At 72.6% G+C, this 55,150-nt stretch carries 55 protein-coding genes, 1 tRNA gene and 1 riboswitch (2 of these 57 only partly in view); of the genes, 18 read left to right on the top strand and 38 right to left on the bottom strand.

Going from position 1 to position 55,150, the window contains the following annotated elements; all coding sequences use genetic code 11:
* From AC3CHW_RS22990 to AC3CHW_RS22965, 6 genes are all read right to left on the bottom strand, one after another.
* Nucleotides 1–154, bottom strand: the 5' end (the start) of a protein-coding gene (locus AC3CHW_RS22990; protein ID WP_488467702.1) for an ABC transporter ATP-binding protein. 1,091 nt of this gene lie to the left of the window's left edge; only the first 154 of its 1,245 coding nucleotides appear in the window; the start codon lies at nt 152–154; its stop codon lies off the left edge, out of view.
* Nucleotides 151–945, bottom strand: coding sequence for a phosphonatase-like hydrolase (locus AC3CHW_RS22985; protein WP_488467701.1), 795 nt, complete (start codon nt 943–945; stop codon nt 151–153). Before AC3CHW_RS22985 ends, AC3CHW_RS22990 begins: the two co-directional genes overlap by 4 nt.
* A complete protein-coding gene (locus AC3CHW_RS22980; protein WP_488467700.1) occupies nt 942–2,063 on the bottom strand; it encodes a TIGR03364 family FAD-dependent oxidoreductase in 1,122 nt (373 codons plus the stop codon). Before AC3CHW_RS22980 ends, AC3CHW_RS22985 begins: the two co-directional genes overlap by 4 nt.
* A gap of 308 nt (nt 2,064–2,371) precedes the next feature.
* Nucleotides 2,372–3,139: a GntR family transcriptional regulator gene (locus AC3CHW_RS22975; RefSeq protein ID WP_488467699.1), complete on the bottom strand. Its 768-nt coding sequence runs from the start codon at nt 3,137–3,139 to the stop codon at nt 2,372–2,374.
* A 90-nt stretch (nt 3,140–3,229) separates the two neighbouring features.
* On the bottom strand, nt 3,230–4,417 hold the full coding sequence (locus tag AC3CHW_RS22970; protein ID WP_488467698.1) for a hypothetical protein: 1,188 nt from the start codon (nt 4,415–4,417) through the stop codon (nt 3,230–3,232).
* A 214-nt stretch (nt 4,418–4,631) separates the two neighbouring features.
* On the bottom strand, nt 4,632–5,741 hold the full coding sequence (locus AC3CHW_RS22965) for an FAD-dependent monooxygenase (protein ID WP_488467697.1): 1,110 nt from the start codon (nt 5,739–5,741) through the stop codon (nt 4,632–4,634).
* 157 nt (nt 5,742–5,898) lie between these two features.
* Between AC3CHW_RS22965 and AC3CHW_RS22960 the strand changes: the two genes are divergently transcribed.
* On the top strand, nt 5,899–6,894 hold the full coding sequence (locus tag AC3CHW_RS22960; RefSeq protein WP_488467696.1) for a GntR family transcriptional regulator: 996 nt from the start codon (nt 5,899–5,901) through the stop codon (nt 6,892–6,894).
* Nucleotides 6,895–6,999: 105 nt separating this feature from the next.
* Nucleotides 7,000–8,214 carry a Gfo/Idh/MocA family oxidoreductase gene (locus AC3CHW_RS22955; protein ID WP_488467695.1) on the top strand — a complete coding sequence of 405 codons (1,215 nt, stop codon included), beginning with the start codon at nt 7,000–7,002 and terminating at the stop codon, nt 8,212–8,214.
* A 51-nt stretch (nt 8,215–8,265) separates the two neighbouring features.
* Here AC3CHW_RS22955 and AC3CHW_RS22950 read toward each other — a convergent pair whose 3' ends face one another.
* Nucleotides 8,266–9,849, bottom strand: a complete 1,584-nt coding sequence (locus AC3CHW_RS22950; RefSeq protein ID WP_488467694.1) for a sodium:solute symporter family protein — start codon at nt 9,847–9,849, stop codon at nt 8,266–8,268.
* On the bottom strand, nt 9,846–10,043 hold the full coding sequence (locus AC3CHW_RS22945) for a DUF3311 domain-containing protein (protein ID WP_232110032.1): 198 nt from the start codon (nt 10,041–10,043) through the stop codon (nt 9,846–9,848). Before AC3CHW_RS22945 ends, AC3CHW_RS22950 begins: the two co-directional genes overlap by 4 nt.
* A gap of 928 nt (nt 10,044–10,971) precedes the next feature.
* On the opposite strand from AC3CHW_RS22945, the gene AC3CHW_RS22940 reads away from it, so the two are divergent.
* The 3 genes from AC3CHW_RS22940 to AC3CHW_RS22930 all read left to right on the top strand — a co-directional run bounded on the left by AC3CHW_RS22940 (nt 10,972) and on the right by AC3CHW_RS22930 (nt 13,310).
* Nucleotides 10,972–11,235, top strand: a complete 264-nt coding sequence (locus tag AC3CHW_RS22940) for a collagen-like protein (protein WP_217189519.1) — start codon at nt 10,972–10,974, stop codon at nt 11,233–11,235.
* A 265-nt stretch (nt 11,236–11,500) separates the two neighbouring features.
* Nucleotides 11,501–12,403 (top strand): PhzF family phenazine biosynthesis protein, encoded by a 903-nt coding sequence (locus tag AC3CHW_RS22935; RefSeq protein ID WP_488467693.1) that lies wholly within the window; start codon nt 11,501–11,503, stop codon nt 12,401–12,403.
* A 346-nt stretch (nt 12,404–12,749) separates the two neighbouring features.
* Nucleotides 12,750–13,310, top strand: coding sequence for a dirigent protein (locus tag AC3CHW_RS22930; RefSeq protein ID WP_488467692.1), 561 nt, complete (start codon nt 12,750–12,752; stop codon nt 13,308–13,310).
* A 174-nt stretch (nt 13,311–13,484) separates the two neighbouring features.
* Here AC3CHW_RS22930 and AC3CHW_RS22925 read toward each other — a convergent pair whose 3' ends face one another.
* The 4 genes from AC3CHW_RS22925 to AC3CHW_RS22910 all read right to left on the bottom strand — a co-directional run bounded on the left by AC3CHW_RS22925 (nt 13,485) and on the right by AC3CHW_RS22910 (nt 15,769).
* Nucleotides 13,485–13,694, bottom strand: a complete 210-nt coding sequence (locus AC3CHW_RS22925) for a DUF397 domain-containing protein (RefSeq protein ID WP_398610742.1) — start codon at nt 13,692–13,694, stop codon at nt 13,485–13,487.
* Between the two features lie 67 nt (nt 13,695–13,761).
* Nucleotides 13,762–13,944: a DUF397 domain-containing protein gene (locus AC3CHW_RS22920; protein WP_232110031.1), complete on the bottom strand. Its 183-nt coding sequence runs from the start codon at nt 13,942–13,944 to the stop codon at nt 13,762–13,764.
* On the bottom strand, nt 13,856–14,800 hold the full coding sequence (locus tag AC3CHW_RS22915; RefSeq protein ID WP_488467691.1) for a helix-turn-helix domain-containing protein: 945 nt from the start codon (nt 14,798–14,800) through the stop codon (nt 13,856–13,858). Before AC3CHW_RS22915 ends, AC3CHW_RS22920 begins: the two co-directional genes overlap by 89 nt.
* 375 nt (nt 14,801–15,175) lie before the next feature.
* Entirely contained in the window at nt 15,176–15,769 is a 594-nt protein-coding gene (locus tag AC3CHW_RS22910; RefSeq protein ID WP_488467690.1) for a TetR/AcrR family transcriptional regulator, read from the bottom strand.
* A 76-nt stretch (nt 15,770–15,845) separates the two neighbouring features.
* Between AC3CHW_RS22910 and AC3CHW_RS22905 the strand changes: the two genes are divergently transcribed.
* Nucleotides 15,846–16,262 carry a VOC family protein gene (locus AC3CHW_RS22905; RefSeq protein ID WP_488467689.1) on the top strand — a complete coding sequence of 139 codons (417 nt, stop codon included), beginning with the start codon at nt 15,846–15,848 and terminating at the stop codon, nt 16,260–16,262.
* 234 nt (nt 16,263–16,496) lie between these two features.
* Here AC3CHW_RS22905 and AC3CHW_RS22900 read toward each other — a convergent pair whose 3' ends face one another.
* Nucleotides 16,497–17,903 (bottom strand): DUF445 domain-containing protein, encoded by a 1,407-nt coding sequence (locus AC3CHW_RS22900; protein WP_488467688.1) that lies wholly within the window; start codon nt 17,901–17,903, stop codon nt 16,497–16,499.
* 1,199 nt (nt 17,904–19,102) lie between these two features.
* Here AC3CHW_RS22900 and AC3CHW_RS22895 point away from each other — a divergent pair.
* The gene (locus AC3CHW_RS22895) at nt 19,103–19,696 is read left to right on the top strand and encodes an SGNH/GDSL hydrolase family protein (protein WP_488471140.1); all 594 of its coding nucleotides are present in this window, start codon (nt 19,103–19,105) and stop codon (nt 19,694–19,696) included.
* A gap of 81 nt (nt 19,697–19,777) precedes the next feature.
* Here the strand turns inward: AC3CHW_RS22895 and AC3CHW_RS22890 are convergent, their stop codons facing one another.
* From AC3CHW_RS22890 to AC3CHW_RS22875, 4 genes are all read right to left on the bottom strand, one after another.
* A complete protein-coding gene (locus AC3CHW_RS22890; RefSeq protein ID WP_488467687.1) occupies nt 19,778–20,722 on the bottom strand; it encodes a DUF1707 SHOCT-like domain-containing protein in 945 nt (314 codons plus the stop codon).
* A gap of 85 nt (nt 20,723–20,807) precedes the next feature.
* A complete protein-coding gene (locus AC3CHW_RS22885; protein WP_398610749.1) occupies nt 20,808–21,782 on the bottom strand; it encodes an ABC transporter ATP-binding protein in 975 nt (324 codons plus the stop codon).
* A 254-nt stretch (nt 21,783–22,036) separates the two neighbouring features.
* Entirely contained in the window at nt 22,037–22,801 is a 765-nt protein-coding gene (locus AC3CHW_RS22880; protein ID WP_459249185.1) for an ABC transporter permease, read from the bottom strand.
* A 187-nt stretch (nt 22,802–22,988) separates the two neighbouring features.
* Nucleotides 22,989–23,789 carry an ABC transporter permease gene (locus tag AC3CHW_RS22875; protein WP_488467686.1) on the bottom strand — a complete coding sequence of 267 codons (801 nt, stop codon included), beginning with the start codon at nt 23,787–23,789 and terminating at the stop codon, nt 22,989–22,991.
* 1,609 nt (nt 23,790–25,398) lie between these two features.
* Here AC3CHW_RS22875 and AC3CHW_RS22870 point away from each other — a divergent pair.
* Nucleotides 25,399–28,014, top strand: a complete 2,616-nt coding sequence (locus tag AC3CHW_RS22870; protein WP_488467685.1) for a transglycosylase domain-containing protein — start codon at nt 25,399–25,401, stop codon at nt 28,012–28,014.
* A gap of 209 nt (nt 28,015–28,223) precedes the next feature.
* On the opposite strand, the gene AC3CHW_RS22865 is transcribed toward AC3CHW_RS22870, so the two are convergent.
* The 3 genes from AC3CHW_RS22865 to AC3CHW_RS22855 form a co-directional block, all read right to left on the bottom strand.
* A complete protein-coding gene (locus AC3CHW_RS22865) occupies nt 28,224–28,544 on the bottom strand; it encodes a DMT family transporter (RefSeq protein ID WP_176161839.1) in 321 nt (106 codons plus the stop codon).
* Between the two features lie 34 nt (nt 28,545–28,578).
* Nucleotides 28,579–28,644, bottom strand: a riboswitch (guanidine-III (ykkC-III) riboswitch).
* A 173-nt stretch (nt 28,645–28,817) separates the two neighbouring features.
* The gene (locus AC3CHW_RS22860; protein ID WP_176166088.1) at nt 28,818–29,120 is read right to left on the bottom strand and encodes a GroES family chaperonin; all 303 of its coding nucleotides are present in this window, start codon (nt 29,118–29,120) and stop codon (nt 28,818–28,820) included.
* A gap of 216 nt (nt 29,121–29,336) precedes the next feature.
* Nucleotides 29,337–29,654 carry a DUF3618 domain-containing protein gene (locus AC3CHW_RS22855; protein ID WP_488467684.1) on the bottom strand — a complete coding sequence of 106 codons (318 nt, stop codon included), beginning with the start codon at nt 29,652–29,654 and terminating at the stop codon, nt 29,337–29,339.
* Between the two features lie 134 nt (nt 29,655–29,788).
* Between AC3CHW_RS22855 and bcp the strand changes: the two genes are divergently transcribed.
* The 4 genes from bcp (at nt 29,789) to AC3CHW_RS22835 (ending at nt 32,086) form a co-directional block, all read left to right on the top strand.
* Nucleotides 29,789–30,256, top strand: a complete 468-nt coding sequence (bcp, locus tag AC3CHW_RS22850) for a thioredoxin-dependent thiol peroxidase (RefSeq protein ID WP_398610751.1) — start codon at nt 29,789–29,791, stop codon at nt 30,254–30,256.
* 309 nt (nt 30,257–30,565) lie between these two features.
* A complete protein-coding gene (locus AC3CHW_RS22845; protein WP_488467683.1) occupies nt 30,566–31,138 on the top strand; it encodes an HNH endonuclease signature motif containing protein in 573 nt (190 codons plus the stop codon).
* The gene (locus AC3CHW_RS22840) at nt 31,135–31,998 is read left to right on the top strand and encodes an HNH endonuclease signature motif containing protein (protein ID WP_488467682.1); all 864 of its coding nucleotides are present in this window, start codon (nt 31,135–31,137) and stop codon (nt 31,996–31,998) included. Before AC3CHW_RS22845 ends, AC3CHW_RS22840 begins: the two co-directional genes overlap by 4 nt.
* Before the next feature lie 14 nt (nt 31,999–32,012).
* Nucleotides 32,013–32,086 (top strand) — tRNA-Leu (locus AC3CHW_RS22835).
* Nucleotides 32,087–32,131: 45 nt separating this feature from the next.
* Here AC3CHW_RS22835 and rdgB read toward each other — a convergent pair.
* The 4 genes from rdgB to AC3CHW_RS22815 form a co-directional block, all read right to left on the bottom strand.
* Nucleotides 32,132–32,734, bottom strand: a complete 603-nt coding sequence (rdgB, locus tag AC3CHW_RS22830) for an RdgB/HAM1 family non-canonical purine NTP pyrophosphatase (RefSeq protein WP_488467681.1) — start codon at nt 32,732–32,734, stop codon at nt 32,132–32,134.
* Between the two features lie 227 nt (nt 32,735–32,961).
* Entirely contained in the window at nt 32,962–33,378 is a 417-nt protein-coding gene (locus AC3CHW_RS22825; RefSeq protein WP_459249865.1) for a hypothetical protein, read from the bottom strand.
* Between the two features lie 240 nt (nt 33,379–33,618).
* Nucleotides 33,619–34,350, bottom strand: a complete 732-nt coding sequence (gene rph, locus AC3CHW_RS22820) for a ribonuclease PH (RefSeq protein WP_176161845.1) — start codon at nt 34,348–34,350, stop codon at nt 33,619–33,621.
* A gap of 294 nt (nt 34,351–34,644) precedes the next feature.
* Nucleotides 34,645–34,929: a PTS sugar transporter subunit IIB gene (locus tag AC3CHW_RS22815; RefSeq protein WP_176161846.1), complete on the bottom strand. Its 285-nt coding sequence runs from the start codon at nt 34,927–34,929 to the stop codon at nt 34,645–34,647.
* 160 nt (nt 34,930–35,089) lie between these two features.
* On the opposite strand from AC3CHW_RS22815, the gene AC3CHW_RS22810 reads away from it, so the two are divergent.
* On the top strand, nt 35,090–36,316 hold the full coding sequence (locus AC3CHW_RS22810; protein ID WP_398610757.1) for a PTS transporter subunit EIIC: 1,227 nt from the start codon (nt 35,090–35,092) through the stop codon (nt 36,314–36,316).
* A 586-nt stretch (nt 36,317–36,902) separates the two neighbouring features.
* Nucleotides 36,903–38,252, top strand: a complete 1,350-nt coding sequence (locus AC3CHW_RS22805) for a PTS transporter subunit EIIC (protein WP_398610758.1) — start codon at nt 36,903–36,905, stop codon at nt 38,250–38,252.
* Between the two features lie 286 nt (nt 38,253–38,538).
* On the opposite strand, the gene AC3CHW_RS22800 is transcribed toward AC3CHW_RS22805, so the two are convergent.
* Nucleotides 38,539–39,291 (bottom strand): MBL fold metallo-hydrolase, encoded by a 753-nt coding sequence (locus AC3CHW_RS22800; protein ID WP_187061734.1) that lies wholly within the window; start codon nt 39,289–39,291, stop codon nt 38,539–38,541.
* 459 nt (nt 39,292–39,750) lie between these two features.
* Here AC3CHW_RS22800 and AC3CHW_RS22795 point away from each other — a divergent pair, with 459 nt between their 5' ends.
* Complete coding sequence (locus AC3CHW_RS22795) at nt 39,751–39,945, top strand: hypothetical protein (protein WP_488467680.1); 195 nt, start codon at nt 39,751–39,753, stop codon at nt 39,943–39,945.
* Nucleotides 39,946–40,070: 125 nt separating this feature from the next.
* Here AC3CHW_RS22795 and AC3CHW_RS22790 read toward each other — a convergent pair whose 3' ends face one another.
* The 7 genes from AC3CHW_RS22790 to clpS all read right to left on the bottom strand — a co-directional run bounded on the left by AC3CHW_RS22790 (nt 40,071) and on the right by clpS (nt 45,754).
* Complete coding sequence (locus AC3CHW_RS22790) at nt 40,071–41,021, bottom strand: PLP-dependent cysteine synthase family protein (RefSeq protein ID WP_176161851.1); 951 nt, start codon at nt 41,019–41,021, stop codon at nt 40,071–40,073.
* Nucleotides 41,021–41,320, bottom strand: a complete 300-nt coding sequence (locus AC3CHW_RS22785; RefSeq protein WP_176161852.1) for a MoaD/ThiS family protein — start codon at nt 41,318–41,320, stop codon at nt 41,021–41,023. Before AC3CHW_RS22785 ends, AC3CHW_RS22790 begins: the two co-directional genes overlap by 1 nt.
* Nucleotides 41,321–41,424: 104 nt before the next feature.
* Entirely contained in the window at nt 41,425–41,574 is a 150-nt protein-coding gene (locus AC3CHW_RS22780; RefSeq protein ID WP_176161853.1) for a putative leader peptide, read from the bottom strand.
* A 157-nt stretch (nt 41,575–41,731) separates the two neighbouring features.
* Nucleotides 41,732–42,154, bottom strand: coding sequence for a M67 family metallopeptidase (locus tag AC3CHW_RS22775; protein WP_398610760.1), 423 nt, complete (start codon nt 42,152–42,154; stop codon nt 41,732–41,734).
* 186 nt (nt 42,155–42,340) lie between these two features.
* Nucleotides 42,341–43,939 carry an amino acid permease gene (locus tag AC3CHW_RS22770; RefSeq protein ID WP_488467679.1) on the bottom strand — a complete coding sequence of 533 codons (1,599 nt, stop codon included), beginning with the start codon at nt 43,937–43,939 and terminating at the stop codon, nt 42,341–42,343.
* A 928-nt stretch (nt 43,940–44,867) separates the two neighbouring features.
* Nucleotides 44,868–45,449, bottom strand: coding sequence for a DUF2017 domain-containing protein (locus tag AC3CHW_RS22765; protein WP_187062021.1), 582 nt, complete (start codon nt 45,447–45,449; stop codon nt 44,868–44,870).
* Nucleotides 45,449–45,754 (bottom strand): ATP-dependent Clp protease adapter ClpS, encoded by a 306-nt coding sequence (gene clpS / locus AC3CHW_RS22760; protein WP_176166091.1) that lies wholly within the window; start codon nt 45,752–45,754, stop codon nt 45,449–45,451. The genes AC3CHW_RS22765 and clpS overlap by 1 nt, the downstream gene beginning before the upstream one ends.
* Before the next feature lie 246 nt (nt 45,755–46,000).
* Between clpS and AC3CHW_RS22755 the strand changes: the two genes are divergently transcribed.
* Nucleotides 46,001–47,329, top strand: coding sequence for a nicotinate phosphoribosyltransferase (locus AC3CHW_RS22755; protein ID WP_398610828.1), 1,329 nt, complete (start codon nt 46,001–46,003; stop codon nt 47,327–47,329).
* A 356-nt stretch (nt 47,330–47,685) separates the two neighbouring features.
* Nucleotides 47,686–48,279, top strand: coding sequence for a nicotinamidase (locus AC3CHW_RS22750; protein WP_187062020.1), 594 nt, complete (start codon nt 47,686–47,688; stop codon nt 48,277–48,279).
* A 115-nt stretch (nt 48,280–48,394) separates the two neighbouring features.
* Here AC3CHW_RS22750 and AC3CHW_RS22745 read toward each other — a convergent pair whose 3' ends face one another.
* The 3 genes from AC3CHW_RS22745 to AC3CHW_RS22735 form a co-directional block, all read right to left on the bottom strand.
* Nucleotides 48,395–48,649: a hypothetical protein gene (locus AC3CHW_RS22745; protein WP_398610829.1), complete on the bottom strand. Its 255-nt coding sequence runs from the start codon at nt 48,647–48,649 to the stop codon at nt 48,395–48,397.
* A 351-nt stretch (nt 48,650–49,000) separates the two neighbouring features.
* Complete coding sequence (locus tag AC3CHW_RS22740; protein ID WP_488467678.1) at nt 49,001–51,418, bottom strand: immune inhibitor A domain-containing protein; 2,418 nt, start codon at nt 51,416–51,418, stop codon at nt 49,001–49,003.
* Nucleotides 51,419–51,594: 176 nt separating this feature from the next.
* Nucleotides 51,595–52,011, bottom strand: coding sequence for a hypothetical protein (locus tag AC3CHW_RS22735; protein WP_459249870.1), 417 nt, complete (start codon nt 52,009–52,011; stop codon nt 51,595–51,597).
* 492 nt (nt 52,012–52,503) lie between these two features.
* On the opposite strand from AC3CHW_RS22735, the gene AC3CHW_RS22730 reads away from it, so the two are divergent.
* Entirely contained in the window at nt 52,504–52,779 is a 276-nt protein-coding gene (locus tag AC3CHW_RS22730; RefSeq protein ID WP_459249871.1) for a hypothetical protein, read from the top strand.
* A 106-nt stretch (nt 52,780–52,885) separates the two neighbouring features.
* On the opposite strand, the gene AC3CHW_RS22725 is transcribed toward AC3CHW_RS22730, so the two are convergent.
* The 3 genes from AC3CHW_RS22725 to AC3CHW_RS22715 all read right to left on the bottom strand — a co-directional run.
* Nucleotides 52,886–53,425 (bottom strand): RDD family protein, encoded by a 540-nt coding sequence (locus tag AC3CHW_RS22725; protein ID WP_488467677.1) that lies wholly within the window; start codon nt 53,423–53,425, stop codon nt 52,886–52,888.
* 168 nt (nt 53,426–53,593) lie between these two features.
* Nucleotides 53,594–54,463, bottom strand: coding sequence for an RDD family protein (locus AC3CHW_RS22720; protein ID WP_488467676.1), 870 nt, complete (start codon nt 54,461–54,463; stop codon nt 53,594–53,596).
* A 115-nt stretch (nt 54,464–54,578) separates the two neighbouring features.
* Nucleotides 54,579–55,150 carry the 3' portion of an RDD family protein gene (locus tag AC3CHW_RS22715; RefSeq protein ID WP_488467675.1) on the bottom strand. The gene runs 1,318 nt beyond the window's last position, so 572 of the gene's 1,890 nt are visible here — the last part of the coding sequence; its start codon lies off the right edge, out of view; its stop codon occupies nt 54,579–54,581.

Here is a 55,150-nt window from a genome sequence, read left to right as displayed (position 1 = left end):
CGGACGGGCCGAGCAGCGCCATCACCTCGCCCGGTTCGACGGTCAGGTCGAGCGCGTCCAGGGCCACGGACTCGCCGCGCTTGCCGTACGCGACGGTGACGCGCTCGAAGCGGATGCCGCTGGCGGGCGCCGCCGGCGCGGAGTGCGCGCTCACGGCGCGGCCCCCGCGGACCCGGCGTCGGTGCCGGCGTCGGTGCCGGCACCGGAGTCGGCCTCGTACGCGGTGATGAGCGCGGGCAGCGCGGCGACCGAGTCGAGGACGTGGGTGGCGCCCGCCGCGCGCAGTTGCCGCGCGTCGTGCGCCCCGGTGAGCACCCCGGCGACCAGGCTCGCGCCGGAGCGGCGGCCCGAGCGCATGTCGTACGCGGTGTCGCCGGCGACCGCGATCTGCTGGACGCCGTCGGCGGCGTGGGTGCGCAGCAGCGCGCCGAGCACCATGTCCGGGTACGGGCGGCCCCGGCCGCCGACGTCGGAGGGGCACAGGGTGAGCGCGACCAGGTCGCGCCAGCCGAGCGCGGCGATGATGGCGTCCTGGGTGGCACGGGCGAAGCCGGTGCTGAGCACGACGGTGCGGCCCTGCGCGGTCAGTTCCTCGATGGCCTCCCGGGCGCCGGGCAGCGGCGCGCAGTGGCCGGCGTCCACGAGCGCGCCGTAGGCGGCCTCGAAAGCCTGGTTGGCGCGCTGGGCCCGGTCCTCGGTGCCGTACAGGTGGCGGAAGACGGAGATCTTCGACTCGCCCATGGTGGCGCGTACGTAGCCGAGTTGGTCCGCGTGTTCGGGGCTGTCGGGTTCGACGCCGAGTTCGCGGGCGGCGGCCGAGAACGCCTGCTCGACCAGGCCGTCGTCGGCGACGGTGGTGCCCGCCATGTCGAGGACGACGAGCCTGATGGCCCGCTCGTCGGCGGTGGTCTGCTGTGGGGTGTGCTGCTGTGTCACGTCGTTCACCAGCCCAGTTCGTTCGCGGTGGTCTCGGCGATCGCCGGCGAGCAGGTCATGCCGCGGCCACCGGGCCCGGTCACCAGCCACACGCCGTCGGCGACGCGCTCGCGGTGCACGACCCGGCCGGGGTCGAGGCACTGCGCGTACACGCCCGCCCAGCGGTGGCGGATCGGCGGCAGCGGGCGGCCGATGAGTCCCTCGACGACGCGGCCGAGGTGCTCGTAGGGGTCCTCGACGACGTCGAAGTTGAACGGTTCGGCGTACTCGTGGGTGTCGCCGATGGTCAGCCCGCCGTCGGCGCGCTGCACCATGAGCAACTGCATCCTGTGCTCGGCGGCGATCGGGGTCTGCTGTTGGGCGGCGGCCAGCGCGGTGAGCGCCTCGCCGCGGTAGGCCGGGTAGTAGCGGAAGCTGTCGGCGTCAGCGACGGAGGTGGTCAGGGCCTCGCCGAGCGGCGCGGTCTGCATCATCTGGAGCCGCACCCGGCGCACCGGCAGCTCAGGGGCCAGCTCGCGGACCAGGCCGCCGAGCCAGGCGCCGGTGCACAGCACCACGGCGTCGCCGGTGTGCGTGGTGCCGTGGTCGTCGCGGACCGCGCCGGGCCCGGTGACCTCGCGGACCTCACGGCCGCCGACGAAGGTGTAGCGGCCGGAGGCCAGCAGCGCGTCCTTCAGCGCGCGCTGGGCGACGCGCGGCTCGACGGCGCCGTCGCGCTCGCACCACAGGGCGCCGGCGAACTCGCCGCGCAGCGCCGGGTTCAGGGCGCGGGCCTCGGCGGCGTCGAGCAGCTTGTAGCCGCGCTCGGCGGCGTCCGGCAGTTCGGTGGCGGCGCGGGCCACGGCCAGCTCGGCCTCGTTGGTGACCAGGGTGAGCGAGCCGTTCGGCCGGAAGCCGAGCCCGGGCACCCGGGCGCCGATGTCCTCCCACAGTTCGCGGGCCCGCAGCGCGGTGCGCAGCTCCGCGCCACCGGCCCGTCCGCCGACCCAGACCAGGCCGAAGTTGCGCACCGAGGCGCCGCGGGCCTCGGCCTCGCGCTCGATGTGTACGACCTCGTGGCCGCGTTCCACTGCCTGCCAGGCGTGCATGGTGCCCACCACGCCGGCTCCGACGACTATCACTCGCATGCCCCGAACGGTCGCGGCGCGGAGTGACCCAAACGGGTCCGGGCGGCGACGACAAGGTGAACACGGGCGCAAACCTGGCCTAGACCCGTTATCTCCTCGTGACCTTATGGCGCGTCAGTTCGTCCCGCTTGGCGCATCGATGGGCGATCTGTCGAGCGGTGTCGGAGCCGCTGCCGGCGCGGTCGGCCGCCTACGCGGCGGCGAACCCGGGAGCGGGGCACGGACGGGCACGGCGGGCTCAGCAGGGGCGCGGGCGGGCGCGTGGGCGCGGGAAGGGTACGGACGCGCGGGCGGACGGGCGCGTGGGCTCAGGTCGGCGACGGGCCCAGGCGGGTGGTGAAGCTGAACCGGTCCCCCCGGTACAGCGAGCGCACCCGCTCCAGCGGGCGCCCCCGCTGGTCCCGCGAGATCCGGTGGATGAGCAGCATCGGCAGCGCGGGCGGGGTGCCGATCAGCAACGCCTCGCGCGGGGTGGCCAACACCGTCTCCAGGCGCTCGTCCGCGTCGCCGAACCCGATGCCGAGCCGCTCGTGCAGGTAGCCGTAGAACGACGAGTCGGGCTCGAAGTCGGTGGCCAACTCCGGGACCCGGGCCACCTCCACGTACGTGCTCTCAAGCCCCATCCGCTCGTCGTCCGCGAGCAGCACCCGCTCCAGGTGCCAGACGGGCACGCCCCGCTCCAACTCCAACTCGGCGGCCAGGCCGGGCGGGCAGGGGAACTGGTCGAGGGTGATGAGCGTACGACCCGGCCTGCGGCCCTGCCGCCGCACGCCCTCGGTGTAACTCGCCAGCGACAGCGGCTGCTCCAGCTTGGGCCCGGCCACCACGGTGCCGCGCCCCATCCGCCGCAGCCGCCCCTCAAGGAGCAGTTCGCGCAGGGCCTGCCGCAGCGTCTCGCGCGAGACCTCGAACCGCACCGCCAGGTCGCGCTCGGTCGGCAGCAGCTCGCCCTCCCCCAACTCCTCTATCAGCGCCGCGACTTGCGTCTTGACGGCGTAGTACTTGGGGATGCGCCCGTGCTCGGGGACGCCCGCCCTGATCGGTGCGCCAGGTGCCTGGTCGTTCGGGTATTCCACGCGGTGATCCTCGCACCACCCGGCGCGAGGACGCCCCGCGCCCGGCCACCATCCGGCCGCCGCCCGGCCGGGGCGCGCCCCCGGACCGGGTCAGCGGCGGGCCGCGCGGGCGCGGGCCACCAGCGATACGCCGGCGCCGACCAGCCCGAGCGCCAGCGCCAGCAGGCCCCACCACGGCGGGCCCGAGCCCGTCGCGGCGAGCCGCGGCGGAGCGTCGGCCGGCGGCTCACCCGGCTCGCCCCCCGCCCCGCCCCCGGCCGACCCGTCACCCGGAGAGGCCGCGTCGTCCCCGGAGCCCGCGCCGGCGCCGGTTCCCGCTCCCGCTCCCGCCTCACGGTGGCCGCCGGGCGCGTTCCCGGCCCCGGTGCCGCCGCCACCAGGACCGGTGCCGGTCTCGGGCGCGTCGGCGTCGGCGTCGGCGGGCGGACGCGCGTCCGCGTCGCCGCCCGACCCGTCCGTGACCCCGTCCGTGGCCCCGTCCGTGGCCCCGTCCACGTCGCCGGGCTCGCTCGGGCGGGCGGCGGCGCCGGGCGCCTCGATGGTGAACCGGTAGGTGCCCGACTGGCCGACCCAGTCCCCGTCCTGGTGCTGACGCTGCATGGCGGTCACGGCGGCGGAGGCGGGCCCGGTCGGCGCGTCGGCGGCGAACCTGACCCGTACCCGTACGGTCAGCGTCTCCCGCGCGGGCACCGTGAACCCCTTGAAGCGGGGCACCTCCCGGGTGCTCCCCCCGTTGACGACGCGGCGGCTGCCGCCGTCGAAGACGCCGACGTTCTCGTCCTGGTCGGTCGCCTCGAAGCGCACTGCCCGCCAGCGCTGCCCGCCGGGGGCGTACGGGTCGCGGAACTCGACCCGCAGGTGGCCGGGGCGCAGCGCGTGCCCCTGGTCGGCGAAGAGGGCCACGGGGTGGATGGCGGCGCAGGCCACCCGCGTGGTGTTGCGCAGGTCGAGCCGCCAGTGCCGCCAGTCGTCGCCGGCGCGGTAGGCGCCGGGCCCGGCGTGCAGCGTGGTCCCGATCGGGAAGTCGGCGTCGGAGGCGTCCCCGCACTCGGGGGCGAGCGCGGCCACCCGGTCGGCCGGGGCCGCGGCGGCGGGGGCGGCGGCCGGGGCCGCGCCGAGCAGGGCCGCCGCCAGGGCGACGACGACCACCGGGGCGGCGGCGGGCGAGAGGGCGACGGGTGAGGCGGCGACGGGTGAGGCAGCGGCGGGTGAGGCGGTCGGGGTGGCGGTGACGGTCGGAGCGGCGGGCTCCGGCGGCGGGGCGCTGGGCGAACGCATGGGTGACCTCTGCTCGGGGGCTAGGGGGTGCTCCCTCGTCTCAGCAACATCCCCCGCACCACCGCGCGCCCCACCCCCCGTCATCGGTCCGGCCCACCGCCCGGCCGCGATCCCGCCCGATCGGCCTATGCGGGCCCCGCCGTTCGGGGGCCACTCGTTCGAGCAGCGGGCCGCGCGTCCGGGGCGGCCGTCGCGCGGGGCGCGCCGGCGACCGTCAGACGTCCAGCGAGACCGCGTTCTTGGCGTGCGTCATGGCCGACTCGGTCGGCGGCTGGCCCGGGTTCTCCGTGGCCAGGGCCTGGTTGAGGGTGACGTACGAGCGCAGCCGGCGCTCGTAGTGCGCGTACGCCGCCTCGTGGTCGCCTCCCGCCCGGGCCAGGCAGTCGGCCAGCACGTAGCCGCCCACCAGGGCCAGGCTGGTGCCCTGTCCGGAGAGCGGCGAGGGGCAGTAGCCGGCGTCGCCGACGAGGGCCACCCTGCCCCGCGTCCAGTGGTCCATCCGGACCTGCGACATGGCGTCGCAGTAGAAGTCGGGCGCGTCCGTGGCGGCCTTGGCCAGCCGATCGCCCTCCCAGCGCAGGGCGGCCAGCTTGTCGATGACGAGCCGCCGCAGCGAGGCCGGGTCACTCAGCTCCGGCGCGAGCGGGGCGGACTCGAAGCCGAAGGCGATCCGGAGTTCGGTGTTCTCGCGCGCGGACATGATGGCGAAGCCCACCTCGCCGTCCCGCGACCAGAGCTGCCAGTCGTCCAGGCCGAGGAAGTTGTCCGCGCTGAAGACGGAGAGATAGCTGCCCAGGTGGCGGGTGTAGCGCTCGGCGGGCCCGAAGGCCAGCCGCCGCACGGTCGAGCGCAGCCCGTCCGCCCCGAACACCAGGTCGAAGGTGGCGGGCGGCCGGTGCGCGAACTCGACCCGCACGCCGGTCGGGCCGTCGGCCAGGGCCGTGACGCTGTCGCCGAAGAGGTATGTGACGTCCGCCCGCGTGTGCTCGTACACCATCCGCACCAGGTCCTCGCGCAGCAGCTCGATGTCGGGGCTGTCGAGCCGGCCACTGCTGAGCGCCACCTCGGTGGAGCGCTCGATCTCCCGGCCCTCGGGGTCGAGCACCGACATGCCGCGCATCCGGGTGCGCGCGCCGCGCGCCCGCTCCAGCAGGCCCATCCGCTCGACCACGTCGAGCGCGACGCCGCGAATGTCCACGGCCTGCCCGCCGAGGCGCGGGGCCGCGGCGCGCTCCACGACGGTGACCGCGAAGCCGTGGCGGTGCATCCAGTAGGCGAGTGCGGTTCCGGCGATGCCGCCGCCGGAGATGAGAACGCTCTGCATAACGGGCCTCCAGTTCGCTGTGTACGCACTGAACGTACGGCGTACGCACACCGCTCTCAACTGGCCGAACGCCCGCACTGTACTAGGGCAGTTACGTAACGCTCGGCGTACGCGCTGCTAGCCTCTGTGCTAGTACAGACCAGAAAGGCGGCCCGCTGTGACGAAGCCCACAGACGCCCCCGACCAGCCGCCCTACCTGCGCATCGTCGGCGCGTTGCGGCGGCGCATCGCCGAGGGCGAACTCGCCCCCGGCGACCGGGTCCCCTCGACCCGGCAGCTCGCCAGGGAGTGGGGCGTCGCGCTGGCCACCGCCACCAAGGCCCTGACCACGCTGCGCCTCGAAGGGCTCGTGGTGGCCCGCCCCCGGGCCGGCACCGTGGTCGCCACCCCCGCCACGCCCGCCGCGCCGGCCGCCTCCGCCCGGCGCCGCCCGACCCCGGGCCCGGGTTCCGGACCGGCCGCCGACCAGGAGCTGAGCCTGGAGCGGATCGTGCGCACCGCGATCGAGATCGCCGACGCCGAGGGGCTGTCGGCCCTGTCGATGCGCGGCGTCGCGGCCCGGCTCGGGGTCGCCGTCATGTCGCCGTACCGGTACGTGCCCAGCAAGGACGACCTGATCCAGCTCATGGCGGACGCCGCGTACGGCGAGCAGGACTACCCGGCCGACCCGCCCGCCGGCTGGCGCCCGCGCGTCGAGCTGGGCGCCCACACCCTGTGGGGCCTGTACCGCAGGCATCCGTGGCTGGCCCAACTCGGCTCCCTGACCCGCCCGCTGCTCGTGCCCAACCTGCTGGGCTACGGAGAGTGGATGCTGCGTGCCCTCGATGGCCACGGCCTCGACTCCACCACCCTGTTCGACATCCACCTGCTGATCTACAGCCACGTCCAGGGCCTGGCCGTGCACCTGGAGTGGGAGGCACACGCGGAGGCGGCGACGGGCCAGACGGAGGACCAGTGGATGGACAGCCTGACGCCGGCCCTGGAGGAGTTGATCAGCTCCGGTCGCTTCCCGACCTTCACCAAGGTGGTCCGCGGCTTCGACGACGGCTACGACCTGCGCCTCGACACCCTCTTCGCGGCCGGCCTCGCGGCGCTCCTGGACGGCCTGACACCCCTCATCGAGGGCCGGGCGGCGGGCGCCACCGCCCCGTAGCCCCTCGCCCGCCCAGGCCGCACCGCCCGCACCGCCCGCGCGGCACGCCCCGGCCGCCGTGCGCGCCGCTTGCGCTTCGAGGGCGGCGTTGCCAGAGTCCTCGGCATGGATGGCACCCACGGCACGGCCGGCAAGGCCCAGGTCAGCAGCGGAAACGGCCCGAACGGCGGGGCCGGTGAGGGCACCGGCCCGAACGGCGGGCGGGCGGGCGAGGCCGTCGCCCCGCGACCGCCGCTGACGCGCGGCGGGCCGCTGCGCGTCGGGCTCATCGGCTACGGGCTCGCCGGCTCGGTCTTCCACGCCCCGCTGGTCGCGGCCACCGAGGGGCTGCGCCTGCACACGGTGGTCACCTCGCGCCCCGAGCGGCGGCGCGAGGCCCAGGACGCCTACCCGGACCTGCGGGCCGTGGCCGGCGCGGACGAGTTGTTCGCCGCCGCGGACGAACTGGACCTCGTCGTCATCGCCTCGCCCAACCGCACCCACGTGCCGCTGGCCCGCACTGCCCTGGAGGCCGGCCTCTCGGTCGTGGTCGACAAGCCGCTGGCCGCGACGGCCGCCGAGGCGCGCGAGGTCAGCGCGCTGGCCGACGAGCGCGGGCTGTTGCTGAGCGCCTTCCAGAACCGCCGCTGGGACAACGACTTCCGCACCGTCGCCCGCCTCGTCCACCAGGGCGCGCTCGGCGACGTGCAGCGCTTCGAGTCCCGGTTCGAGCGGTGGCGGCCCCGGCCCAAGGGCGGCTGGCGGGAGTCCGGCGACCCGGCCGAGATCGGCGGCCTGCTGTACGACCTGGGCAGTCACCTGGTCGACCAGGCCCTGACCCTGTTCGGCCCGGTGACCTCGGTGTACGCCGAGTGCGACGTACGACGACCCGGCGCCGAGGCCGACGACGACACCTTCCTCGCGCTCACCCACGCCAGCGGCGTGCGCTCGCACCTGTGGGCCAGCGCCACCACGGCCCAACTCGGCCCGCGCTTCCGGGTGTTGGGCAGCGCGGCGGGCTACGTCAAGTACGGGCTCGACCCGCAGGAGGCCGCGCTGCGCGCGGGTCGCCGCCCCGGTGACGGCCCGGGTTGGGGCGTGGAACCGGAGTCCGCCTGGGGCCGGATCGGCGCCGGCGCCTCGCCGCTGGACGACCCCGGCGAGGTGGTGCCGACGGAGCCCGGCGACTACCCCGCGTACTACGCCGCCATCGAGCGCGCCCTGCGCTCCGGCGGCCCGCCGCCGGTCACCGGCGCGCAGGCCGCCGCGGCCCTCGCCGTCCTGGAGGCGGCCCGCCGCTCGGCGACCGAGTCCCGCGCGGTGGCCCCCGAGTCCCCCTGACCGCGCGCGCCGGCCGGGGCGCGGCGCCGCCTCCCCCGGTCGGCGCGCCGCCTACCCCCCGTCGGCGACCGCCGCCGCCTGACCGGCCGGGGGCGGCCCGGCCGGTCCGACTGGCCCGGCCGGCGCGCTGGCCGGCGGTTCCCAGTCGGCCAACACCTCGCCGTCCGGCCGCTCGTCCGCATCGCGCGGGCCGAGCAGGCTGACGGCGAGGGCGACGGCCAGGTTGACGGCGAGCGCGAGCAGCCCCGCGTTGACGCCCCACAGCGGATCGCGGTCGGTGAAGACCAACACCGACACCAGCGTGGCGCCCACCACCAGCCCACTCAGCGCCCCGTACAGCGTCATCCGCCGCCACGCGAGGCCGACCAGCAGCATCGGCACGAGCTGCGCCATCCCCTCGTACGAGATCAGTGACAGCCGCACCAGCGTGTTCGGCGCGGTGTACGTGAGGAGCAGCGCCAGCGCGCCCGCCACCACGACCACCACCTGCGAACCGAGCTTCTGCCGGCTCGCCAGGCGCGGCACCAGGCCCAGCACGCTGCGGCCCCACATGGTGCCGATGACCAGCATGAACACGGCCATCGGCACGATCGAGGAGAGCGCGGCGGCCACCCCGATCACCCCGACCGCCCAGGCCGGCAGCGAGTCCACGACCAGCTTGAACAGCGCCAGGTTCGACTCGGCGCCCACCAGGCCCGGCACCACGAACAGCGCCGCCATGCCGAGCAGCATCGGCACGAGGAGCAGCACGTTGTAGATCGGCAGCGCCACCGCGTTGCGCCGCAGCGTGTCGGCGCTGCGCGCGCCGAGGTAGCCGGCGACGGTGGTCGGGAAGATCACCACGGTCAGCGAGTTGAGGAAGCTGGTCGAGACGAACCACCCCTGGTCCAACCCGCCCGACGCGTGCCCGGGAAAGGTCAGCCACTGCGCCTTCTCGTCCACCAACCGGCCGAGGAAGTCCCCGTACCCGCCGAAGTAGTGCACCGGCACGTACAACGCCAGGAAGCCGAGGGTGCCGATGACCAGCACGTCCTTGAGCACCGACACCCACGCGCTGCCCCGCAGCCCGCTGACCACGACGAACCCGGTGGTGATCGCGAAGGCCAGGAAGTAGGCCCAGTTCAGGCTGATCGCCCCGTACGAGATGGTGGAGACCACCACGCCCATCCCGGTGATCTGCAACTGGATGTAGGGCAACAGGCACACGGTCGCGCCGATCGCCACCAGGGCGCCGAGCCAGGGCCGCCCGTACCGGTGCGCGACCATGTCGGTGATGCCCACCAGGCCGTGCCGCCGCGCGTACCCCCACAGCATCGGCCCGACCAGGTAGCCGACGGCGTAGCCGCACGACATGTACGCGATGACGTACAGCACCGGCGCGCCGACGTTGTAGCCCCAGCCGGCGGCGCCCAGGTAGCTGAAGCTGGTGTAGCCCTCGCCTGCCATCAGCACCCAGATGAACACGCTCCCGAGGCTGCGCCCGCCCACCGACCAGTCCGCGAGGCCGCCGCCCCGCTCGCCGCCGGCCGCCTTCCGCGTCCCCCGGCCGACGCGTACCGACAGCAGCCCGAGTACGACGGTGAACACCATGAACGCGGCGAAGATCGAGGTGGCCACGGCGGCGTCGGCGCTCATGCCCGCCCCCGCCGGCGGTCGCCCCGCCAGGCCAGCCACACCGCGACCGGCGTCAGCACGGTGGCCACCACCATCCAGAACAGCAGGAAGGGCAGCCCGAACACGGTCGGGTGGACCCGGTTGACCAGCGGCAGCGCGCCCAGGTACAGCACGTAGGGCGCGAGCAGCCACAGCAGGGAAGATCGTCGCAGCACGGCGCCCGACCCTAGCCGCCGCACCCCGCCGGGGGCGCGGCGCCCCGCCTTGGGGTGCGCGGTCGGGGTGGGCCGGAGCGGGGTCGCGTGTGCGCGCCGGCGGGTTCGGGCCGAGGCGCGCCGCGACGACCGGGAACCCCGTCGGGCGTCACGCCCTTGGCATGACTGGTGGTCAGCCGTTACCGCAGGCGATCGGCCTCACGAGGGGCCCCACGAGCAACGAGTTCGAAAAGCCACACGAAATGCGGCGCTGAAATCCTATTTTGTGCCTTTCCCGCCGAAGGGTTGTCTATTGCGGGGACGGGGATATTCGGCAGGAGAAACGGGAGCGAGTAGCGAGCACGTTTATCGAGGCGCTCGACTCACCATCCGGTACGGCGAATTCACCGTCTCACTCCTGTCGCCACCGCCCTCCACGACGCGCCTGGAAGACGTTCTTTCGCCTGATGGCGCGGCTTCCGGGAGAAGAGGGCCGCTGGCGCCGATCACTCCCTTGCATCCGGCAAGAATTCCAGGAGGCGCGACTATGGCCACACCGTCCGAGACCCCGACCATAACCGTCACCACCCAGGAGGACGCCCCCTCCCGCGACAGTTGCGTTCCCCCCACCGACCCGCCCTGTGGTCCTCCCGCCGACCCGCCCTGCGCGTGCCCGCCGAGGCAGTGCTGCTGTTGCTGCTGCTCGCCACAACCGCCCGAGGGCTGCCCGCCACGCCCGCCGGGTGGCCCCCCAGGACCGCCCGGCCCCCAGGGACCGCCGGGGAAGCAGGGCCCGCCCGGCCTCCCCGGGTGCCCGGGCCCCACGGGCCCGGCCGGGCCGGAGGGGCCAGCGGGGCCGCCAGGGCCGCCGGGCCCGCGCGGCCTGGAGGGGCCGACGGGACCCGAAGGCCCACCGGGACTGCCCGGGCCCGAGGGTTGCCCGGGCCCGATGGGGCCGCCGGGGCCACCGGGCCGAGATGGCAAGGACGGCAAGCCCGGCCCCGCCGGGCTGGACGGCGTCGACGGCCGCGACGGCCCCGTCGGGCCGCGCGGGCCCGAGGGGGTCCCGGGTCCGTGCGGCCCGACCGGCCCCGCCGGCCCCCGGGGCTGCCGCGGCCCCAAGGGCGACCCGGGCGACCCACCCAGCCGGGACTGCCTGCGCCAACTCATCAGGGAGTGCCTCACCGAGTTCGGCTTCTGCCCGCCCTGCTGACCACCCGTACGCCAGGCGGGCCGCCGCGACCCGGCGCCCACCGGCGGGCGCACCACCGGCGATCCGTCCGCGCCGCGTACCCCGGCCCCGCACAGGGTCGGGGTACGCGGCGTGCGACGCCCGCCCGCGCCGGGCCGCTACCGGTGACAGCCCGCTTACCGGAGTCGCGAGCCGGACCCGGCGTTCCCGGCATCGCCGGAAACCAGACCACCCTCCCCCCATTGGCCTTGGTAAAGCCGCAATTGGCATGGCTACGGTCCGAGGCATGCGCATACACGTGGTGACCGCCTTCACCGACCGACCGTTCGCCGGAAACCCCGCGGGCGTGTGCCTGCTGCCCGCCGGGCCATGGCCGCAGGATGCCTGGATGCAACGGGTGGCCGCCGAGATGAACCACTCGGAGACCGCGTTCGCCCTGCCGCTGCCCGCGTCCGACGAGGCCGACTGGGCCATCCGCTGGTTCGCCCCGCTCGTCGAGACCAACCTGTGCGGGCATGCCACATTGGCCACAGCCCACGTGCTGCGGACCGAACACGGCGCCCTCGGCGCCGTACGGTTCGCCAGCCGCCACAGCGGCACCCTCGTCACGCACGCCGACGCGAGCGGCAGCATCACCCTGGACTTCCCGGCCGCGCCCGGCACCGAGGTCCCCGTGCCGGACGGACTGGTCGACGTGCTCGGGACCGAGCCCGAGGCGACGTACCGCACGGGCGCGCTCGGCGACCTGCTGACCGTCCTGCCCGACGAGGCCACCGTCCGGGCCGTGACCCCCGACCTGGCCGCCATGGCCGAACTGACCCGCCGGGAGCGGCTGCGGGGCGTCATCATCACGGCCCCACCGGCCGGCGCGCACGCGGCGGACGGGGCGGACGGGGCGGTCGAGGAGCCCAGCGGATACGGGGAGTTCGGGGAGAACGGGCAGGGCAGGCCGCCGTACGACTTCGTCTCCCGCTTCTTCTCGCCGGCCGAGGGCATCCGCGAGGACCCCGCCACGGGCAGCGCCCACACGGCCCTCGCCCCGTACTGGTCGGCGCGGCTCGGCCGGGAGCGGCTCACCGGGTTCCAGGTCTCCGCACGCACCGGCGTGATCCACACCGCCCTGCACGGCGACCGCGTCCACCTCACGGGGAACGCCGTCACCGTCCTGGACGGAACCCTGCACGTCTGAGCCCGGCCAGGGACCGGGGCACGTCGCCCACCTGACACGCGGTCACCTCGCACCGCGCGCCCCGGGCCCGGACCACGCCCCGGCGCCGCCTCACGGTGGACAGTGGCCCGCTCGGACGTTGCCCGCACGGACGTCGCCCGCCCGCTCGTTGCTCGCGCGGGCGCGCGGGCGGGTCCGCTCTCCCGCCAGGCGCGGGGAGAATCCCGGGGAATTCTGGCCGATCGCCCTCAACTCCCTTATGCCTCCGCGCATATGACGCCATACGCATTTGGACTTAGACGCGACGATCCGGGGGCCATAGCGTCAAGAGCGTTCACGCCGGGAGACCAAACGAGGAGAGCTCATCATGGTTGCCAGTCATGTGGAATCCACTGTTGCGTCCCCGAACAAGCGGGGAAATCCGTTGAAGGGCGGAATCAAGCGGGCGACGCTCGCGAAGTGCGTCGCCGTTTCCCTGGCCGCCGCCACGGTCGGCTTCTGCACCCTGGGCACCGCAGGCGCCCAGACCCCGGAACGGGCCCCAGACAGGAAACAGGCCGAGATCATCGATTTCACGTTCCACAACGAGCAGTACGCGGACAACGACCTCGCTCCGTCCGGCCCCAGCCTGGGAGATACGAACGTCTATTCCGGCTCGCTCGTCAAGGACAGCCGCACTATCGGCCGGGGCGGCGGTACGTGCCAGGGCGTGCACCTCGACGGCGCCAAGATGACGATGCAGTGCCTGGTCACCCTGGACCTCGAACGCGGCTCGCTGACCATGCAGTCGCTCGCGGTGAAGGATTCCAAGACGGTCGAGATGGCCATCACCGGCGGCACGGGCGCCTACAACACCGCGCGGGGCACGGTGCAGTGGTGGGACATCGGCGCGCCGGTCGAGACGGTGCGGGCCACCATCCTGCACTGACGGGTATCTCACGTCTGAACTGACGCGTCACATCCGCCCCCGCCAGCAGCCTTCCCCACGCACGGGGTGCGCTTGGCTGCTGGCGTGGGGCGACGGCGTCGCTATCGCCGAGCGCGCTGCGGGGCGGGGCGGGACGGGGCGGGGCGAATGCCACACCGACGCGCCCCTCACCACCTACGCGCCGAAGTCACCCGCCTTCACACCCGCCACAAAGGCCGCCCAGGCCGACGCGTCGAACGCCAACGCCGGACCGTCAGGGTCCTTGGAGTCACGCACGGGAACGACGCCGGGAAATCCGGGGGCCACCTCGACGCAGTTGCCGCCGTTGTCGCCGCTGTAGCTGGACTTGCGCCACATCGCCGCGCTGAGATCGGGGGAGTTCATGCTGGCCATACCCTTCCATCGCGCCTCTGATGAGAGCGGCGGACTCGACGGCGGACAGGGCATCCGCCTACCCGCCGAAGTCCCCCGCCTTCACACCCGCCACAAACGCCGCCCACGCCGACGAACTGAAGGCAAGCGCAGGGCCGTTGGGGTCCTTCGAGTCACGCACGGGAACGACGCCGGCGAATCCGGGGGCCACCTCGACGCAGTTGCCGCCGTTGTTGCCGCTGTAGCTGGACTTGCGCCACATCGCCGCGCTGAGATCGGGGGAGTTCATGTTGGCCATACCCTTCCATCACGTCTCTGATGAGAGCGGCGGACTCGACGGCGGACAGGGCATCCGCCCGCAGCACATCGTAGTCCTGGGCATGCCTCGCGATAACTGCCGGATGAGAAGAGAAGTGGCCGCTGTCGAGCGACTCCGAGTACAGCCAGTCGCGCCCGTCGGGAAGGGTGATCAGCGACATGGGCGTATTGGGGCGTACGAGATGCGCATGCCGCGCCGGAGCGACCTGCACCCGGATGTTGGACTGCCGCCCCACGGACAGCAGATGCGCGCACTGATCGCGCATCACACGCGGGCCGCCCACGACGGTGCGGAGCGCGCTTTCGTCGATGACACAGATCAACAGCGGTCCGTTCGAGTCGAGAAAGCGTTCTTGTCGACTGAGTCGTGCCCGTACAAGCTGCTCCACCTCGTCTTCGCTCAAGCTCTTCTGCTGGAACAGCGCCCGCGCGTACGCCTCGGTCTGCAACAACCCGGGCATCACCTGGTTCTGGTACTCACGCAGCGCCGTCAACTTGGCGTCCATCTCCGCCCGGCGCTTGAACCAGTCAGGATGCTTGGGCTGCGCGGCGGCCCAGTCGATCGTCTCCCACATCTCCAACAGCAGCCCGTCGGCGCCCAGCAGGGCGTCGAAGACCTCAACGTGCTTGCGGTCGGGCGTGCGGGTACCCGCTTCGAAGTGCCCGACGAGGGAACGGTCCACCGGCAGGACGCCGCCTAGCTGATCCTGCGTCATCCCTGCTCTGATCCGGAAGTGCCGCAACAGGGCGCCGAACAGTTCAGATGAGGTCGTACGGCCCGCCTGGGTCTTGGGTTTCACGTTCGATCACTCTCCGCATGTGACAGAGAAAGCCTTGTCACGCCCGCTTCAGTGGCGCGCCGACGCCACGTGAGCGACGATCGGGTCACAGACAGTAGCAACCTCGTTCAACGTCTTGTACCGGACTCGACAAACCCGAACTCCCTGATGTACGGGCCTAGTTGACGCCACACGCAGCAAGCACCGGGGCGCGGAGCCAGCCCTCCCACCGGCCCGCCGGCCGCCGCGTCACCGCCCCGGGTCGAGCCCGGGAAGCAGCGCCGGCCCGCCGCGTGGGACCCCTACCGCTGCCGGTGACACCGCGAGGCCCCCGCGGGCCCGCACGCACCACACCGGGCAAGCCGTCGTCCGCTGGTCCGCACGGCCACCGCCGCGTCAGGCGGTGCGCAGCGCCCCGAGCAGTCGTGCCAGCGCGGCCTTGGTGTGGTCCAGGTCCGCGGGGTCGGAGGAGGAGGCGAGCCACAGGGCGGCCTCGTTCATCGCCCCCGACAGGAGGTGGACCAGCGGTGCGACCGGCTGCGGGGTGATGATCCCGCTGTCGATGAGCAGGGACAGCGCGTCGGCGAGATGGCGGGCCGACGCGGCTTCGTCCATCGCCCGCCACTCGCTCCATCCCAGCACGGCAGGTCCGTCGACGAGCATGATCCGTTGGATGTCCGGATCGGTGGTCGCGGTGAGGAACTCCTCGCAGCCGGCGGTCAGCCGGGCCCAGGGGTCGTCGTGGACGTCGGCGGCCACGGCCACGCGGCGGGCCACCTCCTGCTGCGCCTCCTCCAGGACGGCGCGGAAGAGGTCCGCCTTGCCCGTGAAGTGGTGGTAGAGCGCGCCCTTGGTCACCCCGGCGGCCTGGACGATCTCCGCCAGGCCCACGGCCCCGTAGCCGCTGCCCGCGAACAGGCGCCTGCCCTCCCGCAGCAGCGCCTGCCTGGTCTGCTCCCGCTGCTGCGCCCGGATGCCGTCCTGTCGCATCGCACTCCTCATTGACATACCCGGGGTATGTGAATAGCGTCGTTGACATACCGATGGTACGCGAAAGGGTTCAGGCATGAGACTGACCGGCTTCTATCCCGTGGTCGGCACAGCGAAGCTGCGGGAGTCCCGCGACTTCTACACCCGGCTGCTGGGGTTCGAAACGACCTTCGAGGCCGACTGGTACGTCAGCCTGCGCCGACCGGGAGAGCCCGGGTACGAACTCGCCCTCCTCGACCACACCCACCCGACGCTCCCCGAGGGTTACCGGGTCCCCGCGCAGGGCGTGCTGCTCAATGTCGAGGTGGAGGACGTGGACGCGGAATGGGAACGGCTCGTCACCGGCGAAGGGCTACACCCCGTCCTCGCGCTGCGCAGCGAGGACTTCGGGCAGCGGCACTTCATCGTGGCCGACCCCAACGGCGTCCTGATCGACGTGATCACGCCCATCGCCCCCACCGCGGAGTACGCCGAGCAGTACGTCACCGGCTGACCGCGCGGGCTTGCTCGTCCACCTCCTGTCGGGCTCGCCCCGGTCCTGTCGGGCTCGCCCCGCCCCCCGCGACGTGAGGGACCGTGCCGCTGAGGCGTGCCGGCGCCGCCCCTCGCGTTAACCCGACCACCCTGCAAGGAGCGCACCCCCAGGGGCGCCCTCCTTCCGTCTCCTTGTCCTCCCCCGCTTCGGGCGCCCCGGCCGCTGGGCGAGCCGGGGCCCCGCTGCGGGGCCTCAGCCGACCACCGTGTGCGTCAGCGTGTAGATCAGCAACCCGGCCAGCGCCCCCACCACCGTGCCGTTGATGCGGATGAACTGGAGGTCGCGGCCGATGTGGGCCTCGATCTTGCGGGAGGTGTGCTCCGCGTCCCAGCCCGCCACCGTCTCGGTGATCAGCGAGGTGATCTCGCCGCGGTACGTCGTCACGACGTACACCGCCGCGTCCTCAAGCCAGCCGTCCACCTTGCGCTGCAGGCGCTCGTCGGTGGCCAGGCGGGTGCCCAGGGAGAGGATCGCCGCGCGGGCGCGCAGCCGCAGCTCGCTGCGCTCGTCCTCGGCCGCCGCGACGATCATCGCCCGGACCGAGCCCCATGCCGACGCGATCAGGTCCTGCACCTCGCCGCGCCCGAGCACCTCGCTCTTGAGCCGCTCGACGCGGGCCCGGGTGTCCGTGTCGGACTGGAGGTCGCGCGCGAAGTCGGCCAGGAACCGGTCCACCGCGCCGCGCGCGGGGTGGTCGGGCATGTCGCGCATCTCGGTCACGAAGCGCAGCAACTCGCGGTAGACCCGGTCGCCGACCTTGCGGTCCACGAACCTCGGCGTCCAACCGGGGGCGCCGCCGGTCACCGCGTCCATGACAGAGTCGCTGTGCAGGGTCAGCCAGTCGTGGGCCCGTACGCACACCAGGTCCACCACCCGGCGGTGCCCGCCGTCGGCGACGACCTTCTCCAGCATGGTGCCGAGGCCCGGCGCGATCTCCTGGGCGTCGGCCCGGCGCGTTATCGCCTCGCCCACCACGGCCTGCACGTCCGCGTCGCGCAGCACGGTCAGCGCGCCGCGCACGGCGGTGGCCAGCTCCGCGGTGACCCGGTCCACGTGCGCCGGCTCGGCCAGCCAGGCGCCGAGCCGGCTGCCGATGCCGACGGCCCGCAGCCGCTGCCGTACGACGTCACCGGCGAGGAAGTTCTCGCCGACGAACTCGCCCAGGCTGTGGCCGAGCTGGTCCTTCTTGGTCGGGATGATCGCCGTGTGCGGAATCGGCAGCCCCAGCGGGCGGCGGAACAGCGCCGTGACCGCGAACCAGTCCGCGAGCGCGCCCACCATCCCGGCCTCGGCCGCCGCCGCCACGTACCCGCTCCAGCCGCCGAGCCCGGCCGACTGGGCCCACTTGGCCAGCACGTACACCAGCGCGACGGCCAGCAGCAGGCCCGTGGCCAGCGTCTTCATCTGGCGCACGGCACGCTGCTTCTCCTGGTCGGCGGCGCTGAACGCCAGCGGTCCGCCCGGCCCGCCGCCACCGGGTGCGGGCCTCGTGCCGCCGGCCTTCGGCCCCCGGTCGCCGCCGGTGTCCGCGTCCGCCGCACCGCCCGTGCCCGCACCGCCCGTGCCCGCGCCGTCGATGTCCCCGTACGTCCGTTCCATCCACTCCACCCGATCGCGCCGATCCCCCCGGACATTGTCCTTCTGCCCTGCTCCGGCAACGAACGAGCCAACCCCATTGATGCCGGGTCGGACCCTGACTGGTCCCTGATCGACCCCCGAGCGGCCCCGAGAAGCGGGCCCAGGGGCGTGCCCGGGGCGCGCGGGCCGGCGACGAACGCCGCGGCGCGTCACGTCCCGCGAGCGCCGCGCCCCACTCCAGCGCGGCGGCCCGGCCACGCCGCCCGTACCCCGTCCGCACCGCCCGTACCGCACGGGCCCGCGAGCGCCTCGCCGGCGCTCCGGGGCCGCCTCGTGGCCGCCCGCGCCGGTGCCGGGCCCGTGGCCCGCCGGGCGGCACCCGGCCTCTCCGTGGGATCATGAGTGGCCGATCGGACGCGCGACGGCGCTGCTGATCACCCGCAGTTCCCGACCCGCGGAGTCACTGGCTCCGCCTGCCCGAGGAGATCCCGCACATGACCGTGAGCCCCCTGCCCAGGCGTACGGCCCATGCCGTGCTCGCTGCGCTGGCGGCCGTGGTGATCCTCGTCTCGACCGCCATATTCGTCGGTGTCGGCAAGAGCGACGGCACCGCGGAACCGGCCACCGGCCACGGCAACGAGGCCGCGCCGGCCTCGGCCGGCACCTGGGTCGGCACCTGGGCCACCTCGCCCACCGCCGCCGAACCGCAGCGCGCCAACGGCTTCCCCCGCGTGTCCCTACGCAACGTCGTCCGCATCAGCGTGGGCGGCGAGCAGATACGCATCCGGCTCTCCAACCTCTACAGCTCCCGGCCGCTGACCATCAGCCACGCCTCCGTGGCCCTGGCCGCCGCGCCCAGCGACCCAGCCGCCGACAGCGACAGCATGCGGCGGCTGAGCTTCGACAAGCGGAACTCGGTGACCATCCCGGCCGGGGCCCACGTCATCAGCGACCCCGCCAGGCTCAGCGTCCCGGACGCCAGCGACCTCCTGGTCACCACGTACTCCCCGAACCCGTCCGGCGCCGTCACCTATCACCCGCACGCCCGGCAGATCTCGTACGCGGCGCGCGGCGACCACACCGAGGACACCTCGGGGCTCGCCTACACCGAGCAGAGCCCGTACTGGCGGTACCTGACCGGCGTGGACGTGTGGACGAACAAGGCCCGCGGCTCCGTCGTGGTGCTCGGCGACTCGATCACCGACGGCATCACCTCCACCATGGGCGCCAACCACCGCTGGCCCGACTTCCTCGCCGAGCGGCTGCGCACCGAGCGCGGCGCGCCCCGCCTGGGCGTGCTCAACCAGGGCATCAGCGGCAACCGGGTACTCACCGGCGGCAACCAGACCCCGCCACACAACCCCAGCGGCCTCTCCCGCTTCGACCGGGACGTACTCGGCCAGACGGGGGTGCGGGCGGTGGTCATCCACCTCGGCGTCAACGACATCCTCCGCCTCCCGCACGAGACCAACCCCGACCGCATCGTGGGCGGTCTGCGGCAGATGGTCGAGCAGGCACACGCGCGCGGCCTGCGCGTGGTCGGCGGCACGCTGATGCCCTTCTACGGCCACCGGGGCTTCACGCCGGAGCTCAACGGGGTGCGGCAGGCGGTCAACGACCAGATCCGCGCCGGCGAGGTCTTCGACGAGGTCGTCGACTTCGACGCGGCCCTGCGCGACCCGGCCCAGCCGTTGCGGCTACTCCCCCGGTACGACTCGGGCGACCACCTCCACCCCAGTGACGAGGGCTACCGGGCCATGGCGCGCGCCCTGAACCTCCAGCACCTGCGCGGCGTGGCCGCGGCCACGCTCTGAGCTGACCTCCGCGCTGAGGGCGAGCGGACGGGACCCGGCGGCGGTCCGAGCGGCCGGTCGGGCTCTCCGCCGCCGGTCGGGCTAGTGGGCCGCGTCGTCGGGCCGGTCGCCGCCGGCTCCGCCCGCCGCACGCCGCTCCCCGGCTCCGCGCCGGTCCTCCACCGCGCGCTCCTCGCGCCGTACGTGCTCCCGCTCCGCGCGCTCGCGCGCGAGGCCGCCGCCCCCCGGCCGCGCGCTGCCCAGATCCGGGAGCGGACCGTCAAGCTCCCGCTCCGGGGCGTCGGGCTCCCGCTCCGAGGCATCGAGCCGCTGCTCCGTACGGCCGAGTTCGCGTTCCGCCTCGCGCTCCTTGCGGAGTCGCTTCAGCTCGGCCTTCTCGCGGCGGCGGGCCTCCTTCTCACGCTGGACATCGGCCTTGCGGCGCTTGCGCTCGACGACCACGGCGCCCCAGATCGCGAGGCCGGTCACGGTCACCCGCGGCGCCTCCGGCGCGCCGTCGCCGGTCGCCGCCTGGTCGAAGCCGCCCATGATGCCCACGCCGTTGACGTGCACCTCGACGTCCGGCGGCACGATCACCGAGATGCCGCCCATCAGCGCGAAGCAGCGGACCACCACGTCGCGCTCCTCGAACCGGGCGTCCCGCAGGTCGATCTCGCCGCCCCCCATCACCACGACCGAGGTGAACGCGCGGGGCATGACCCAGCGGCCGGCGCGCTGGAAGCCGCCCATCACCGCGAGGCCCCAGCGCGAGGTGGCCGAGCCGCCGATGCGCTCGGCCCAGGACGCGTCGGCGCCGGCCGGGGCGCGGGAGGGCCGCGGGGTCGGGCTCGCCATGGAGGCCGGCACCGGCAGGTCCCGTACCAGCGGCTCCAGGTCGGCGTGGGTGCGCGCCGTGTAGGCCAGCTCCAGCCGCTCCTCGAACTCCTCCATGGTCAGCCGCCCCTCGGCGACCGCTTCGCGCAACGCCTCGGCAACCCGTTCGCGCTCGGCGTCGGAAGCCCGCATCGGAGGGAGTTCACCGGTCATACGAACAGCCTACGCGGGCACGCGCGTGCGAGGCTCGCCCACTTCCGGGCGCGCCCGGTCCGGTGGGCGGACCGAGCGGGCCGCCCTAGCCGGCGCGCTCGGCGTACATCTTGGCGATCACGTCCTCGATGTCCGGCTCCCGCACCGAGAGGTCGACCAGCGGGTACGCCGCCGCGACGGCGGAGACGAGCGGGGCGGCGCTGGCGGTGGCCGGGAACGCCAGCCACTGGCGCGGCCCCTCGACCCGGACCGTGCGCGCCCCCGGAATGCCCGTGATGGGCGGGAGTTCGCGCTCCAGGTCCACCACGAGGGTGCGTTCGCTCTCCCCGACGGCGTGCAGCCCCTCCAACCCGCCGTCGTACATGACCCGCCCGTGGTCGATCACCATCACACGCCGGCACAACTGCTCGATGTCGGTCAGGTCGTGCGTGGTCAGCAGCACCGTCGTCCCCTGCTCGGCGTTCACCTCGCGCAGGAACTCGCGCACCTTGGCCTTGCTGATCACGTCGAGCCCGATGGTGGGCTCGTCCAGGTAGAGCACCTCCGGGTCGTGCAGCAGCGCCGCCGCGATGTCACCGCGCATCCGCTGCCCGAGCGAGAGCTGACGCACCGGCACCTCCAACAGCTCGGCGAGGTCCAGGAGTTCCACGCACCGCTCCAGGTTGACCCGGTAGCGGTCGTCCGGAATCCGGTACATCCGCCGCACCAGCGCGTACGAGTCGCGCAGCGGCAGGTCCCACCACAGGGTGGTGCGCTGGCCGAAGACCACGCCCATCCGGCGGGCCAGCCGGGTGCGGTCCGCGGCCGGGTCGATGCCCGCGACCCGCAGCCGCCCGCCGCTGGGCACCAGGATGCCGGTGAGCATCTTGATGGTGGTGGACTTGCCCGCGCCGTTGGGCCCGATGTACCCCACCATCTCCCCGCGCGGCACCCGGAAGCTGATCCCGTCCACGGCCCGCACCTCGCGCCGCTCGCGCCGCATCCAACCAGCCCGGCGCCGCACCGTGAAGACCTTCTCGACCCCGTCGACCTCGATGAACGCGGCGTCGTCCGCCGTCATCGCCTCGTACCCCTCTCCTACTCGCCCCGGCACACTGCCGCCCCGAGGTCATGTGTCCCCTACACCCAGCGCACCCGCCCGCCCGCGCCCCGGCGCACGCCCACCCACCGGAACCCGCGCCTCCGCCTCACCCCCGCCGGCCCCGTACGCCCACTCGCCCACGCCCGGCCCGCCACGGGGGCGCGCCCGCCTCGACTTCCCGCGCCCGTCGCGGGGGCGCGCCCGTCTCGACCTCCGGCGCTCGCCGCGCGGCCTCAACTCCCCGTGCTGCGATAGGCCCGCAGCCCCGCGCCCCAGGCGAGACCGGCCAGCGCGCAACAGGCCACCGCGACCAACGGCGCGCCGAAGCCCACCCAGCCGGGCAGGCCGATCGGCTGCGGGCGGTCCAGGATGTGCAGCGCGGGGAGCCAGTTGACGAAGGCGAGCGGGATGACGAAGACGACCGCCCGCAGCACCTCCGTGGTGAAGACCGTGGGCGGGTACTGGAGCAGCGTCGTACCGCCGTACGTGAACGAACTCTGCACCTCGGCGGCGTCACTGGCCCAGAACTGGAAGGCCGCGCCCGCCACGAACAGGGACGCGAAGATGGCCGCGCCGCTCACCAGCATGACCGGCAGCAACAGCACCCGGTCCCAGGTCCAGTCCACGTCCAGGTGCGCGAGCGACCAGCCGAGCAGGACGACGCCCTGCACGATCCGCCCCATCCGGCGCAGCGCGAACCGGTCCGCCGCCACCTGCGCGAGCACCGGCACCGGGCGCACCAGAAGGGTGTCCATCGTCCCGTCCCGCACCCGCCGCCCGATCCGCTCGGTGCTGCCGAACAGCAGGTCGGTGATGCCGAAGGCGGTACTGCTCGTGCCGTAGAGGAACGTCACCTCGGCCAGACCGAACCCGCCGAGCACGTCCACGTGGCTGAACATCAGCGCGATCACGGCGAAGTCGAGCGCCGTCACGATGAGGTTGCCCAGCGTCATGATCACGAACGAGGTGCGGTACGCCATCGTCGAGCGCACCCACATCCCCACGATCAGGAAGTAGACCCGCACGCCCTGGTACGCGCGCAGCCCCCGGTAGGCCCGCGGCCCCCGCCCGGCCGCCACCTCCTCGTACCCCCACGCCTCCCGGCGCTCCCGCGCCGTCGCCCGCGCCGGCGTCGGTTCCGGCGTCCGCTCCGGCGGATGCGCCCGTACGTCGTCCGCCCGTTCCTCAGCCACCCTGGACCACCACCTTCCGGGTCGCCACGGACTGCAGGGCACGCCCCGCGGCCAGCAGCACCAGGGCCCAACCGGCCTGGAAGGCGAAGGCCGTGACGAGGTCGGTGCCCTGGTGCTCGCCGAGCAGCACGTCCGCGGGGATCTGGAGGATCGCCGACCAGGGCAGCACGGCGGCCAGGTCGCCCAGCGCCCCGGGGAACACGTTGAGCGGCAGGATCATGCCGGAGAAGAACAGCGACAGGACGAGGCTGATCATGTTGAGCCCGGTCCCGTCGAGCAGCCAGAACGCGGACAGGGCGACCAGGTAGCGGATGGCGAAGCTGACCAGGACGCCGAGGGCCACCGAGGTCAGGAAGTACAGCCAGGTCAACGGCGAGGCGGGGAGCGTCAGCTCGAAGACCAGCGAGCCGACGAGCAGCGGCACGATGCCACGGCCCAACAGGTGGAACGCGGCCCGGCCCAGGTCGCCGGCCAGCCACCACAGTTGCAGATCCACCGGTCGGTACAGGTCGATGGCCACGTCCCCGGACCGGATGCGCTCCTGCAACTCCTCGTGGAAACCGCCCCCCAGCAGCGCCGACGCGGCCAGCAGCGCCTGCCCGAGCCAGACGAAGGTGACGGCCTGCGCCAGGTCGTAGCCGCCCAACTGCGGTCGCTGGTCCCAGAGCGCGATGTACGTGTACGCGACGATGAAGCCGAACACGGTGTTGGTGAACACCCCTGCGGCCGTGGCCGCCCAGTAGGTCGCGTAGCGTCGGAACCCGCTCGCCATGACGGCCATGTGCAGCCGCACCTTCCATCCCTCCCCGGCCCTCGGCACCAAAGTCCACGAGCCTAGAGCGACAGTTGGGTGGCGAGCCAGGCATTATTCACCCTGTGGGGTGAGTTGCCCAGGCCAGTTGGCCGATCACAGAGCTGTCACAGGTGCGCGCCGCCTCCGCCGCGCGGAACGCATGATGCGACAGTGACTAGTGGGGCGTACGACGCTATTCGCCCGACATGTCAGCATTTATGCCGTGGCAGAACCATGGCAGAACCGTGGGCGGCGGCCGAGGAGTCCCTACACACATGACCGACGAGCCTCAGCAGCACAGCGCCGAAGGCGACGGCACCGCCGCCGCGGGGAGCGACCCCGGCGCTCAGCGCAGTGGTGGCGGCACCCAGCCCGCCGGCGGCCCGACCGCCGATCGGCCATCAGCTCGACCAGGAGGTGCCGGCGCTCCCCCACAGGGCACCGGCCCCCGACGCACCGACCAGGACACCGGTCGCCAGCGGCCCGGCCCCACACCGGCCGGGCCCGGCGCCGCCCCCGAGGGCGGCCGTACCGGAACCCCCGACTCCCCCCATCCGGCCCACCCCCCGCGCGGCACCACCCGCCCGGCCGGCGACACCAAGCCCACCCCCGCCCCGCGCGGCAACCGCCCCACCACCCTGGGCGAGGGCCTCGGCGCGGACCGATCGACCCCCACACCCGACCGCGCCCGCCCCGCCGACCGCACGACCTCCGCCCCCGGCGCAGGCCCCGCGGAACGCGCCGGCTCCGGCCAGGTCGACCGCGAACGCACCGACGGCGCCCGCGCGGACGACGCACGCCCTGGTGGCGAGCGCGCCGCCGGCAAGCGCACGGCCGGTGAGCGCACAGCCGGCGAGCGGACGACCGGCGAGCGGATGGCCGGCGAGCGGACGAGCCGCCCCGTACGGACGGCGAGCGCGCCGGCAGCGGCGGCGCGAACGGCGCGGGCCCGGACGGCGCACGCGCCACGGGCGCCCGCCCGCGCGGCGACGCCCGCGACGCCCGTACGGACGCTCGCACCGACGCCGCCCCCGGCCCCGACACCGACGCCACCACCGTTCTCCCGCCGCGACGCGGCGGCGACGCCGACGCGCCGCGCGGCAAGCGCCCCACCGGAACGTCCCCCGCGGCGCGCCCGGACCGGGACGCACGGGGCGCGGAAGGCGCACGGGGCGCGAAAGGCCCACGGGACGCACGGGCCGCGCGGGACGTTCCTCCGGCCCGCGCCGCCGAGGAGACCGCCGTACTGCGGCCCACGCCGAGCGACGACACCGGCCGGCTGCCCGGGCCACGCCAGGGCCCCGGCCCCCGCACCCCGGCGGCCGGCACCCCGGCCACCGGCAACCGGGCCGTCGGAGCGCGCGGCGCCGGGGCGCGCCGCGATGCCGCCGGGCCCGGCGACGACCAGACGGCCGTCCTGCGCCCCACCCCGGGACGCCCCGACGCGGGCTGGGCCGGCGCGGGTCGCCCCGACACCGCCGCACGCGGCGAGGAGACCGCCGTCCTGCGCCCGACCCCGGGCGCGCCCGGCGCGCGGCGCGGCGCGGGTAGTCGCGGCGCGGCGGCAGCGGGTGGCGCGGCGGCGGTCGGTGGCGCGGGCGCGGCGGCGATGGCCGCCGGCGGCGCCAGCGGCGGCCCGGGCGCGACCGGCGCTGCGGGAAGCGCCGGCGCGGGCGCCAGCGGCAAGGGCGCCGGCGGCAAGAGCCCCGGCGGTAAGGGCGCGGGCGGCACGGGCAGCGCGGGCGCCGGTGGTACGGGCGGTGGCGAGCCGCCCTCCTCGGCCGCCGGCGCGAGCCCCGCGGACGGCTGGCCCGAACGCCCCGACGGGGGCGACGCGAACGACGTGTCCGGCAAGAAGGCCAAGAAGGGCAAGAAGCAGCGCCCCAAGCGCACCGGCCTGCGCCGCCTCGTGCCCACCTGGCGCGTGGTGCTCGGCGCGTTCCTGTTCCTGCTCGTCCTCATCGGCGGCACGCTCGTCACCGGCTACCTGCTGGTCGACATCCCGGCCGCCAACAAGGCCGCGCTCGCGCAGAGCAACGTCTACCTCTACTCCGACGGCTCGCAACTCGCCCGCGAGGGCACCGTCAACCGCGAGAACGTGCCGCTGAGCAGCGTGCCCAAGCACACCCAGAACGCCGTACTCGCCGCCGAGGACCGCGACTTCCACTCGGAGTCGGCGGTCAACCCCGCGGCCATGGTCCGCGCCGCCTGGAACACGGCGACCGGCAAGGGCAAGCAGTCCGGTTCCACCATCACCCAGCAGTACGTGAAGAACTACTACCTGGACCAGGAACAGACGGTCACCCGCAAGGCCAAGGAGTTCTTCATCGCGATCAAGCTCGATCGCGAGGTGAGCAAGGACGACATCCTGGAGGGCTACCTCAACACCAGCTACTTCGGGCGCAACGCGTACGGCATCCAGTCCGCCGCCCAGGCGTACTACGGCAAGGACTCCGACGAGCTGAACACCGCCGAGAGCGCCTACCTGGCCACCCTGCTCAACGCGCCCAGCGCGTACGACGTCGTCGTGCACCCCGAGAACAAGGGGCGCGCGCTGGCCCGTTGGAACTACGTGCTCGACGGCATGGTGGAGAAGGACTGGCTCGACAAGTCCGAGCGCGAGGCCATGAAGTTCCCCACCCCCGACCCCGCCAAGCCCACCTCCAGCATGTCCGGGCAGCGCGGCTACCTCGTCGAGGCGGTCAAGAACTACATCACCGCCAACGACATCATCGACGAGCAGGACCTGGCGGCCGGTGGTTACCGCATCACCACCACCATCGACAGGAAGAAGCAGGACGCCTTCGTCGAGACGATGGACGAACGCCTGATGAGCAAGCTCAGCAAGGCGAACAAGGTGGACAAGTACGTGCGGGCCGGCGGCGCCTCCATCGACCCGGCCAACGGCAGGGTGGTCGCCCTCTACGGCGGCATCGACTACACCAAGCAGTACGTCAACAACGCCACCCGGCGCGACTACCAGGTCGGCTCGATCTTCAAGCCGTTCGTCTTCACCTCGGCCGTCGAGAACGACTCGGTCACCCAGGGCGGCCAGCGGATCACCCCCAACACGGTGTACGACGGCAGCAACAAGCGCGAGGTCATCGGCCCGAACGGCGGCACCGACTACGCGCCGGCCAACGAGGACGACGTCGACTACGGGCAGATCAACGTCACCGGCGCCACCGACAAGTCGGTCAACTCGGTCTACGCGCAGATGGCCCAGGACGTCGGCCCGGACAAGGTCAAGGACACCGCCATCAAGCTCGGCGTCCCCGAGAAGACCCCGGAGATGTTCGCCGGCCCGTCCATCGCACTCGGCACCGCCCACGCCAGCGTCCTCGACATGACCGGGGCGTACGCCACGCTCGCCAACCACGGCAAGCGCGTCCCGCACACCCTGGTGGTCGAGATCACCAAGGACGGCGGCAAGGTCACCCTGCCGGACCGCACCCCCGAGCAGGCCGTCGCGCGCGACTCCGCCGACACCACGACCTCGATCCTGCGGAGCGTGGTCGCGGGCGGCACCGGCACCAAGGCACAGGCCGCGGGCCGCCCGGCGGCCGGCAAGACCGGCACCGCCGAGGAGGACAAAGCCGCCTGGTTCGCCGGCTACACGCCCGACCTGGCCACCGTCGTCGCGGTGATGGGCCAGGACTCCAACACCGGGGAGCAGAAGCCGCTGTACGGCGCGACGGGGCTGGCCCGCATCAACGGCGGCGGCTACCCCGCCGAGATCTGGGCCGACTACACGCGCAAGGCGCTGAAGGGCAAGAAGGCCACCGAGTTCGACCTGGAACTGGAGGACGGTGCCGACAACCCGTCGCTGCCCTCGACGAACCTCCCCACCGACACGCCGACCGACGGCGACACGCCACCGGACGAGGGCACCACGCCGCCGGACTCGGACGAGCCCACCGCGCCCACCGACACCCCGACGGACGACTCGCCCCCGCCGACCTCCGGCCTGCCCACCGAGCCCACCTTCACCCCGCCGACGGACTCGCCGTCCGGCGGCGCCACCGGTGATCCGGGCGGCGCCATAGGCGGCCCGGGCGGCGCCGGCGGCCCCGGCGGTGGCGATCCGGGCGGCGCGACCGGCGACCCGGGCGGAACCGGCGACCCCGGCGGCGCGACCGGCGACCCCGGCGGAGCCGGCCCCGGCGGCGGCGACCCGGGCGGCACCCTGCCCGACCTCGGCACGGACCCGGACGACGGCTTCTAGGCCGCCACCCCACGCCGGCCCGGCACGCCCACGACAACGGCGACGACAACGGCCGGCCCCGACGACAGAACAGCACCAACGACAGACCGGCCCCGACGACAGAACAGCCGCTCCCGACCGGGAGCGGCTGTTCTGCTGGTGCGTGGGTGCTGGTGTGCGTGGGGACCAGGCTGCTTAAGGGAGCCGAGAGGCTCGGGGCCGTGCGGGCGTCAGTGGCCCGACGTCGCCTTGAGGCCGACGACCGCCACGAGGAGCAGCACCACGAAGAAGATCCGGGCCGCGGTGGCGGGCTCGTTCAGCACCACCATGCCCAACACGGCGGCCCCGGCCGCGCCGATGCCGACCCACACCCCGTAGGCGGTGCCGATCGGCAGCGTCTTCGCGGCCTGCGCCAACAACACCATGCTCGCGACGATCCCCGCGCCGGTGAACACGCTCGGCCACAGCCGGGTGAACCCCTCGGTGTACTTCATCCCGATCGACCAGCCCACCTCCAGCAGGCCAGCGACGATCAGCAAGATCCAAGCCATGACGGCACCTCCGTGAACCACGTGCTTCAACAGGGGTGCGTCGTCTTTGCTTAACCCGGTACGGCGCGTCTCGTCGGGGTGCTCTCGACCCTAGCAAGGCACCGCGCACGAGGTGGTGACGCGGGCCACCACCCGGCCCCGACGGCCGACCCGGACAGCGATCCGGGCCCTACGTCCCGGGCCGTAAGGCCCGCGACACGGGCTCGGGGCGGCACAGGCTCGGGTGGCACAGGCTCGGGCGGTACGGGCCCGGGCGGTACGAACCCTCGCGGGCTACAGGTACAGACCTGTGGAGTCCTCCGACCCCTCCAGCCGCTCGGCGGCCACCGCGTGCAGGTCCCGCTCGCGCATCAGGACGTACGCGACACCGCGCACCTCCACCTCGGCCCGGTCCTCCGGGTCGTACAGCACCCGGTCACCCGGCTCCACGGTCCGTACGTTCTGGCCCACCGCGACCACCTCGGCCCAGCCCAGGCGGCGGCCGACGGCGGCGGTGGCCGGAATGACGATGCCGCCGCTGGAACGGCGCTCACCCTCCGGGATGTCGGTACGGACCAGCACCCGGTCATGCAACATCCGGATGGGCAGTTTGTCGTGGGACGTCTTGGCACTCACGCCATGAAGGTACCTGGCCCGGCCACGGCGGAACGCCGACGGGTCGGCCGTATGTCGCCGTCGCGCCAGCCGAACGTCAGCCGAACGCCAGACGCCCGCCCCGCGGCCTCGGGGCCGGGGCCGCGGCTTCGCGGCCAGGGCCGGGGCTCGGGGCCGGGGCGCGCCCGGACAGTACAGCTAGCGCTTGTCGCGCCGCGAGGCCGTCAGCAGGCCGACCACCGCGACCGCCACCAGCGCGACCGGCACGATGCGCTCCATCCGGGGCGCCCCGTCCTCGGTCACGAACTGGGCCCGCAGGTCGGAGACCGCGCGGTTGGCGGCCACGTACGCCTGCCCGGCCGACCGGTCCACCGCTCCGGCCACCTTCGCCTTGGCGTCGCCGATGATCGTCTTCGGGTGCACCCGGATGCCGATCTCATCGAGCGTCACAGCGAGCGCTTGCCGCCTGCGAGCAATATCAGCCTCGATCTGCGCAGGGGTCCTGGCTTCCGACACCTCGCTGCCTCCGTCAATTCTCGATGGTCGTGATGGACAGTCTGTCAGGTCGGCCGGATTCATGCCCCACGGAATCCCCCATCGTGGACCTGGCTAGGGTCGGAGGCAGCGGAATCATCCCCCTAAGGAGAGCCATGAGCGAGCGACTGCAGCCCGGCGACACCGCCCCGGCCTTCACCCTCCCCGACGCGGACGGCAAGCAGGTGTCGCTCGCCGACCACGCCGGCCGCAAGGTCATCGTCTACTTCTACCCCGCCGCCCTTACCCCGGGCTGCACCAAGCAGGCGTGCGACTTCACCGACAACCTCGACTTCCTGGCCGGCCACGGCTACGACGTCATCGGCATCTCCCCCGACAAGCCGGAGAAGCTGGCCAAGTTCCGCGACAAGGAGGAGCTGAAGGTCACGCTCCTCGGCGACCCGGACAAGTCCGTCCTCGAGGCGTACGGCGCGTACGGCGAGAAGAAGCTCTACGGCAAGACCGTCACCGGCGTCATCCGCTCCACGGTCATCGTGGACGAGCAGGGCAAGGTCGAGCGCGCGCTGTACAACGTGAAGGCCACCGGGCATGTCGCGAAGATCATCAAGGACCTGGGCCTCTGACCCCACCCTCGGCCACCTGACGGGCCGACCGCTCTCTGACGCCCGCCCGGCCGGCCCGGCCCACCCACTCCGCCCGGCCGGACCGCCGGGCGCCCACCCGAACGCCGCACCCACCACCCCTCCCCACGGCGCGACCCCTTCGGCGTAACCCCACCCCTCCCGAACCGTTAGCCAGTTCGAGACTGCGACACGTGGCCGCACGTGGCCGCACGTGGCGCACGGGAACGCGACGGGAGAGCGAGGGGGCGTGGGATGGGGGCGCGGTATGTGGGGGGACGGCTTGCCCGTGCCGTACGCGAAGCGCGGACGATGGACGATGTGGTGCGCGCGTGCGGGGGCCAGCCAAGCCCAGGCAGTCGCCGGTACGCACGCAAGAAGTGCGCGGACGAGGGCATCGACGTGTCGCATCTCGACACCCCCGGAGTACGCCACACCGAGGAACGACTACGAGCCGCCGTCGCCGACGCGTGCAGCGTGGCAGACGTCGTGCGCCGGCTCGGGATCAACCCCGTGGGCGGCAATCAGGCGCACATCAGCCGCCGTATCACCGCACTGGGCATCGACACCTCTCATTTCACCGGACGAGGGGCCGCGCCCCGCAGGAGGCGACGGCGTGACCCACTGACCCTGGGTTCACCGTCAGACGGCAGAACACCTGGTGAACGCCTGCGCGCTGCCCTCGTCCGGCGTGGTGTGCCACAGATCTGTGCCATGTGCGGCACCGGGACGGAATGGAACGGCAGACCTCTGCGCCTGGAGGTCGACCATCGCAACTCCGCGTGGTGGGACAACCGTCCCGAGAACCTGCGATTCCTCTGTCCCAACTGCCATGCCGTGACCGACAGCTACCGGGGACGTCAAGGCCGACGGGAGGCGCCGTGACCCACCAGATCGCGTACTCCCGTGACCGGTTGGCGCGCGTCGCGGCGGAGTCCGCCAGCCTGGTGGACATGCTGCGCAGACTCGGCACCCCCGTGGGCAGCGGGCCACGTCGGTACCTGCGTCAGCGCCTGGAGCACTACGGCATCGACACGGCGCACTTCGTGGACGAACCGCTACCGCCACGACCGCCCATGAGCTATCCCCGAGAGGTTCTCGAAGAAGCCGCGGCGAACAGCCAGGACATGCGGGGGATGCTCGCGTACCTGGGCGTGCCGCCCTACGACAGCGCGTATGACTACCTCCACCGCAAACTCCGCCGATTGCAGATCGACGTATCGCACTTCACAGGTCGCCGTGCGGCCGGGCCGCGCGTCATCGCACGCGACGCTCTCCGCGAGGCCGTTGCCACGTCGCACAGCTCTGCCGGTGTGCTCCGGGCCCTCGGCCTGTCTCCCACCGGCGCCAACCGAACGCTCCTCAAGCGCAGCCTCGCGGCACACGCCATCTCCACGGCGCATTTCGTGGGTCAGGGCCACCAGCCGGCCGGCCCGCCGCGGACTCGCCAGTCCGCCACACAGATCCTCCGCGTGCTTCCGGCCGGCTCAGCCCGGACCGGGACAGCGCTGTTGCGGCGCGCACTGGACGAACGGGGCGTGCCTCGCGTCTGTGCCGCGTGCGCGATCGGAGATGTCTGGCAGGGCAGAAGGCTCGTACTGGAGGTCGACCACATCAACGGAGACCGGCTCGACAACCGCATCGGCAATCTTCGCTACCTCTGCCCGTCCTGTCACAGCCAGACGCCCGGCTTCGCCCGCTCGGCACCGCCCTCGACTGCCGCGCAGGACGACGCAGTAAAGTAAGCGCTGCTGCGGGCGGGCCCGTACCCCAGCGGCTAGAGGGCGCCGGTTTAGGTCCGGTGTGTCGTGGGTTCGAATCCCACCGGGCCCACGAGCAGGGCGTGGCACGCGATTGGCGCCACGCCCTGATGCGTCACTAGCCCACCAACTCCCGCACCACCGGCACCAGCCCCCGGAACGCCTTCCCCCGGTGGCTGATGGCGTTCTTCTCCTCGGCGGTCAGCTCCGCGCAGGTGCGGGTCTCGCCGTGGGGCTGGAGGATCGGGTCGTAGCCGAAGCCGCCGGTGCCCGCGGGCTTGTGGCGCAGGGTGCCCTCAAGGCGGCCCTCCACCACGCGCTCGGTGCCGTCGGGCAGGGCCAGGGCCGCGGCGCAGGTGAAGTGGGCGGCCCGGTGGGGCGTGTCGATGTCGCCGAGTTGGGCCAGCAGCAGGTCGAGGTTGGCCTGGTCGTCGCCGTGCCGGCCGGCCCAGCGCGCGGAGAAGATGCCCGGCGCGCCGCCGAGGACGTCCACGCACAGCCCCGAGTCGTCGGCCACCGCGGGCAGCCCCGTGGCCTTCGCCAGGGTGTGCGCCTTGAGCAGCGCGTTCTCGGCGAAGGTGACGCCGGTCTCCTTGACGTCGGGGATCTCGGGATAGGCGTCGGCGCCGACGAGCTCGACGTCGAGGCCGGCGGCGGTCAGGATCGCGTGGAGTTCGGCGACCTTGTGGGCGTTGCGGGTGGCGAGGATGAGGCGGTTCATGCCCCGATTATCCGGCCCGCCCCCCGGTCCGCGCCCCGGGCCCCCGCGCTGCCCGCCGACCACCACTACCCGTGAGCCACCCTCACCCGTGGACCACCACCACCCGTGGACCACCCTCACCCGTGGACCACCACGGGTCAGCCACCACCGGTCAGCCACCGCCGCCAGCCGACCACCACCGCCGATCGACCGCTACCGCCGGCCGGGCCGCCGCCGCCAGCCGACCGCTAGCCCGGCTTGCAGGCGCTCGTCAGCTCTCTGCCAGCGTCGGCGACGGGGGTCAGGTCGGGCTTCTCGTCGTTCCTGATGGCCGTGGTGACGTTGTCCACGGCCTTGTCCAGGTGGTCGAGGGCCTTCTCGATGTCGGCGTTGTCGGTCTTCTTGTCGAGTTCGTCGATGTTCTTGTTGATCTCGTCCAGGGCCTCGTCGGACTTCTTCTCGTTCCCCGAGCCCTCCATGACGGCGCGTTTGAGCACGGCCTGCTGGAGGTCGTCGATGGATTCCGAGACGTCGACCGCGAGCTCCGCGCAGTCCATCGCCTTGTCGACATCGTCCTTGTCGCAGCTCGTCATCAGCGGTATGACCAGCGCGACGGCCGCTACGGCGGTGACGGCGTGGGTGATGCGGCGGCGGTGCATGGCCATGGAACGGGTCCCTCCCAGCGCGTGCGCACGAGCCCGGCGACTCCGGATCCCGTACCTGACATCTGACTAAACGCTGCCAGGGCGGGCGAGGGTTGCTCAACGGGACGACCTCCGGCCACGGCGGTCGAGGCGGGCCGGGCGCGTGGGCGGCCACGGCACACGGCCCGGCGCGCGCCGGGGCACGCGCCGGGCCGCCCCGTCGCCAGGTCCGTCGTCGCTCAGCCCGCTGCCGCTCCTCCGCTACTCCGCTTCCGCGAGGGCCGCGCGCTGGATGGTGGCCAGTTCGGCGCAGCCGCCGGAGGCGAGGTCGAGGAGGCCGTTGAGTTCGGCGCGGGCGAAGGGCTCGCCCTCGGCGGTGCCCTGGACCTCGACGAAGCGGCCGTCACCGGTGCAGACCACGTTCATGTCGGTCTCGGCCCGTACGTCTTCCTCGTACGCGAGGTCGAGCAGCGGGACGCCGTCCACGATGCCGACGCTGACGGCGGCGACGGTGCCGGTCAGGGGCTGGCGGCTGGGCTTGAGGAGCTTCTTGGCGTGTGCCCAGGCGATGGCGTCGGCGAGGGCGACGTAGGCGCCGGTGATGGCGGCGGTGCGGGTGCCGCCGTCGGCCTGGAGGACGTCGCAGTCGAGGACGATGGTGTTCTCGCCGAGGGCCTTGTAGTCGATGACGGCGCGCAGCGAGCGGCCGATGAGGCGGGAGATCTCGTGCGTGCGTCCGCCGATCTTGCCGCGGACGGACTCGCGGTCGCCGCGGGTGTTGGTGGCGCGCGGCAGCATCGCGTACTCGGCGGTGACCCAGCCTTCGCCGCTGCCCTTGCGCCAGCGCGGCACGCCTTCGCTGAAGCTCGCGGTGCACAGCACGCGGGTGTCGCCGAAGGAGACGAGGACCGAGCCCTCGGCGTGCTTGCTCCAGGAGCGTTCGATGGTTACGGGGCGGAGCTGTTCGGGGGTGCGACCGTCGATACGAGACATGGTGCGACCCTATCGGCTATGCGGCGGGCCTCGTTCCGCGCGGAGCGCCCCGCTGGGGGTGCCGCGCGGTGCGAGGCCCGCCGCGGGGGCCTGTCGCGATGGTGGCCCAAGTCGCCCTGCTGGTCGGCGGGTTGACGCGTGGTGGGCGGGCGGTGGCAGGTGGGTGCTGCCGTGGGCGCCGGGGTGCCTGGTGCGTCGGGGCCGCCGGGGGCCGGGGTTCCGGAGGTGCCGGGGCCGGGGCGCCGGGTCAGTGGTCGCGGGGCCGGGGGTGGGGTGCGCCGGTGGGGGCGTACCTCACATCATGTCTTCGATCTCGGCGGCGATGGGGTCGGCGTCGGTGCCGATGACGACCTGGATGGCGGTGCCCATCTTGACGACGCCGTGCGCTCCGGCGGCCTTGAGGGCGGCCTCGTCGACCAGGGAAGCGTCGCTGACCTCGGTGCGGAGGCGGGTGATGCAGCCCTCCACCTCTTCGATGTTGTCGAGGCCACCGAGCCCGGCGACGATCTTCTCAGCCTTGCTGGCCATGTCCACTCCTGTTTTCTCGGCCCTTCGGCGGTCCCGCCGAGCGTTTTTCATACCGTAACGCACGTTTAGACCAACTTCGCGGGCGTATGTCCGCTACTTGGCGAAGGATGGCGATCATCGCCGCGGTGCGAGCTGACCCATGCCGCGGCGACATGTGGTCTACACCAGTATGCGGCAAAGGCGGGTGCCAACTGCCGCCGGGAGGACGGTCATGAGCGTGAGCAGCGCGGCGGCGCCGCGGAAGGCATGGACCTCGTCCTTCTTCCAGGGTTTGCAGAAGCTCGGCCGCAGTCTCCAGTTGCCCATCGCCGTGCTCCCCGCGGCGGGCATCCTGAACCGGCTCGGGCAGAAGGACGTGTTCGGCTCCGACGGCCTGGGCTGGGAGAACGTGGCCAAGGTGTTCGCCGGGGCGGGCGGCGCGCTGCTCGATCCGGTGCTGGGGCTGCCCCTGCTGTTCTGCGTGGGCGTCGCGATCGGCATGGCGAAGAAGGCGGACGGTTCGACGGCACTCGCCGCGGTGGCCGGCTTCCTCGTCTACCACAACGTGCTGGCGCAGTTCCCGGAGGACGGCGAGCCGCAGAACCCCGGGGTGTTCGGCGGCATCGTGCTGGGCCTGGTCAGCGCGCGCGTGTGGCAGCGCTTCCACCGTACGAAGCTGGTCGACTGGCTCGGCTTCTTCAACGGTCGACGGCTCGTGCCGATCATGATGGCGTTCGGCGGGCTGCTCTTCGCGGTGCTGTGCCTGTGGATCTGGCCGCCGGTCGGCGACGCGCTGGTGGACTTCAGCGACTGGCTGACCGGGCTCGGCTCGTGGGGCTCGGGCCTGTTCGGGGTGGCCAACCGGGCGCTGCTGACGGTGGGCCTGCACCAGTTCCTGAACACCTTCGTCTGGTTCCAGTACGGGGACTACACGGCCTCCGACGGCAAGACGTACCAGGGCGACATCAACCGCTTCCTCAACGGCGACCCCAGCGCGGGCATCTTCACCTCGGGCTTCTTCCCGATCATGATGTTCGCGCTGCCGGCCGCCGCGCTGGCCATCGCGCACTGCGCCCGGCCCGAGCGGCGCAAGGAGGTGGGCGGCATGATGCTGTCGGTCGGCCTGACGTCGCTGGTGACCGGCATCACGGAGCCGATCGAGTACTCGTTCCTGTTCGTGGCGCCGGCGCTGTACGCGGTGCACGCGGTGCTGACGGGCGTGTCGATGGCGGTGACCTGGGCGCTCGGCATCCACGACGGGTTCAGCTTCTCGGCCGGCCTGATCGACTACCTCATCAACTGGGGGCTTGCCACCAAGCCGTGGCTGATCATCCCGATCGGGCTGTGCTTCGCGGTGGTCTACTACTTCCTCTTCCGCTTCCTGATCATCCGGTTCGACCTGCCGACGCCGGGCCGCGAGCCGGACGCGGAGGAGATGGAGAAGGAGAACGTGAAGTAGCGGCGGGTTCCCGCCCCGGCGGGCGCGGCGGCGACGGGTTCCGGCCCCGCCCAGCCCGGTAGCGGCGACTTCCGGCCCCGTCCGGCCGCGGAGCCCGGCCCGTCGGGGCCCGTTCCCGAGCCACCGTCCGGGCTTCGGGCCGGGGGCGTACCGCCGGCGCCCCCGTCAGGTGACCGGTCACCACCGCTCCCCCGTCGACCGGAGCCCCACGCGTCCCGTACGCTCACCCGCGTTGGTCGCGCACCGCGCGTCCCGCATGCCCGTACCCCGTACGCTCCCCGCGGCGGTTGAGCGCCCCCACGGCCCATCCGCGCCGCGTCGAGAATCACCACGTTTCCGCACGTCAGCACGGTGACGGGGGCCGTCGACGGCAGGTGTTCGGGCGCCGCCGTGGACGGGTGTCGGCCAAGTTGGCCAAAGGCCCTCCCCACTGGACGGGGACCTGTCACTCTGGGTGGTCCAGTCCACTGAAAACTGGTGATTCCGTTCCAGGTAAGCCCGTGCTAAAAATGGTCTAAACCACTGAGGTGGATAAGCCAGGAAGCGGGCATTCCCCCTGAGAGCCCGCCTCACCAGGAGGAATCCCATGAGTACGGCCACCGCCAAGGCGGCCCCGGCGAAAAAGCGGGGCGCAGGCGCCATCCAGGGCATGCAGAAGATCGGCCGCAGCCTTCAGCTTCCGGTGGCCGCTCTGCCCGCCGCTGGCATTCTCAACCGGCTCGGCCAGGACGATGTCTTCGGCAAGGACGGGCTCGGCTGGAACAAGCTCGCCGAGATCTTCGCCCACGCGGGCAACTCGCTCTTCGACAACCTCGCGCTGCTGTTCTGCGTGGGTGTGGCGATCGGCTTCGCCAAGAAGGCCGACGGCACCACGGCGTTCGCCGCCCTCGTCGGCTTCCTCGTCTACAAGAACGTGCTGACCGGCTTCGTCAGCGACGTCACCGGCAAGCCGCAGGACCCGGGCGTGCTCGGCGGCATCGTGGTCGGCATCACCGCCGCCGTGCTGTGGGAGAAGTACCACCGCACCCGGCTCCCCGACTGGCTGGGCTTCTTCAGCGGTCGCCGCTTCATCCCGATCCTGATGTCCTTCGCGGGCCTGGGCTACGGCGTGATATTCGGCTACGCGTGGGCCCCGATCGGCGACGGCCTGAACAACTTCGCCGAGTGGCTCTCGGGCAACGGCTCGATCGGCTCCGGCATCTTCGGCCTGGTCAACCGACTGCTCATCCCGGTCGGCATGCACATGCTGCTGAACTCGTTCGCCTGGTTCCAGTTCGGTGACTACACGGCCGCCGACGGCAAGACGTACAACGGCGACATCGCGCGCTACTTCCACGACGACCCGTCGGCCGGAATGTTCATGACCGGCTTCTTCCCGATCATGATGTTCGCGCTGCCGGCCGCCGGTCTGGCCATCGCGCACTGCGCCCGCCCCGAGCGCCGCAAGGCCGTGATGGGCATGATGATCTCGATCTCGCTGACCGCGTTCGTCACCGGCGTCACCGAGCCGCTCGAGTTCTCCTTCATGTTCCTGGCCCCGGTCCTGTACGGCATCCACGCCGTCCTCACCGGTGTCTCCATGGCGCTGACCTGGGCGCTCGGCATCCGTAGCGGCTTCACCTTCTCCGGTGGCCTCTTCGACTACCTGCTCGGCTACTCGCACAGCGAGAAGGCGTGGTTGATCATCCCGATCGGCCTGGTCTTCGCGGCCATCTACTACACGGTCTTCCGCTTCGCGATCCTGAAGTTCAACATCCCGACCCCGGGTCGCGAGCCGGAGGACAGCCTCGACGACGCCGCCGCCGAGGCAGCCGCCGAGGCCGCGGCCGAGGAGCGCAAGCAGGCCCGGAAGGCGGCCAAGGCCGCCGAGCGCTCGGCGGAGGTGCCGGCGCAGGCCGCCGGCGAACCAGCGCCCGACGGCGAGAAGAAGCCGTAACGGCTGCGGCGCCCGCGCCGCACCAGCACCACACGAAGGTCCCCGCACCGCCGTCCGCGGTACGGGGACCTTCGTCGTCCTGCCTGGCTGTCTTCTCTGTCTTGCCTGGCTCGGCTGCCTTTTCCGCCGTACCTGGCTCGGCTGCCTTCTCTGCCTTCTCTGCCTTGTCTGGCTTGGCTGGCTCGGCTGGCTTGTCCGGCGCGGCTGGCCCGTTGTGGCGTGTGCCGCCGCCGGGGCGCCCGGGCTCGGGCGCGTCGCCGGGGCGCCCGGGCTCGGGCCGCGCGGCTCACACCTCGTACGTCGCGCCCGCCTTGGCCAACTCCGCCGGGCCCTCGAAGACCGCCTGCGCGTCCCGCAGGTTGACCTGCGGGTCGGTCCACGGCGGGATGTGCGTGAGCAGCAGCCGGCCGACCCCCGCCCGCTCGGCGTGCTCGCCGGCCTGGCGGCCGTTGAGGTGCAGCTCGGGGATGTCCTCCTTGCCGTGCGTGAACGCGGCCTCGCACAGGAAGAGGTCACAGCCGTCGGCCAGCTCGTGCAGCGCCTGGCACGGGCCGGTGTCCCCGGAGTAGACGAGCGACCTGCCGCCGTACTCGACGCGGAACCCGAACGCCTCGACCGGGTGGCAGACCCGCGCCGTACGCACCGTGAAGGGGCCGACCGTGAAGGTGCCCGGCGTCAGCGTCCGGAAGTCGAAGACCTCCCCCATGCACTTCTCGTGCGGCACGTCCCCGTACGCGGTGACCAACCGCCGCTCGGTGCCCTCTGGCCCGTAGACGGGGATGGCACCGGCCCGCCCGCCGTCGAACCGGTAGTAGCGCGCCACGAAGTAGCCGCACATGTCGACGCAGTGGTCGGCGTGCAGGTGCGAGAGCAGTACGGCGTCGAGGTCGTAAAGACCGCAGTGGCGCTGCAGCTCGCCGAGGGCGCCGTTGCCCATGTCGAGCAGCAGCCGGTAGCCGTCGGCCTCGACGAGGTAGCTCGAACAGGCCGATTCCGCGGACGGGAACGACCCCGAGCATCCGACGACGGTGAGCTTCATGAAGCAGGAACCTCCTTGGGGGTACGCCGTGCCGGAGTTCCCAGCCCTCGGCGGGGGGAGCCTCGGGGGGCGGAGACCGGGGGGTCATGCGGTGCCCACGAGCGTAAGGCGCGAAAGGGCTGGTCGCTCCCCGGCCAGCGCGCGTTGTGGGCGATGTCACCGGTACGAGGGCGCGGGTGTTCGATGGCCGGCGCCGGCGGCTTCCGGAGCCGGCCAACGCGGGCCCCGGACCGGCCGCGCGCCCCCGTTGGCCCGGGCCTCGCGCGCCCGTTCGGAACCGGCTCGTACGGCCGGGTTCCCGTTCCCGGGCCGTGCGGGTGTTCGGCACAGCGCGTCATGACGGGCTCGCTTGCGGCCGTCTGGTACGGGTGGTGCGATCGACGTCCCGGGCGGGCCGCGACCGCAACGCGGAAGGGTTCGCTGGCGCGGGGTGGGACGGCGGAGGCGAAGGGAGGCGGGATGGGGTTCTCGTGGTGGCCCGCGGTGGCCGTGGTGCTGGTGCTCGCGCTGGTCGCCGCCGTCAGCGACGGCCTCGGCCGGGTGTGGGTGCGGCGCCGGCCGCGCCGCCCCGGCCGGCCGGAACGCGAACGGCCCGGCCGACGGGGGTCGACCGGGCGCGAGGGGAACGGCGGGGCCGGGGGCGGAGACGAGTAGCCCGCCGGCCGGGCGGGGGTGCGGCACCCCGCCCGCGCGCGGGCCGGGCGGCGGCCGGGATCAGGGCCGGAGGCCGGCGGCCCGGCGGCGGCCGGGGGTCTGCCCTGGCCGCCGCCGGTGTGCCGTCAGGCCCAGAGCTGGCCCTGGAGGGTGGCGATGGCCTCCTCCGTGGTGGCCGCCGTGTAGACGCCGGTGGACAGGTACTTCCAGCCGCCGTCGGCGACGACGAACGCGATGTCGGCGCTGACGCCGGCGCGCTCGGCCTTGCGGGCGACGCCGAGCGCGGCGTGCAGGGCCGCGCCGGTGGAGATGCCGGCGAAGATGCCCTCCTCGGCGAGGAGTTCACGGGTGCGGCGCACCGCGTCCTCGCTGCCCACCGAGAACCGGGTGGTGAGCACGGACTCGTCGTACAGCTCGGGGACGAAGCCCTCCTCCAGGTTGCGCAGCCCGTAGACGAGGTCGTCGTAGCGCGGCTCGGCCGCCACGATCCGCACGTCGGGGACCTGCTCGCGGAGGTAGCGGCCGACGCCCATCAGGGTGCCGGTGGTGCCGAGCCCCGCGACGAAGTGGGTGATCGAGGGGAGGTCGGCGAGGATCTCGGGGCCGGTGGTGGCGTAGTGGGCGCCCGCGTTGTCCGGGTTGCCGTACTGGTAGAGCATGACCCAGTCCGGGTGCTCGGCGGCCAGCTCCTTGGCCACGCGCACGGCGGTGTTCGAGCCGCCGGCGGCCGGCGAGGAGATGATCTCCGCGCCCCACATGGCCAGCAGTTGGCGGCGCTCCTCGCTGGTGTTCTCCGGCATGACGCACACGATGCGGTAGCCCTTGAGCTTGGCCGCCATGGCGAGCGAGATGCCGGTGTTGCCCGAGGTGGGTTCCAGGATGGTGCAGCCCGGGGTCAACCGGCCGCTCTTCTCGGCCTGTTCGACCATGTGGAGCGCGGGCCGGTCCTTGATCGAACCCGTCGGGTTGCGGTCCTCCAGCTTGGCCCAGACCCGCACGTCGGCGGAGGGCGAGAGGCGGGCGAGCCGCACCAGCGGGGTGTTGCCGATGGCGGCCAGCGGGCTGTCGTACCGCATCAGGCCGCGTCGTTCCGGCTGGGGGCGCCGCCGGCGACGGCGGGCAGGATGGTGATGCTGTCGCCGTCCTTGAGGGACGTCTTGATGCCGCCGAGGAACCGCACGTCCTCGTCGTTCAGGTAGACGTTGACGAAGCGGCGCAGCTCGCCGCTGTCCTCCACCAGGCGCGCGCGGATGCCCGGGTGCCGCGTCTCGAGGTCGGTGAAGAGCGCTTCGATGGTGTCCCCGCTGCCTTCGACCTTCTTCTGGTCGTCGGTGTAGGTGCGGAGGATGGTCGGGATGCGGACCTCGATGGCCATGGCTGAGCTCCTGTCGGAGTGCGAAGGTGCGGAATGTCGACTGAACGGCACGCGGCTGCGCGTGGACGTACGGCGCGGTGTGCGGGCGGGCGTGGCCGCGAGGGTCAGGCGGCGGCGCGCCGCGGACAGATGGCGCTGGCGAGGCGGCACAGATCGACGTGCAGCCGCGCGACGAGCAGGGAGCCCGGCGGCGTGGCGGGGTGCGCGCGGGTCACCCCCCGGCGGGTCGCGGCGTTCACGTCATGGACAACCATGCGCTCATCGTATCGATTCCCGCTCGCGCTCCGGATAGCCCGTCTTGGCTGGTGGACTCCCGCGTTGCGCCATGTGAGACGCGAGGCCCTCGCGCGGCCCGCCGCCGGCGCCGGACGCGGCGGCTGCGGGCCGCGCGACGGCCCGCCCGCGCGGGGCTCAGTACGCCTCGACGACGCGCACGTCCTCCTCGGTGACCACGCCGTCCACGATGCGGAACGAGCGGAACTGGAAGGGGCCGGCGCCGTCGGTGTCGGCGGTGGAGACGAGCACGTAGTGGGCGTCCGGCTCGTTCGCGTACGAGATGTCCGTACGGGACGGGTACGCCTCGGTCGCGGTGTGCGAGTGGTAGATGATCACGGGCACCTCGTCGCGGTCGTCGAGGTCGCGGTAGAGCTTGAGCAAATCGCCGGAGTCGAACTCGTAGAACGTGGGCGAGCGGGCCGCGTTGAGCATCGGGATGAACCGCTCGGGCCGGTCGCTGCCCTCCGGGCCCGCGACCACGCCGCACGCCTCGTCGGGGTGGTCGGCGCGCGCGTGGGCGACGATCTGGTCGTGGAGGGCCTGGGTGATGGTCAGCATGGCGACAGCATAAGGAGCCCCGCGCGCCGGCCCGGGGCGGGGCGTGGGACCCGGCGGGCGGCCCGCGCGGGGGGGGCGGGACGAGGACGGGGCCCGGCCCGTATCCGCGTGTGCGGGTACGGGCCGGGCCCGGGTGCGGCGCGGGGCCGCGGGTGCGCCCGGTGGGCGCGTCGAGCGGGTGCCGCCTCAGTCCTTGTCGCGGGTGGCGTCCCCGTCGCCCGGCGCGGGCTCGTCGGACTCCTTGACCGCGCCACCGTCGGCGGACCCGGCGGACCCGGTGGTGGCCGGTGCGGACTTCTGCGCGACCACGGGCGGCTCGCTGTCGCCCCAGTCCGCGTTGGCCGCGGCCATCGAGTAGTCCTTGCGGGCGAACGCCTGCGGGTTGCGGCCCTTTATGACGAAGTAGCCGATGGTCAGCAGCACGCCCCAGATCGGCGCCGCGTAGAGCGAGACCCGGGCGTCCTCGTCGAAGCCCATCAGGACGATGACCATCCCGATGAAGCACAGCGCGAAGATGCTGGTGTACGGGGCGCCGGGGGCCCGGAACGTGGACTGCGGCAGCTCACCCCGGTTGGCCTTGGCCCGGTAGCGGAGCTGCGAGAACAGGATCATGATCCAGGCCCACATGCCGGAGATGGTCGCGAAGGAGACGACGTAGTCGAACGCCTTCGACGGCCACTCGTAGTTGATCCAGACGCCGACCATCATGAGCGCGGCCGAGACGCTGGTGCCGAACAGCGGCAGGCCGTTCTTGGTGAGCCGGGTGAAGATCTGCGGGCCCTGACCGTTGAGCGCCAGGTCGCGCAGCATGCGGCCGGTGGAGTACATGCCGGAGTTGCACGAGGACAGCGCCGCGGTGAGCACCACGAAGTTCACGATGCCCGCGCCCGCCGGAAGGCCGATCTTCTGGAAGGCGGCCACGAAGGGGCTGGTGTCCGGCGCGAACTCGGTCCAGCTCACCACCGAGAGAATGATGATGAGGGCGCCGAGGTAGAAGACGGCGATGCGCCACGGCACGGTGTTGATGGCCTTGGGCAGGGTCTTCTTGGGGTTGACCGATTCGCCCGCCGTGACGCCGACGAGTTCGACGGCGAGGAAGGCGAACATCACGATCTGCAGGGTCATCAGCGTGCCGTCGATGCCCTTGGGGAAGAAGCCGCCGTCGTCCCACAGGTGGGTGAAGGAGGCCGTGTCGCCGGCGTCGGAGAAGCCGATGGTGATCACGCCAAGGCCGATCAGGATCATGCCGAGAATGGCGGTGACCTTGATCATGGAGAACCAGAACTCAAGCTCGCCGAAGAGTTTCACCGAGATGAGGTTGGCGCCGAAGAGAATGACCGTGAAGACCAGTGCGGACACCCATTGCGGAATGTCACTCCACCAGTACTGCATGTACTTGGCCGCGGCGGTGACTTCCGTGATGCCGGTGACGACCCAGAAGAGCCAGTAGGTCCAACCGGTCACAAAGCCGAAGAAGGGGCCCAGGAACTCCCGGGCGTACTCGGAGAAGCTGCCGGAAACGGGGCGATACATGAGCAGCTCGCCCAGCGCCCGCATGATGAAGAAGATGACAAGACCAGCGACGGCATAGGCGAGGATGAGGCTGGGGCCAGCCTTGGTGATCGCCTTTCCGGCGCCGAGGAAGAGCCCCGTGCCAATGGCGCCACCGATGGCGATCATCTGAATCTGTCGGGCTCCCAGTCCTCGCTGGTAGCCCTCGTCGGTCGCGACCCCTGTGGCCTCGCTGCCGTCGTCGTTCCGCGTGTCGACCTGCGCTGAGGTCATAAGTGGTGCGCCTTTCTCCATACCGATCCGGATTGTCCGGATCGGGTCCCGATCCCCCCGGATGGAGTCCTGCACGCCGACGATCGGTCGGCACAGCGCTCCCGCCGCGACAGGGGTGGCGTCGCGGACGGCAGGTCGTGAAGATTTACCACGAGCCGACCTGAGATCAGTAGGGACGGACGCGACGCAGGTCACGAAAAAAGTAGGACAAACCGCAGATCAGTGTTCGATTCCCACCGGCGCGGTGATGGGATCGTTATGCGGATTTGAGCCTCCGTTGAGCGAACGCCAAGTCGCGATCTATCCGGATATGGCGACCGCTCCGTCGCCCCGCCGCGAGGCCGTTCGAGGAACCAAGATCACCCGGACAGCGGCCCCGCACGCCGCCCGGCGACCGGAAGCCCCGCCTCCCACGACCGGAAGCCTCGCCTCCAGTGGCCGGAGACCCTCGTTCCGGTGCCCGGAAGTCCCGCTTCCGACGACCGGCCAGCCGCCTCGCGGACGCCGCGTCGCCGGCCGGAGGGTTCGCCTCCGGTGCGCTTCGGCGACCGCCCGGACCACGCTCCGCCCGGCCCACCGCCAGCCTCGTCGCGGGCCGCGTCCCAGCTCGGACCGTACGCCACCGCGAGCACCGACGGCGCGGGCCGATGGCCGGGGAGCCCCGGCGGGCGCCTTGGCCGGCGCCCGCGACGCCCCTGTCGCGCACGCGCCGCCGCACCATCATCACCGGTGCGCCGCCCCGCGACCACGGGCGGGTCGCGTGTCACGCCACCGTCACACCGCCACCGCGCCCTGCCCCGGGAGCCGGGGCGAGCCGAACATACGCGTCGCGGGCCACGGGCGTGGCACTCAAGGACCGGACGGCGTGCGGCGGCCCACCGACGGCGGCCCACGCGGTGGGGGGATGCCGCTCGGGCGCGTCCGTCGACTACGGCATCAGCGTTTCGATGAGGGACTCCTGCATTCCGCCCAGCCACAGGTAGGCCATCACCATGGGCTTGCGGGGGTCGGAGTCGGGCAGGGTGTAGAGCTCGCTGGCTTCCTCGTCGTCGTCGGAGACCTCAAGCCGGGCCCCGATCGCGAGCCGCAGGTCGTTGAGCGCGCCGAGCCACTGCCGGGAGGAGTCCGGGCCCAGTTCGAGCACCGCGCCGCCGGAGCCCAGCGCGTCCAGGCTGCGCACCATCGCCAGCGCGTCGTCCCGCTTGCGCGCCCGCAGGTCGTTCTCCGTGAAGCGGCGGAACTCGGCCGCGGCGGCCCGCGTCCGCTCGTCGTCGGCCGCCCCGGGGCCGCCGTACGCGTCGGGGAAGAGCCGGGCGAGCGCCGGGTCGGACGGCGGGCTGCTCGGGCCGTCGGTGAAGAGCGCGGCCAGCGGGTCGTCGTCCGCCGCCGCCTCGCCGGGCCCGATCAGTTCGAGGAGTTGGACGGCGAGGCTGCGCAGGATGGAGATCTCCACCTCGTCCAGCGCGACGGCGGCGCCGCCGCCGGGCAGCGCCTCGAAGTGCCCGGCCATCAGCGGTCCTGCTGGAGGGTCGCCCACAGGCCGTAGCCGTGCATGGCCTGCACGTCGCGTTCCATCTCCTCGCGGCTCCCGCTGGAGACGATCGCGCGACCCTTGTGGTGGACGTCCATCATCAACCGGTGTGCCTTGTCCTTGGGATAGCCGAAGTAACTCTGGAAGACGTACGTCACGTAACTCATGAGGTTCACCGGGTCGTTGTGGACCACGGTCACCCAGGGCACGTCCGGCTCGGGCACCTCGACGGGCGCCTCGCTCGCGTCGGGCCGCTCGATCTCGGTGGGGGCCACGCTGAGCAGCGGATACGGCACGGTGCGTGCGACAGCGGGTGGACAGGGATGGGCGCTCACCCGTCCCATGCTGCCACCCGGCGTGGCCTGGCGCACAAACGGCCCTAGAAATCGTCACTCTGACGAATAATGGAGGTAGCATCCCCCCAACCGCTCCACCCGAGACGCGGGGTCCACCCCGCCGTGAATGCTGGGAACGCCATGAACGCCAAGAACGCCCCGACCACCGCGCACACCGCGGCCGGCGGGAACGCGATGAACACCGCGGACCTTGGGCTGCCGGTCGACGTGCCCTCCACCGCGCTCTTCACCGACCGGTACGAGTTCACCATGTTGCAGGCGGCGCTGCGGGGTGGCACCGCGGGGCGCCGTTCGGTCTTCGAGGTCTTCACCCGACGGCTGCCCGAGGGCCGGCGCTACGGCGTGCTCGCGGGCACCGGGCGTGTCCTGGACGCCGTGGAGAACTTCCGCTTCGACAGCGGCATCCTCGGCTTCCTCTCCGACCAGCGGATCGTGGACGAGACCACGCTGAACTGGCTGGCCGACTACCGCTTCTCCGGCGACATCCACGGCTACCCCGAGGGCGAGGTCTACTTCCCCGGCTCGCCCCTGATGCGCGTCGAGGGCACCTTCGGCGAGGCCGTGCTCCTTGAGACGGTGATCCTGTCCATCCTCAACCACGACTCGGCCGTCGCCGCCGCCGCGTCCCGGATGGCCGTCGCGGCCGGTGGCCGCCCGCTGATCGAGATGGGCGCCCGCCGTACCCACGAGCTGGGGGCCGTCGCCGCGGCCCGGGCCGCCTACGTCGGCGGCTTCTCGACCACCTCCGACCTGGCCGCCGGCTTCCGCTACAACATCCCGACCGTGGGCACCAGCGCGCACGCCTTCACGCTGCTGCACGACAGCGAGCGGGACGCGTTCACCGCGCAGGTCGCCGCGCTCGGCAGCGGCACCACGTTGCTGGTGGACACCTACGACGTGGCCGAGGCGGTGCGCACCGCCGTCGAGATCGCCGGCCCGGAGCTGGGCGCCGTGCGCATCGACTCCGGGGACCTGCTCCTGCTGGCCCACCGGGTGCGCCAGCAACTCGACGACCTCGGCGCCCACCAGACCAAGATCGTGGTGACCAGCGACCTGGACGAGTACGCCATCGCCTCGCTGGCCGCGGCCCCGGTGGACGCGTACGGGGTCGGCACCCAGTTGGTCACCGGCAGTGGCCACCCGACCTGCTCGATGGTCTACAAGCTGGTCGCCCGGGCCGCCTCCGACGACCCCTCGGCACCACTGGTCCCGGTCGCGAAGAAGTCCATGGGTGGCAAGACCTCCATCGGCGGGCGCAAGTGGGCCGCCCGCCGCCTGGACGCGGAGGGCGTGGCCGAGGCGGAGGTCGTGGGCTCCGGCCCGGTGCCGCCCGAGCTGGCGGACCGGCAGCTCCAGGTGGAGCTGGTACGCGCCGGCGAGGTCGTCGCCCGCGAGCCGCTCGACGCGGCCCGCGACCGGCACACCGCGGCCCGCGCCGGCCTGCCCCTGTCGGCGACCCAGCTCTCCCGTGGCGAGCCGGTGCTGCCGACCGAGTACGCCTGAGTGGGCCGAGTACGCCTGGGCGGGCCGCCAGCCGTCGCCGGGCCCGGACCGGGCCTGGCGACGGCTGGTCAGGCCGCCGGGCCGCCGGGCAACCGGGCAGTCGGGCAGTCGGGCAGTCGGGCAGTCGGGCAACCAGCCAGACAGCCGACCAGCCAGACAGCCAGCGGACCGTCGCTCGACACGGGGGTGGTCGGCGCCCACACGTGTGACGGGCGGTGCGCCCGGGAAGACCAGGGGCGCGCCCGCCGTCCGCGGCACACGTACTCCCGTGCGACCCGTTCGGTGTCTACCCTCGGTTACACCGGATCGGGGCGCACACCGATCCCTACCTCGTCCCCATCCGGAAGGCACGCGCCATGTACCGGGCACTGATCGTCATCGACGTGCAGAACGACTTCTGCGAGGGCGGCAGCCTCGCCGTCCAGGGCGGTTCCGACGTCGCCGCCGCCATCACGGACCTGATCGGTCAGGCCGCCCCCGGCTACCGGCACATCGTGGCGACCCGCGATTACCACATAGACCCGGGCGACCACTTCTCCGACCACCCCGACTACGAGCACTCGTGGCCGGTGCACTGCCTGGCGGGCACCGAGGGCAGCGGCTTCCACCCCAACTTCGCGCCGGCCGTCGCCGCCGGGTCGCTGGACACGGTCTTCGACAAGGGCGCCTACTCGGCGGCGTACAGCGGCTTCGAGGGCGCCGACGAGAACGGCACGCCGCTGGAGCGCTGGCTGCGGGAGCGCGAGGTGAGCGAGGTGGACGTGGTCGGCATCGCCACCGACCACTGCGTACGGGCCACGGCCCTGGACGCCCGCCGCGCCGGCTTCGAGACGCACGTGCTGCTCGACCTGACGGCGGGCGTGGCCGAGCACACCACCGAGCGGGCGCTGAAGGAGATGCGCGCGGCCTCGGTGCGGCTGACCGGCACGCCGGTGCTCCGCTCGGCCTGACCCGCCCGGCCCTGCCCGGCCCGTTCCGCCGTCGCCTGGCCCGGCCCGGGCTCCGGCCACGTCGCCGCGCCTGCCGCCCGCCCCCCGTACCCATACCCGCTGACAAACCCGCAGGTCAGGCGGGCGTGGCGGGTGAGCGCAGCGTGCTGCGCAGCAGTGCCCGGATCGGGTGCCAGGACTCGGTGTCGTCGTCGGGGGCGGCCCGCCAGACCAGCCCGTCGGGGTGGTGCAGCACGGCCGTGATCTCGTCCGGAGTCGGGGGTTCCGCGTTGCCCCGCAGGTAGACCGCGCGCAGGCCGAGGTTGCGCAGCCGGGTCAGGGCGCGCTGCCGGTTCGCGGCGTGCACCAGGATGCGGATGCGCGGGCCCATGGCGGCGGCCCCGCTGAGCGCCCCGGTGCGAATGAACGCGCTTTCTGTCTCAGCCGCCGCAGCGACCTCAGTGGGCCCACCGATCACTCCGGAACCGCCACCGCCGGCCGTGTACGTACCGTGACCCAGCGTGCCGCCGGGGCCCGCGCCCATCGGCCGACCGAACGGGCTGGGCAGCGAGACCGCCACCACCACATCGCCGCCCGGAAGCTTGGTGAATCCACCGCCTGCCATGCTCTCGATCGCCCCCTGAGACGTCGCGTCAACAAGAATCTCGTAGGGGCATCTAAACGCGAATCGGCCGCCGCCCGCTAGGGGCGACGGCCGATACCGCTGTGACCTGCGACTATGTCACTTCCGGCTGGAAGGACCGACGCGGAGGGTCATCGTGGACCCGTCCCACGCCTCGTGCAGGATCCTGATCTGGGTGTTGGTGTCAGGAACCTTAACGCCACCGGTCGGGTTGGTGTCGTACCAGTAGGTGCCCTTGCGGTCGTCGAAGACGGACACGCCGCGCTTCGACGGCACCCGCGTGGCCTTGCCGTCCTTGTGGACGGTGTAGCCATCGGTGCGGAAGTGGCTGAAGGTGGAGTCGTACGCCTGGAAGCGGTTGCGCATCAGGGTGCCGTCCGACCACTTCTCGGGCTTGGCGTGCGCGTCGACCGGCAGGATCTGACCCGAGCCCGGGTGCGCGCTCACGTTGTTGTCGGGCGTCGCGGTGTCCCACAGCCAGATCAACAGGCCGTTCTGGTACGGGTAGTGCTCGACCCAGTTCGGCCGGGTGGAGGCCCAACCGTAGTTGTACGGGCCGACCTTGAGGGTCTTGTCGTAGCTGACGTACTGGCGGTTCTCCGCGATGTAGTACTGCGGGTAGTCCTTGGTGAAGGACTCGCCGATGCGCGAGAAGCCCTTGCTGGTCCAGCCGTTGTCGTCACCCTCGGCGCCGTCCTGGAAGAGCGGCTTGCCGTCGGCCGTCACGCTGATCTCGTCGGCCGCGAAGCCGTTCTGCGCGGCGCCGCCGTCGGTCTGGTAGCGGAAGCGCACGTCGATCTTCTGGCCCGCGTAGGCGTCCAGCGGGTACGAGAGCTTCTTGTACGCGCCCGAAACCCCGTGCAGCGCCGGCTTGTCGCCGCCGTCGCGCGGGATCTGCTTGCCGTCGGCCGTGCCGTCGACGGGCGTCCAGTTGGCGCCGCCGTCGGTGGAGACCTCCGCGTAGAGGTAGTCGTAGTTCTCCTCGATGTCCCACCAACCCTGCAGGTCGAGGGACGCCTTGGCCTTGCCGGTCAGGTCCACCGGGCGGGTCAGGGTGTTCTTGAGGTCGTTGCCCATGCCGCTCCACCACTGCTTGCTGCCGGCGGCGGGCTTCACGATCTTGGTGGTGCTGGACTTGGCCGGCAGCTCGACCAGGAGCGCCTGCTTGTCCTTGGTGTTGTACTCGGCCACACCCAGCTTGTGGGTGGAGCGCGTGGCGGCCTTGGCCTGGTCGTAGTTGAGCCAGCCGAGCTGGAGCTTGTCCCAGGCGTTCATGTCGCCGGGCAGGTCACCGATGCTGTCCTTGCCCTCGCCGAGCCAGGAGCCGGTGGACATCAACGACCAGAAGGCGACCGAGGACTCGGCCCGGTTCGTGGTGTCGTACTCGTCCGGCAGGCCGAGGTCGTGGCCGTACTCGTGGGCGAAGACGCCGAGCCCGCCGTTCTCCGGCTGCATCGTGTAGTCGCCGACCCAGATGCCGGTGGCGCCGATCTGCGCGCCGCCGGCCCTGTTGCCCTCCGGGCCCGTCTTGCCGGCGTCGGTGCCGTACGCGTACCAGCGGTGCGCCCACAGCGCGTCCTCGCCCTGCACGCCGCCGCCGGCCGACTCGTCCTCGCCCGCGTGGACGATCTGGAAGTGGTCGATGTAACCGTCGGACTCGTTGAAGTTGCCGTCACCGTCGAAGTCGTAGCGGTCCCACTGGTCGTACTTGGCCAGGTCCGCCTTGATCTGCGCGTCGGTGCGGCCGGCGGCCTTCTGGTCCTCGGCCCACCGGGTCACGCCGTCGCGGACCAGGTCCCAGGCGTTGGAGCAGTTGGTGTCGCCGCAGTAGTTGGAGCCGTAGCGGGCCTCGTTGTAGTCGACCTTGACCCAGTCGGAGACCTCACCCTCGACCGAGTAACGGCCCGAGGACTGCTTCTCGTAGTACTTCTTGAGCGATTCCTTGTTCTTCGCCTTCGAGAAGTACAGGTCCTCGTAGTGCTTGCGGTTGTAGTCCGCCTTCCAGGCCGTGCTGTTGTCCTGGGCACGGTCCGGCTTGGCTATCTGGTTGTGCGCGGGGCCGGGGTCGCCGCCGTACTTCTTGACTGGGGGCTGCGGACCGTCCGGGCCGTCGGGGTCGTACGTGGTCTCGTTGTCGACCTTGTCGCCGAACTCGACCAGAATCGTAAAGATCTTGTCGGTCTTCTCCCGGCCCAGCTCGACGTACTTGCCCCGGTCGAGCTTGACCACCTTGGACGCGCCGCGGCGTTCGGCCTTGGCCTCCCCGGAAATGACCTGGCGCAGCGCGTCCTCGCGCTGCGCCTCCTGCTGCTCGCTGAACGGGCCTGCCAGGTCGTGCTCGACGTGCTTGCCCGGTGCGGCGGGGTCCTTGCTCGCCGCTTCCGTCGCCGCCGCGGGGGCGGGGGCGCTGCTACGGTCGTCGGCCTGGGCCACGCCCACCGAGAGCGCGCCGGCTCCGAGTGCGCCGATGACCGTGGCGATGGCGATGGGTCTCATCGCCCTCCGTTGACTTTTCACCTGAGTACTGCCTCCCCAGTCAAGATGAGTGTCGCTATTTGACCGGAGTTAATGCAGAAAAGACAGACCTTGACTTGGACACGCCAGCCCAGTACGTTTTTTGCTTTTCACGCTCCGCATAGCGAACGGCTGGGCGGTGTATGTCCAGGGGCGCTCACCAAGTCGCCGCAGTCGGCTCAGTTGTCGGGCGTGGGCCGTCGCGTGCTCACGGGCGGGCACGTCGGGTCCGCCGTCGCTGATGTGAAGCAGGCGTACGCCTCGGCCCCGGGCTTGGCGCTCGGGGCGGGCGCCAACTCCTCGATAACATCGGCACATTCGGACGGGATGGCGTAGTCCCGGGCCTCGACCACAAACCGCTGTTCGATCACCGACCCTCGCTCGGTCGCCAACGGTTGCTCGGTCGCCGCCTCGCGCACGTGCCGATCCCGCCCGTACTCGATCTCGCTCGCGATCTCGACGCACTGCGCGTACGACAGCGGCGGCGTTGTCGAGGAGGGACTCGACTCCGGTCCCTCGGGCACACCCGGCCGGGCCGCCAGGACGATTCCGGCGGCAGCGGCCAACACGGCGACGGTTCCCAGTACATGACGCACGACGGGTCAGCTTCCTTCACACTTGGCACGGTGACTGCCATATCTGATCAGATATGCGCAGCCCGCGTGGTGGCAGCGTGGAATCGGCTGACTACCCGGCTGAACCTCAACGCTCCGACGTCCGCGACGTCCCTCCTCCCGCCAGCGAGTGAGGCGGAGTTGGCCGGCGGCAACCGTTCGGCGCGCGAGCCCGGCAGCGGAGCGGAGTGGTGGATCGAGGGCTGGCGACCGCTGCGCCCGTGACGCGGACCGTGCAGCGTCCCCACCCGGCACCCACGCCCCACACCCCGCTGTCAACCGGCGCGCTGGGACCGGATGTTGTATGGCCGGATGACTCCGTGCGCCCCTTGTGCACCGGCACCGTGGGTTAGGTCACGCTTACTGGAAGTCCGTCTGGGGCATTCAGCACCGTAGGGTTTTTCCGTCGACATACCCGCGTGACGCCTGCCCCCAAAGCTCCCCCATATCGTCTTCTTGAGGACGGATATTGCCATGCCGCGTCCGACCCCAGCCCAGCTTGTCTACGGTTCGGCGACCGTCGTCTTATCGACCCTCGCCATGCTGCTGCTCTCCGAGGCGCGATCAGGAACGGGCGTGGCGGTCATCGCGGTGGCCGGCCTCGCCCTCGGGCTGCTCGTCGCCGTGACCGTGCCGATCCCCCGGGCCACCCCGGCGCCGTCGCGCCGCGGCGCGGACTCCTCCCCCGTCACCCGGCTCCCGCTCCGCCGCACCGAGCCACGGGCCACCGAGCACACCCTGCGGAGCTGACCCACCACAGAGCCAGACACCCAGCCGGACACGGCGAAGCCGGCCCGCAAGGACGGGCCGGCTTCGCCGTGTCTGGCGTTGGGGACGCGTACGGGGCGCGGTGTGGTCAGCGCGCCTCGACGACCACGGTCTTGGCCACCTTGTCGTGCAGGCACTGGTGGAAGGGCTTGTCCCACAGGTGCCACAACGAGTTGAGCAGCCAGAACAGCGTGCCCAGGAGGATGGGTTGGGCGATGCCGGGCAGGGCGTACACCGCGGCCCGTGACCAGCCCTTGCCGCGCGGGATGTCGCCGTCGGCCAGCATGGCCACCCGGATGCGGGCCGCCTTCTTGCCGAGGGTCTGGCCGTCGTGGGCGAGCATGGCGCCCTCGTAGCCGAAGTAGACGATGAACGTGATGACGGCGCTGATCGCGGTCTTGCCGATGTCCGGGTCGTTCGGGTCGTCCATCGCGGACTGCAACGCGCCCGTGGCGGCGAGCGCCAGCGTCCAGATGACGCCGAGGATCAACGTGTCGAGCAGCCGGGCCACGAACCGTTGGCCCGACGTGGCCAGCGGAGCCATTCCGGCGGGGACACCGGGGGGCTGCGTCATGGGGTACGGGGAGTGTGGCGGCCCGTACGGGGGCGGCGGCTGGTTGGCGCTCATGCCCCGATTACATCAGCGAGCGCCGCGCGCGCCCAGATCGGGCCCGGGAATACCCCCCGGGTCGTTACCCATCGGCAATCTGTGTCGGCGCCAGCCCGCCCCGCGGCCGGCCCGGTCGGGGCCGCGGGGCCCGGTGTGACGGTCGGGGTACGGGGCGGCGGCCCCGGCTCATTCGGTCGAGACCACGACCGTCTTGGCCACCTTGTCGTGCAGGCACTGCCGGTACGGCCGGTCCCAGGTGCACCACAGGATGTTGACCAGCCAGAAGAGGAAGCCGCAACACGGCACGATCTGTGGCAGCGCGTAGGTTCCCGCCCGGAACCAGCCGGGCTGACCCGTCGGATTCGCGCCATTGTCGAGCATCGCCACCCGCAGCTTCATCAGCTTCTTGCCGACGGTCTGGCCGCGCGTGGTGAGCATCAGCCCCTCGTAGATGAAGTACACCAGCGCGAAGACGATCTGCGTCGCCGACGACTTGCCCGTGTCGTCGGGGTCGGTGGGGTCGTAGCCGCCGAACGACAGGAGCATGATCACGCTGACCGGGATGGCGACGATGAGCCCGTCGACGATCCTGGCGACCAGCCGCCGCCCGAGCCCGCCCAGCGGCGGCATGCCGGCCAGCGGATCGGCGGCCCCGCCGTAGGGGTCGCCGCCGTAGGGGTCGCCGCCGTAGGGATCGCTGCCGTACGGGGGCACGCCGCCGTACCCGCCGCCGGGCTGGTCCCCGTACGGGCCGCCGTAGGGCCCGCCGTACGGGGAGCCGCCGCCCGGCGAGCCGTTGTACGGGCCGCCGCCGGGCGGGCCGCCCTGGCCGCCCTGGCCGCCCTGTGCGCCCTCGCCGGGCCAGCCGCCGGGCTGGCTCGCGGCGGACCCGGGGTGGGCCGCGTCGAACGGGCCCGGGGCACTCGCGCCGGGCTGGCCCGCGCCCGGAGCGCCCGGGCCGGGCTGGTCGCCCGAGGGCGGCTGCGGCGCCTTGCGCAGCGGGTCGTCGTCCTGCGGCGGCTCGCCGGAGCCGGGCTGGGGCTGGTCGGTGCTCATGGCCCGAGTCGAACCCGGCGGCAGGCCCGGCGCATCCGGCGAGCGCCGTTCGGGCGACCCGGCTGGCCCGTCCGAGCGGGCGCACCACCGCGCGCGCCACCCCCGACCGAACGGGCTACTCCCGGCCCGAGGCCACGAACGTACGCGCCGCCTTGTCGTGCCAGCACTGCCGCCACGGCCGGTCGAACAGGCACCACACCACGTTCACCAGGCCGATGACCAGCAGCCCGAGCACCCCGTACACCAACCACCGGCGCAGCGCGGCGCCGAAGGTCGGGGTGTCGTGGTCCTCGATGTCGAGCACCCGCACCCCGCACAGCTTCTTGCCCAGGGTGCGGCCCCACTTGGCGGTGGGCAGCGCCTCGTAGACCACGCCGAGCAGCAGCAGCGCCGCGAGGGCCAGGGCCAGGTAGCCGCCGGTGGTGCCGTCGAGCAGGTAGACGGTGACGGTCTCGCCGGTCTGCTTGGCCTCCTCCACCTTCTCGTCGATGTGGTCCTTGGCCCGCGTCCACAGCGGCAGCACGACGGCGCCGACGAGCCCGCCGAGCACCAGCGTGTCGACGAGCCGGGCGGTCAGCCGGCGGCCGAGCCCGGCCGGCCGGCCCTGTGCCTGGGCGGCGCTCAGGAACGGGTTGTCGACCGGGGGCTTCCACGGGATGACGTCGTCGATCGAGCCGGCGCGCGCGC

Source organism: Streptomyces sp. MGP-BFMKR1 (genome assembly GCF_057766585.1).
The sequence above is the reverse complement of the archived record's forward strand: the minus strand, read 5'-3'. Positions and strand labels throughout refer to the sequence as shown.

Excerpts from the sequence above, each read along its gene's own strand:
- AC3CHW_RS22940 (WP_217189519.1), top strand. The coding sequence starts at position 10,972 with ATGGGGCCGCCGGGGCCACCGGGCCGAGATGGCAAGGACGGCAAGCCC.
- AC3CHW_RS22790 (WP_176161851.1), bottom strand. The coding sequence starts at position 41,021 with ATGCGGTACGACAGCCCGCTGGCCGCCATCGGCAACACCCCGCTGGTG.
- rph (WP_176161845.1), bottom strand. The coding sequence starts at position 34,350 with ATGTCTCGTATCGACGGTCGCACCCCCGAACAGCTCCGCCCCGTAACC.
- AC3CHW_RS22910 (WP_488467690.1), bottom strand. The coding sequence starts at position 15,769 with ATGCGACAGGACGGCATCCGGGCGCAGCAGCGGGAGCAGACCAGGCAG.
- AC3CHW_RS22870 (WP_488467685.1), top strand. The coding sequence starts at position 25,399 with ATGGCCGCCGGCGGCGCCAGCGGCGGCCCGGGCGCGACCGGCGCTGCG.
- AC3CHW_RS22980 (WP_488467700.1), bottom strand. The coding sequence starts at position 2,063 with ATGCGAGTGATAGTCGTCGGAGCCGGCGTGGTGGGCACCATGCACGCC.
- AC3CHW_RS22725 (WP_488467677.1), bottom strand. The coding sequence starts at position 53,425 with ATGAGCGCCAACCAGCCGCCGCCCCCGTACGGGCCGCCACACTCCCCG.
- AC3CHW_RS22845 (WP_488467683.1), top strand. The coding sequence starts at position 30,566 with ATGGACGATGTGGTGCGCGCGTGCGGGGGCCAGCCAAGCCCAGGCAGT.
- AC3CHW_RS22775 (WP_398610760.1), bottom strand. The coding sequence starts at position 42,154 with ATGCTGACCATCACCCAGGCCCTCCACGACCAGATCGTCGCCCACGCG.
- AC3CHW_RS22755 (WP_398610828.1), top strand. The coding sequence starts at position 46,001 with ATGAACACCGCGGACCTTGGGCTGCCGGTCGACGTGCCCTCCACCGCG.
- AC3CHW_RS22810 (WP_398610757.1), top strand. The coding sequence starts at position 35,090 with ATGAGCGTGAGCAGCGCGGCGGCGCCGCGGAAGGCATGGACCTCGTCC.
- AC3CHW_RS22895 (WP_488471140.1), top strand. The coding sequence starts at position 19,103 with ATGGGCGCCAACCACCGCTGGCCCGACTTCCTCGCCGAGCGGCTGCGC.
- AC3CHW_RS22815 (WP_176161846.1), bottom strand. The coding sequence starts at position 34,929 with ATGAAAAACGCTCGGCGGGACCGCCGAAGGGCCGAGAAAACAGGAGTG.
- AC3CHW_RS22935 (WP_488467693.1), top strand. The coding sequence starts at position 11,501 with ATGCGCATACACGTGGTGACCGCCTTCACCGACCGACCGTTCGCCGGA.
- AC3CHW_RS22890 (WP_488467687.1), bottom strand. The coding sequence starts at position 20,722 with ATGACCGGTGAACTCCCTCCGATGCGGGCTTCCGACGCCGAGCGCGAA.
- AC3CHW_RS22920 (WP_232110031.1), bottom strand. The coding sequence starts at position 13,944 with ATGTGGCGCAAGTCCAGCTACAGCGGCAACAACGGCGGCAACTGCGTC.
- AC3CHW_RS22865 (WP_176161839.1), bottom strand. The coding sequence starts at position 28,544 with ATGGCTTGGATCTTGCTGATCGTCGCTGGCCTGCTGGAGGTGGGCTGG.
- AC3CHW_RS22745 (WP_398610829.1), bottom strand. The coding sequence starts at position 48,649 with ATGGGCCCGCGCATCCGCATCCTGGTGCACGCCGCGAACCGGCAGCGC.
- AC3CHW_RS22900 (WP_488467688.1), bottom strand. The coding sequence starts at position 17,903 with ATGGAACGGACGTACGGGGACATCGACGGCGCGGGCACGGGCGGTGCG.
- AC3CHW_RS22750 (WP_187062020.1), top strand. The coding sequence starts at position 47,686 with ATGTACCGGGCACTGATCGTCATCGACGTGCAGAACGACTTCTGCGAG.
- AC3CHW_RS22860 (WP_176166088.1), bottom strand. The coding sequence starts at position 29,120 with ATGTTGCATGACCGGGTGCTGGTCCGTACCGACATCCCGGAGGGTGAG.
- AC3CHW_RS22950 (WP_488467694.1), bottom strand. The coding sequence starts at position 9,849 with ATGAGCGCCGACGCCGCCGTGGCCACCTCGATCTTCGCCGCGTTCATG.
- AC3CHW_RS22785 (WP_176161852.1), bottom strand. The coding sequence starts at position 41,320 with ATGGCCATCGAGGTCCGCATCCCGACCATCCTCCGCACCTACACCGAC.
- AC3CHW_RS22825 (WP_459249865.1), bottom strand. The coding sequence starts at position 33,378 with ATGGCCATGCACCGCCGCCGCATCACCCACGCCGTCACCGCCGTAGCG.
- bcp (WP_398610751.1), top strand. The coding sequence starts at position 29,789 with ATGAGCGAGCGACTGCAGCCCGGCGACACCGCCCCGGCCTTCACCCTC.
- AC3CHW_RS22955 (WP_488467695.1), top strand. The coding sequence starts at position 7,000 with ATGGATGGCACCCACGGCACGGCCGGCAAGGCCCAGGTCAGCAGCGGA.
- AC3CHW_RS22805 (WP_398610758.1), top strand. The coding sequence starts at position 36,903 with ATGAGTACGGCCACCGCCAAGGCGGCCCCGGCGAAAAAGCGGGGCGCA.
- AC3CHW_RS22780 (WP_176161853.1), bottom strand. The coding sequence starts at position 41,574 with ATGGTTGTCCATGACGTGAACGCCGCGACCCGCCGGGGGGTGACCCGC.
- AC3CHW_RS22905 (WP_488467689.1), top strand. The coding sequence starts at position 15,846 with ATGAGACTGACCGGCTTCTATCCCGTGGTCGGCACAGCGAAGCTGCGG.
- AC3CHW_RS22770 (WP_488467679.1), bottom strand. The coding sequence starts at position 43,939 with ATGACCTCAGCGCAGGTCGACACGCGGAACGACGACGGCAGCGAGGCC.
- AC3CHW_RS22720 (WP_488467676.1), bottom strand. The coding sequence starts at position 54,463 with ATGAGCACCGACCAGCCCCAGCCCGGCTCCGGCGAGCCGCCGCAGGAC.
- AC3CHW_RS22880 (WP_459249185.1), bottom strand. The coding sequence starts at position 22,801 with ATGTGGGTGCGCTCGACGATGGCGTACCGCACCTCGTTCGTGATCATG.
- AC3CHW_RS22965 (WP_488467697.1), bottom strand. The coding sequence starts at position 5,741 with ATGCAGAGCGTTCTCATCTCCGGCGGCGGCATCGCCGGAACCGCACTC.
- AC3CHW_RS22730 (WP_459249871.1), top strand. The coding sequence starts at position 52,504 with ATGCCGCGTCCGACCCCAGCCCAGCTTGTCTACGGTTCGGCGACCGTC.
- rdgB (WP_488467681.1), bottom strand. The coding sequence starts at position 32,734 with ATGAACCGCCTCATCCTCGCCACCCGCAACGCCCACAAGGTCGCCGAA.
- AC3CHW_RS22885 (WP_398610749.1), bottom strand. The coding sequence starts at position 21,782 with ATGACGGCGGACGACGCCGCGTTCATCGAGGTCGACGGGGTCGAGAAG.
- AC3CHW_RS22970 (WP_488467698.1), bottom strand. The coding sequence starts at position 4,417 with ATGCGTTCGCCCAGCGCCCCGCCGCCGGAGCCCGCCGCTCCGACCGTC.
- AC3CHW_RS22765 (WP_187062021.1), bottom strand. The coding sequence starts at position 45,449 with ATGGCCGGGCACTTCGAGGCGCTGCCCGGCGGCGGCGCCGCCGTCGCG.
- AC3CHW_RS22925 (WP_398610742.1), bottom strand. The coding sequence starts at position 13,694 with ATGAACTCCCCCGATCTCAGCGCGGCGATGTGGCGCAAGTCCAGCTAC.
- AC3CHW_RS22795 (WP_488467680.1), top strand. The coding sequence starts at position 39,751 with ATGGGGTTCTCGTGGTGGCCCGCGGTGGCCGTGGTGCTGGTGCTCGCG.
- AC3CHW_RS22800 (WP_187061734.1), bottom strand. The coding sequence starts at position 39,291 with ATGAAGCTCACCGTCGTCGGATGCTCGGGGTCGTTCCCGTCCGCGGAA.
- AC3CHW_RS22930 (WP_488467692.1), top strand. The coding sequence starts at position 12,750 with ATGGTTGCCAGTCATGTGGAATCCACTGTTGCGTCCCCGAACAAGCGG.